This is a genomic window from Microbispora sp. NPDC088329 (assembly GCF_040685655.1).
Classification (GTDB): domain Bacteria; phylum Actinomycetota; class Actinomycetes; order Streptosporangiales; family Streptosporangiaceae; genus Microbispora.
Genome location: NZ_JBFBIP010000002.1, coordinates 1 through 57,088 on the forward strand (window position 1 = coordinate 1; position 57,088 = coordinate 57,088).

The window sequence follows — 57,088 nt, forward strand, 5'->3', positions numbered from 1 at the left end:
CTCCCGCCGCCGCGGCATCCTCATCGGAACCCGGCCCGGCCTGAACCAGATCGCCGCGCGCCACGCGCCCCCCCGGAACAAAACGCTCGCCCCGCAGCACCGCCACCGCGCCCGGCCCCCCCCCCCGCCGCTCCAGGTTCACCCGGTCCTGATCGCGTGCCGTGTCGACATTCACCCGGTTGGGTGTACGCCTTCACCGCGAACGTCACCGGGACCGGACCCGTGTCACCGTCAGCGCTGCAGGGTCAGCAGACCCGGACGGTAGGGCAGGAGGCCGTAGTCGACGCCATCGGAGCTGGGGCTGCGGCCCTGGTAGAGCAGCTGCAGGTTGCAGGGGTCGACGGTCTTGGTCTGGTCGGGGTTGTTGCGGACCAGGTCACCGTGGCTGATGTCGTTGGTCCAGGTGGCGCCGCTGTTGGCCTTGCCGGCGAAGGGGTTGCTCTCGGTCGCGGCGTTCGGGGTCCACGAGCCGCTCAGGCTGTCGGCGGTGAACGAGCGGAAGTAGCGGCCCCGCGAACCGATCGCCTCGACGAGCATGAGGTACTTGTTCTGGCCCTGGAGCTTGTAGACCTCGACCGCCTCGAAGAGGTTGTTGGTCGAGTCGCTCATGATCTGCGTGTAGTTGGAGCCGAAGCTGCTGGGGAAGTTGCCGATGGGCATGCTCTGCCGGTAGATCTTGCCGTTGTCGCCGGCGAAGAACAGGTACATGTTCTGGCCGTCACCGATCAGCGTCTGGTCGATCGGCCCGGTGCCCGAGCCGGAGATGCTCGCGGTGGACAGCGTCTGCTGCGCCGACCAGCCATTGGGGTTGGTGGGGTCGCTGGAGGTGCGGTAGGAGAAGGCGGTCCCGCCCCACTGGTAGGCCAGCACCCAGATGTTCTTGGGGGCGAAGTAGAACAGCGTGGGCGCGACGGTGCCCGAGTTCATCTTGGTCTGGGTGGCCGAGGCCATGTCGGACCAGTTGGTGAACGTGCTGAAGCCCATCGAGCCCCAGCCCGATCCATTGTCGTGCGTCGTCGCGTAGACCAGGTGCTTGCCGTTGTAGACGACGTTGGTGAAGTCCTTGAGCGAGACCCAGCCCGACTTCGGGTTCGCGAGTGCGCCGGTCGACGTCCAGCGGTACGACGACGGGAGAGCGCACGTGCCGGTCGGCGTCGCCGACGGAGACGGGGACGGGGACGGGGACGTGTTCGGGGACGGGGAGGTGTTCGGGGACTGCGCCGGTGAGGGGCTGGGCGAGCCCGGGCTGCCGGTGCAGGCCACCCCGTTCAGGGAGAACGAGGTGGGCACCGAAGCGGAGCCGTTCGAGGACCCGTTGAACCCGAAGTTCGTGCTGCCGCCGCTGGGGATGCTGCCGTTGTAGGAGACGTTGGTGGCGGTCACCGACGAACCGGACTGGGTCTGCGTGGCGTTCCAGATCTGGGAGATCTGCTCGCCGGCGCCGAAGGACCAGGTCAGGCGCCAGCCGTTGACCGCGTCGCCGAGGTTGTTGATGGTGACGCTGGCGTTGAAGCCGCCCGGCCAGCTCGAACTGATGGTGTAGTCGACCCGGCAGGCGACCGCGGCCTGGGCGGGCTGTGTGGCCAGCAGGGTGCCGGCGCCGGCCAGCAGGACCGGGATGGAGCCGATCACGAGGGCGCGGCGCGAGGCCCGCCGGGGCGGCGCCGCGATCGTGCCGGCGGAGGGGCGCGGTGAGCGCGCTCGCCAGGGCAGACGCATCTGTATCTCCTCATCGTCATGTCCGGCCGCCGTCGAAGGCTCGTGCGGGTAACGGCCGGGATGGCCGCGGTGCGCCGCGGTGCCGTTCGCGGTGCACCCGAAGGTCGTGGAGCCGCCGACGGCGATGGAGCCGTTGCAGGAAAAGCGGACACGCGGGGGTCGTCCCGCGCGATCGACGCCGCGTCCCGTGATCGGAGAACGCACACCATCAGGGCGTCGCGAAGGGCGGTCCTCGCCGCGCACCACCACATGGGCAGGAGAAGCCGCCTCGGGGACAAAGTGTGGAAACCATACTTAAATGTGTCAAGCCCTCTAAGAAAGTTTCAGAGCGACGCTCTCCCCGGCAGGGGCGTCGGCCCCCGATAACGCCTGATGAGCCGCACGCCCGTCCGCCGCCCCTCCGTGAGCGCGTGGCGCCGTCCTTGACATCGCCTCTTCGTCTTGTATTGGCTCCGACCTGCCACCACACACAAGGATCCGGCAGAGAAGGAACCACGACGAGGAAGAATTGTTAACGCTAACAGCCCACCTGTGGCCACCGTCGCGGCGGCCCTGGTGCGGGGCGGCCCGGCGGGCAGACACCACGTCCCTGGAGCCGCCCTCCCGAAGAGTCACCGATGAGGAGGTTCACGACGGCGAAGACGGACGTCGCGCACGGTCGCCTTCGCCGCGTCATGTCGTCACCGGTGCCGTGTCGGCATCGGCACTACCGCGGACCGTGCGATGCCCGCACGGACACGTCACGTGATCGATGCTCCGGACCCATGCCCGCGGTTCTCTTCGTGCGAGGCCTCGTGTCGTGCGGCCGGCGCCAGGATCTGCTCGCCGTTCTTGTCACGCGTCATCCAGAGATAGACCAGCGCGCCGGCGAACAGCACGATCGAGGTCCACTGGTTGATCCGCAGCCCCAGGAGCGTCACCGCGTGGTCCACTCCGCCCACCGGGTCGATCCGCAGCCCCTCGATCCAGAACCGCCCGAACGTGTAGCCGGCGACGTAGAGGGCGAACAGGCGGCCGTGGCGTAGCGCGAACCGCCTGCCGGCCAGGATCAGACCGAAACCGAGCGCCGCGTCCCACAGCGACTCGTACAGGAACGTCGGGTGGTAGAGCACGCCCGGCTCGCCGCCGTGCGCCTGGTCGATCTCCAGGCCCCACGGCAACGTGGTCGGACCGCCGTACAGCTCCTGGTTGAACCAGTTGCCCCAACGGGCGATCGCCTGCCCGAACGCGATGCCGGGCGCGACCGTGTCGGCCACGGCGCCCAGGGACAGTCCCCGGCGGCGGCAGGCCAGCCACACACCCACGCCTCCCAGGGCGACCGCGCCCCAGATGCTGAGCCCGCCTTCCCAGACGAACAGCGCCTGGTAGGGCTCCTTGACCGCGCGCGGGCCGAAGTAGGTCTGCCAGTCGGTGATGACGTGGTAGAGGCGAGCCCCGATCAGACCGAAGATCACCCCGGGGACCGCGATGTCGCCGATCACGCCCTTCTCGCCGCCGCGGGCGCGCCAGCGGCGCTCGCTGAGCCAGGTGGCGAAGAGGATCGCGACGATGAAGCACAATGCGTAGGCCCGGATCGGAACGAATCCGAGATGCCAGACACCTTGGGCAGGGCTGGGAATCGAGGCAAGAGGCATGCCGGTGAGGCTAATCACCATGAGGCCGCCTCGCCGCCTTCGTGACCCGATCGCTAACCTTCCGCGACGTGACGCGCGTTGACGGACCGTGCAGCACTCGACCGCGGCCGTGATGCGGTCCTCGGCCATGCCGGTCGTCCAAGCTCAGGAAATTATCGGTGAAATAACGAAAGTATCAGCCGCCCCTCATTGATCGTGGCTCGGCTTCCTCGGGTCACATCCGAGGGCTCCACGTAACTTTCATGGCGCCTGGCGGCGCTCACACCGTCGGCGATCAGCGCGACCAGGACAAATCCATCGAAACGACTCTCCGGGCGGATCCGGCTTCACACGAGTTGTTGACAGTTTCGACGACTCGGCCTGACACTTTCGCCGTCTGTCCGATAGTTTCGCCCACACGAAGGGCCTCGGCCACTGTCGATCCGGGTCACGAACCGCGACATGGTCCTCAGGCCGGCGACCGCGTGCCGACCGGTCAACCCCCGCCGCGGTGTACGAGCCGGCGCGCGGTGGCCGCCACCCCGGCCGCCGGCATCACCTGACCCGGCCGCCGTCGGCCCGTTGAGGAGGAAGCACGTCCATGAATCACATTCCCGTCAGAAGCCGTGGGCGCGGTGGTGTGCGGCTGTTGATCGGCCGTGTCTGCGCCGTGGCGCTGGCCGCGGCCGTGGCGCTGCTGCCCGGCGTCGCCCACGCCGCCGTGACCACCAACCAGACCGGCACCAACAACGGCTACTTCTTCTCGTTCTGGACCGACAGCCAGGGCACCGTCTCCATGGACCTCGGCTCCGGCGGCAACTACAGCACCTCATGGCGCAACACCAACAACTTCGTCGCCGGCAAGGGCTGGAAACCCGGTACGCGCAGGACCATCACCTACTCAGGCAGCTTCAACCCCTCCGGCAACTCCTACCTGTCGGTGTACGGGTGGACGAGGAACCCGCTGGTGGAGTACTACATCGTCGACAGCTGGGGCTCCTGGCGGCCCACCGGCACCTACAAGGGCACCGTCACCAGTGACGGCGGCACCTACGACATCTACGAGACCACGCGCTACAACGCCCCGTCCATCGACGGCAACCAGACCTTCAACCAGTACTGGAGCGTCCGCCAGCAGAAGCGCGTCGGCGGCACCATCACCACCGGCAACCACTTCGACGCCTGGGCCCGCTACGGCATGAACCTGGGCAACCACGACTACCAGATCGTCGCCACCGAGGGCTACCAGAGCAGCGGTAACTCCAACATCACCATCGGCGGCACGACCGATCCCTCTCCCGCGGTCTCGCCCTCCTCCCGTCCCTCTCCCGCGGTCTCGCCCTCCTCGCCGGGAGGCACCGGCGCGTGCCGCGTGTCCTACTCGAAGAACGAGTGGAACAACGGCTTCACCGCCGACGTGACCGTCACCAACACCGGCAACGGCACGATCAACGGCTGGACGCTGGCCTGGTCCTTCTCCGGCGGCCAGCAGATCACCAACTCCTGGAACGCCACAGTGAGCCAGAGCGGCTCGTCGGTGACCGCGCGCAACGTGTCCTACAACGGCTCGCTGGCCCCCGGTGCCAGCACCTCGTTCGGCTTCCAGGGCACCTACTCCGGCGGCAACCCCAACCCCTCGGCCTTCAGCCTCAACGGCTCGGCCTGCACCACCGGCTGACCACCACCGGCGGCTGACCGGCACGACCGTGCGTCACGGCGCGGCGATGCGCGAACGGGGAGCGGGCGCCCTCGGGCCCCGCTCCCTCGCCACGCCGGCCCGCGTCCGCTCCCCTGCCCGTCGCGGGCGAACGGCGCCACCCGCCCGGCCGGGGTAAGCCCCGGCGGCGAGGCTTCGGCGGGGTCTGCCGCAAACGTTGGACATCCCCACCGCCTGAACGCGCCTCGGCGACGGCACCGAGGTCGAACCCCGAAGGCCTGGGGTCCGACGGGATGGTGGATCACCCTCCGGCGGGTCCGCGCGTCCTCGGTGCACCGGGCGCTTCCCCGGTGGTGAGCACCGGCGGAAGGGTCGGGTGGCCGGTGATGGCATCCTCGATCCGGTCCACGGCGATGATGGCGCCATAGGCCAGCAGTCGCACCAGGTCGGCGTCGGTGCCGTGGACCGCGATGCGCCATGCGGTGACCTCCGTGTCGGTGACGTCGTGGGGTGCGAGGGCGGCGAGGAGGGCGAGTCGGGCGGCGGGCCGGTCGGCGGCGGGAAGGCTCGCCAGCCGTTGGGCGAGCCACGCGCCGGGTGACGGCGGGTGGGTGGGGTCCCACTCGGCCACGGCGGTCCGCAGGACGTTCCGGCCCGGTTCGCCCAGCAGCGCGCCGCCGGCGACCGCGGCGCCGCGCAGTGCGGCGAACGCGGTCGCGATCGGTGTGCCGGCCGCCCAGGCGGGTGCGTGCCCCGACGGTATTCCGGCCAGCAGGGCCAGGCTGTCGCCTCGGGTGAGCTCGCGGTGAACGGTGCGGGTGTACGCCATGGCGCCGACGCGGCGTACCGACCGCGATCGTTGCAGGTTGCCGGGGAGGAGTTGTTCGTCGGTGAGCGCGGAGTACATGCGGTTGTTGAAGTGCGTGGACAGGGCGGTGCCGATGTACTCGGCGGCGAGTTCGGCCGGGAACGGCGGCGACGGCTGCGCCGCGCCGGGCACTCCGGTGGCTTTCGCCCAGGCGACGAGCTTGGCGTGGTCGGCTCGCGCCGGGGTCCGGTCGTGGAGCAGGTCCTCGGCGAGCCGATGCTCGCCGAGGGCGTGGACCAGGATGCTGTGCGCGTCGATGCAGAAGCGGCACCGGTTGGCGTGCGATACGGCGACGGCGACGACCTCCTTGCCGAGGCGGGGCGCGGAGCCCGCCACCTCTGACTCGCGCAGGAAGGCCCAGGCTGCGGCGTGCAGATCGGGTGCGGGCGACAGCATCATGAACGCGGCCTGGCCGAAGTCGGCCACGGACTGGGCGTAGACCTCGGCGACTCGGCCGGACGCCGCTTTCCTGGGCACGGGCGTGATGTGGCGGATCGACATGCGGGACTCCATACGAGGTTGTGGTTCCGCTGCTGGGTTGCCGGCGTCGTGGTCGTACGGCGGTTCGCCGGCGCCTGACGATGAGGGGTCGTGACCGGCCCTACCGCGTCGACTCGACGAAGCCGTTGACGATCGCGGCGAGCCGGGGGCCCTGGTCTTCCTGGACGAAGTGACCCGCGCCGGTGATGGTGGTGTGCGGTTGGCCTTGGGCGCCCGGAATGCGCTCGCGCAACCACTGGTCGGGATAGGGGACGGCGTAGCCCGGGTCGTCGGTGTAGGCCGCCCCAGTCGTGACACACCATGGTCACGTCGCGCAGGCCGAGCCGGTCGAACAGCGCTTCGCGCAGCCAGTCCACGTGACGCTGGTAGGTGTACGCGAAACGGGACGCGGGCTTGTCGGAGCGGCCGAAGCCGACCAGGTCGGGGGCGACGCAGCGATGCCCGGCGGCCACGAGCGGGGGGATCACGTGCCGGTACAGGTAACTCCACGACGGTTGCCCGTGAAGAAGCAGGATCGTCTGCCCGGACGGCTTCACCGCGCCGGCCGGCCGCTCGTCGACGTAATGCATCCGCAGCCGGCCACCGGTGCCGTCGCCGGCGTCGACGTGGACGTAGTGCGGCTCGAACGGGTAGTCGGCCAGGTCCCGGAATCGGTATTCGGGCGTACGCAACACCTTCGTGTGAGGGGCCGGTGCCGATCGCGGCAGCCCGTCATGCGCCGGGGGCGGGAGTCGGAGCAGGCCGGTCGCCGCGGCGGCGGTCCCGGCGCCGAGCATGTGGCGGCGGGTCAGGACGGCCGGCGCGGGTGCGTCGTCACGGTCGTCCGGGCGATCTGCGATCATCGTGTTCCTCTTGTCTTGGCCGATCCGCCGGCCGGGTGGGCCGGCCGCGCCGTACGCGGCCGGGATGCGTGCACGATCGATGCGATCGAGGCGCGGCCTCGGGCTTTCAGACGGTCAGACAGTGATGAAATCGGCCATCATCGCCATGTCCTCGTGTTCGAGGTTGTGGCAGTGCAGCAGGAACGCGCCCTGGTAGTCGGTGAACCGCGTGAGGATCTCCACCGCATCCGACGGGCGTACGTCGACGGTGTCCTTCCAGCCCGCGTCGTAGGGTCCCGGGGCGCCGCCGTTGCGGGACAGCACCTGGAAGTGGTCCAGGTGCAGATGCACGGGGTGGTGGAAGTCGGTGACGAAACGCCAGATCTCGACGGTGCCCAGCCTGGGTGTCGCCAGCGCACGGCCCGGCCGGTAGGCCAGATCGTTGATGGCCCAGGCGCCGCCGCGGCGCTGCCGGAACACGAACGTACGGGTGGCGACGGCGTGCTGCGGGGCGAGCGGGGCGACGCCCGCGCCCAGCCGGTCGGGTATCGCGGAATCGTCACCGCGGTCCCGCCCCGTGACGTCGAACCGCATCACCTCCGCGGTGCTGCCGGAACCCAGGCGGTTGACCAGCCGCACCTTGGTTCCCTGCCGGTATCGGGAGAAGTCGACGACGACGTCGAAGCGTTCGCCCGGGGCGAGTTCCAGAGCGTCATGGCCGACCGGCCGGGCCAGCAGCCCTCCGTCGCTGCCGATCTGCACCAGGGCGGAACCGCCGGCCGGCTGCGGATCGAGTTCCAGACGGTAGCGCCGCGCGTTGGAGGCGTTGAGCAGGCGCAGCCGGTAGCGGGCCGGGTCCGTCTGCGCGACCGGCCAGGGTGCGCCGTTGACCAGGATGACGTCGCCGAGGACCCCGTTCATGTACGCGTCCGCCACGCCGCCGGTGGCGGTGACCGGATACCGGAAGGATCCGTCCGCGGCGAAGGACCGGTCGACGATCATCAGCGGGATGTCGCGGTGACCTCGCGGCAGGAGCAGGGCGTCGGACTCGTCGTCGGCGACGAGGTGGAATCCGGCCAGGCCGCGCCACACGTTCAGGCCGGTGTGGCCCATGCGGTGGTCGTAGTACCACAGAGTCGCCGCCCGCTGGTTCATCGGATAGGCGTACGCCCGCTCCCCCGTGGCCACGTCGCCGGGCATGCCGGGCATGGCGTGGTCGGCGGGCATGGCTCCGGACGTGGGCAGGATGAGGTCGACGGGGTATCCGTCGCTGCCGGCGGGGGTGTGCCCACCGTGCAGGTGCACCACGACCGGCTGCGGCAGGTCGTTGCGGTGACGCACCACGGTGCGCCGGCCCGAGCGTGAGACGATCGTCGGCCCGGGGAAGGTGCCGCCGTAGGTCCATGCCGGGGTCGGCAGGCCCGGCAGGATGCGCAGCTCCGCGACCCGCTGGGTGATCTCGTAGTGGTCCGTGGTGGAGTCGGTGCGGACCGGGGCGAGCCGGGAAGGTACGGGCAGCGCGACCCGATAGGGCTCGGGCAGCGCCGTCCGGCTGCGCAGCAGCCGGCCGGGCTGTCCCGGGGCGAGCAGCGCGGCGGCCGACGGCCACCCCACGCCCACGGCGCCCACACCGGCCGCGGCCGCGCCGAGACGCAGCACCGCGCGCCGGTTCACGACAGCGCTCCGACCGGCCGGTCGTGCGCCGGGGCGGCCGCCTGGACCCGGGCAGGTAGCGGCGTACGCCACACCCACGCCGCGAGCCGCAGCAGGCCGACCACGGCGAGCACCCCGAGCGGGACGTGCAGGGTCAGCACCCGGCCCATCCCGAGCCCGGTCAGCCCGCCCAGGATCAGGGGAAACGCGAGGCCGAGCAACAGCACCGACCGGGGTCCGCCCGCCCTCCGCAGCACGACCACGCCGGCGGCTTGCACGACCGCGACGGCCACCATCACCATGGCCGTCGTCGCGTGCACCGTCACCGCGTCGTAATGCCCGCTGAGGAAGCTCCCTGCGGATACGGCTTGCGCCACCCCAAGCGCGCCCAGGCCCGCCGTCGTACCCCGGCACAGCAGGTACGGCCGGCGGCGGACGCGTCCGGAATCTCGCACACCATCTGTCACGACGACCCTCTTTCCGTTTCACAAGCATGGTGAGGCCGTGCGGGACGGCACCCCCGGCATGTCGACGGCGAGACCGATCAACCGTCAACTTGAACATCAATGTTCAGGTTACGACGCTACCACCAAATTGAACATCCGCGTCCGACTTAGCGTTCTCGCAGCGCGGTGACACCGGGAGGGCCCGGACTTCTCGTGGCGGTACGCGGCGGCAACGTGGACTAATCTGTTCGGGTTGCTCGACAACGCGGGCTCAGGGAGCGCAGGAGCGGAAATGGCAGCCACACCGCGCGACGCCGGTGACGGGTCGCGGTCCGCGCAGCGCCCCGGGGCGCAGGCCGGGCGGCGAGCCGACGCCCGGCGCAACATCAGATCCATCCTGGACGCGGCCCAGCTGTGCCTGGCCCGCGACGCCGACGCCAGCGTCGCCGACATCGCCAAGGCGGCGGGGGTCGGGCGGGTCACGCTCTACGGGCACTTCAAAACCCGGGCGGATCTCGTCAACGCCGTCCTGACACGCACGATGGAGCAGTCCGACGCCGCGCTCGACGCGACCGACACCACCGGTGACCCACGCCAGGCGCTGACCCGGCTCGTCGGCGCTTCATGGCAGATCGTCCACCAGTTGCACTCCGTGCTTCGGGCCGCCCAGCGCGAACTGCCGCCGGAGCGGATCCGGGCCGTCCACGACCGGACCCTGCACAGGGTCCGGGCGATCATCGCCCGCGGGCGGCACGATGGCGTCTTCCGCGACGATCTGCCCGAGAGGTGGCTCGTCACAACCGTGTTCACCCTGATGCACGCCGCGGCGGAGGACACCGCCGCCGGCAGGCTGGACGCCGACGATGCCGCGCGGGTCATCTCGGCGACGCTGCTCGCCGCCCTCACCGCGCCCGGCACGGCCGTGCCCACGCAGGCACCGTAACCGCCGACGTCACCGGCCGGTCCTGGTCGCGTACGCCGACGACGCGGCCACGCGGCTCCGCATCCGCTCCACCGGCGACCTGCTGCTCGGCCGCGCCTTCGGACGGGTCCGGCGGCTCCCGCCTGGCACCTGGTCGCGCCGGCCTCTCCCCTCTTTCGGCGACAGCACGCTGTGACTCATGTCACAACCCAACCCGAACAGCAATGTACGACTTAGGCGTTAGGGTAAAACTCGAACATAGTCGTTCGGGTTAATCGGGGGGCATGTCGCGCCCGTGATCGCCGTCGACGCACTCCCCCGCGATCACCCACCCATGTAGGGAGGTGAATGGCCATGACCTCGTTCGCCAAGGGCTGGTTCCCCAACTAGACAGGCATGACCCAAGAAGTTGATCTCAGTCCGATTTGGTCACGAGATCGTCGTACCGGGTCCGAGGGGGGCAGAACGCCCCGGCAGTCATGCCGCCCTTCGGACCCGGCGTCGGCGCCCGCGAATACCTGCTGTGACCGCTACGACAGGGAAAAGCGAATCTCCGCATGGCAGAACCCTCCTCAGCGGCCTCGCGAAGCCGAGCACGCGCCGACGCCGGATACGGCACCGTGTTCGCGGTCAGGGAATTCCGGGCGATATTCGCGGCCCATGTCCTTTCCATGCTGGGCAGCGTCTTCGCCGACGCCTCACTGGCCGTGCTGGTGTTCCGGCGGACCGGTTCGGCGCCGCTGACGGCGCTCGTCTTCGCCCTCGGCTTCCTGCCCTACGCTCTCAGCGGGATCCTGCTCTCCGGCGTCGCCGACCGATACCCCGCCCGCCGGGTGCTGGTCGCCTGCGACCTGCTCTCGGCCGGCTGCGTGGCGTTGATGGCCGTTCCGGTGACTCCGCTCGCGGTTGTGTTCGTCCTCCGCTTCGCCGTCTCGATGATGTCGCCGTTGTTCACCGGCACCCGGGCCGCGAGCCTGGCCGACATCCTGCCGGACGAGGCGTACGTCCTGGGTCGCTCGCTGGTGCGGATGGTCTCGCAGGGGTCCCAGATCATCGGCTACGGACTCGGCGGATTGGCCCTGGTATGGCTGTCACCCCGCACCGCGCTTCACGTGACCGCCGGCGCCTTTCTCGGTTCCGCGCTGCTCCTGCGTCTGGGCACCCGTGGCCGCCCGGCCCGGGCGTCGGGGGGCGAGGCGATGATGCGCGCGTCGATCGCCTCCACCCGGCTGCTGCTCGGCGCCCCCCGGGTCCGCGCGCTGCTGCTGATGTGGTGGATCCCGCCGATGTTCTTCATCGTCGCCGAGGGAACCGCCGCGCCTTTCGCGGACGCCGCGGGTGCGGGCTCGGCGGGGTTCGGGCTCCTCATGGCCGCGATGCCCGCAGGGACCGCGGTGGGCGAGGTGCTGGCCGGCGCCCTGCTCGGGGCGGCCGGCCGCGAGCGGATCGCATTGCCGCTGGCAGCGGGGTCGATGCTGCCGATGGCCGCGTTCGCCGTCCATCCGCCGTTGCCGCTCGCGGTCGCGCTCCTGCTGCTCACCGGACTGTGCGCCGCCTACACGCTCGGCATGGACCAGTGGTTCGTGCATGCGGTGCCCGAGACGGTGCGGGGCAGCGCCATGTCCCTGCTGGGCGCCGGGCTCATGACCCTCCAAGGGCTCGGCGTGACCGCCGGCGGCGCCGTCGCCGCGCTGGTTCCCCCGTACGTGGTGATCTGCGGAGCCGGAACGGCCGGGACGGCCTGCATGTTCGTCATCCTGCGATCGGTGCGCGCGACGGGGGCGACGGCGCCGGACGCGCAGACGTAGACGCGACCCCGCCGCGTCCGCGCGTCAGCTGACCTCACACATGGGGTCGCCGTTGGAGTTCTTGAAACAGGTCACGTACTGATCGGAGTGAATCCTCGTCCAGACGCCTTTTGTTCTCCATCCCAGGATGGTTCCGTCTATCTTGATCACGTAGTCGCGGTCGGCGAAAGTGACCGCGTCGACGTCGACGCCCCCTCCGCCCCTGCTCTGGCCAGGGGCCAGCGGCTTCTGTTCGCACGTGGTGTGCCACCAGGACGAGGTCATGCCGCCGCCCCCGTTCCATACGTCGCACCAATGTGGGCCGCCCGTGCCCAGCACCTCGGTCGTGTAGATGGTCCAGGGAGAGTTGTTCTTCGCCTCGCCACAGATCCACAGGGTGCACCCTCCGGCCTGAGCGGGCGAGGACGACGCGAAAACCGCACTGGATGCGAGCAGCGTGCCGATGATCGGCATCGCGAGTCGCCTGATCGTTTTGTTCACAACTTCCTCCTCGGCGATCCCATGCCGGCACAGACCCGATCGGCGCCGACGCTTGTCACGTGGGCGTCGTGGATCTCCGGCGCTCCGAGATTGCTGGGCCACATGACTCTGACGCAAGCTATGCGTGTCCCGGCTGACGCCTGGGATGCGACGATTGGTGCGACCTGCGCGGATTCGCCGGGCTGGGACGCGAGGATGCCCGACGGGTGGGGTGAGAAGGTGTCGGAACTGGCCGCGCTCTTGCACTCGCTGAAGGAACGCAGCGGCTGCAGCTACGCGGAGCTCGCCGGCCGCTGTGGCGTCAGCGCCTCCACATTGCACCGATACTGCCGGGGTCAGGTCCTGCCGGACAGCTACGGAATGGTGGAGCGGATAGCGCTGTCCTGCGGAGCGAACAAGGCGGAGTTGGCGGAGTTGTACCGCCTGTGGGCACAAGCCGACGCCGCCCGCCTCGAAGCCGGCCGCAAGCCCGTCGCTGACGATCTCTGGATTCCGGCGCCGGACCCGGCGCCGGCTGCTCCGTTGCTCGGCCGGGCCGCCGCGGACCCGGCGGTGGGTCTCGCAGCAGCGGTGCCGCGCCCGCGGGATCCGGCACCGGCATCCGCCGGGTACGGCCGGCGCCCTGCCCTCAGCGGCCGCAGGCCGATGCGTTTCACCGCCCTCGCCTGTGTGCTGGCCGCCGTGGTGATCATCGGTGCCACCGCTTCTTCTCCGGCCGGCCGGACGGCTGAGCGCCCGGCGCCGCAATGGATTTCCGGCCCGGCCTGGTCGCAGCCACCCACCCCGGTGGCCGCGAACTTCTACGGCGTTACGATCAACAGCAGCAGCGGGGCCATGCCGACCTTCCGGGTCGGCGGGATCCGATTATGGGACAGCGGAACCCTCTGGTCCCTGCTCGAACCGGCCCGCGACCGGTTCGACTGGACCACCCTGGACCGCCTCGTCGACTCCGCCCACGGTGCGAACCTCCCCGTGCTTTACACCTTCGGCGGCACGCCCCAGTGGGCGGCGCCGGACGCGCCACTCGGCCCCTACCCCGACGGGTCACGCACGGCGCCCCCCGATGATCTGAAGGACTGGGTCCGCTTCGTCAAGGCCGTCGCGACCCGATACGCGGGCCGGATCGACGCCTACGAACTGTGGGCGTTCGCGCCCTCACCGCACTTCTACACCGGCGACGCAGCGACGCTGGCCCGCATGACGCAGCAAGCCGCCGCGGTCATCCGCCGCGCCGATCCGGCCGCGACCCTCGTATGCCCCTCGATCGGGAATCTGTGGGAGCCGGCATCCCAGCAATTCCTGCGCGACTTCGCCGCGGCCGGCGGATACCAGGTGTGCGATGCCGCCGGGGTGAAACTCGCCCCGCAGCACGACGGCGACACCCCCGAGAGCCTCGTTCGTCTCGCGGCCGTCATCGAGCGCACGTTTCATGAGGCCGGAGTGCATCCGCGGCTGTGGAGCACCGGGACCGTCTACCGCATCCCCGAAGATCACAAACTGGACCAGGCACACGCCATCGCGTACGCGGTGCGCTTCTACCTGATTGGGATGTATGTGCGATACGACCGCATGTACTTCTACAACTGGGGCGGCACGAAGATCCCGCTCGTGCTCCAGGCCGTGGGCGGGCCACCGACCGCCGCGGCCCACGCGGTGGACACGCTCCAGCACTGGCTGACCGGCGCCCGCATCACCTCCTGTGGTCACAGCTCGCCCGACGGGCTGCCGGCACAGGTCTGGCAATGCCAGTTCGTGCTGGACAGCGCGGACGGCCGGGAACCTGTCCGGGCCGTCGTCCGCTGGACCGAATCGGGCACCGCCTCGATGCCGGCCGATCGCGGCGCCGACACCATCCGATTCTTGGACGGACACTCCATGCCCGCCCCGCACACCCTGCAGATCACCGAACAGCCGGTGCTGATCACGATCCAGCCCGGCCGCTGACGGCGCCCTGCGCGCGCCTGGTTCCGATCGGTACAGGTTTGCGCTGGGGCATCGGCGGTGATCCGCATGTAACCGGTTGCCGTCAGCGCCTGTGACATCCGCGTAACGGCTCATTCTTACGTTGTCGTCGTTGGATCCGCCCGCTGCGGCTGCGGCGCGCCCACTGCTCGGGGACGGCGTTCCGGCCCCATGGAAGAGAAGGGCCGATGACGGCGACAGGCTCGGACAACGCCAACGCTCAGGTGAAGACCGTCTGCTCCTACTGCGGGGTCGGCTGCGGGATCGTCCTCGATGTGGCGCGGGGCGCGGACGGGCGACGCCGGGTCGTCAAGGTCGGCGGCGACAAGGCCCATCCGGCCAACGCCGGCCGTCTGTGCACCAAGGGAGCCACCAGCGCCGACATGCTCGCAGCCCCCGGCCGGCTGGAGCGGGCGCTCACCAGGTCCGGCCGGGGCGCGGAGCCGCAGGAGACGAGCGTCGACCGGGCGATCACGGCGACCGCCCGGCGGCTGCGCGCGATCCTGGACGAGCACGGACCCGACGCCCTGGCGTTCTACGTGTCCGGGCAGATGACGCTCGAGGCGCAGTACCTGGCGAACAAGCTCGCCAAGGGCTTCGTCGGCACCAACCAGATCGAGTCGAACTCGCGGCTGTGCATGGCGAGCGCGGGCAGCGGCTACAAACTGTCGCTGGGCTCGGACGGACCACCCGGCTCGTACGAGGACTTCGACCGCGCCGAGGTGTTCTTCGTCATCGGCGCGAACATGGCCGACTGCCATCCCATCCTGTTCCTTCGCCTGATGGACCGGGTCAAGGCCGGGGCCAAGCTGATCGTGGTGGATCCGCGCCGCACCGCCACGGCCGACAAGGCCGACCTGTTCCTGCGGATCCGGCCGGGCACGGACCTGGCCCTGCTGAACGGCCTGCTGCACCTGCTGGTGGAGAACGAGCACGTCGACGAGAAGTTCATCGCCGAGCACACCCGCGGCTGGGAGGCCATGCCGGACTTCCTGCGCGACTACCCGCCGGCCGTGGTCGCCGAGATCACCGGCATCCCCGAGGCCGACCTGCGCCGGGCCGCCCAGTGGATCGGGGAGGCCGGCGAGTGGATGAGCTGCTGGACGATGGGACTCAACCAGAGCACCCACGGCACCTGGAACACCAACGCCCTGTGCAACCTGCACCTGGCCACGGGCGCGATCTGCCGTCCCGGCAGCGGGCCGTTCTCGCTGACCGGCCAGCCGAACGCGATGGGCGGCAGGGAGATGGGCTACATGGGCCCCGGTCTGCCCGGCCAGCGCTCGGTCCTGGTCGAGGAGGACCGCCGGTTCGTCGAGGACCTGTGGGGCCTCGCGCCCGGCACGCTGCGCACCGACGCCGGCCAGGGCACGATCGAGATGTTCTCCCGGATGGCCGAGGGCGAGATCAAGGCGTGCTGGATCATCTGCACCAACCCCGTGGCCAGCGTCGCCAACCGCAAGACCGTCATCGCCGGGCTGGAGGCCGCCGAGTTCGTCGTCACCCAGGACGTCTTCGCCGCCACCGAGACCAACGCCTACGCCGACGTGGTCCTGCCCGCCGCCCTGTGGGCCGAGACCGAAGGCGTGATGATCAACTCCGAGCGCAATCTCACCCTGCTCCGGCAGGCCGTCGACCCGGCCGGTGAGGCGCTGCCCGACTGGCTGATCATCGCCAGGGTCGCGTGCGAGATGGGATTCGAGGAGGCGTTCTCGTACGACAGCGCGGAGGAGATCTTCGAGGAGATCAAGCGGGCCTGGAACCCGGCCACCGGATACGACCTGCGCGGCGTCACCTACGACCGGCTGCGCCGCACACCCGTGCAGTGGCCCGCCGCGCCGGGCTCCGGCGAGCGCAATCCGATCCGCTACCTCGACGACGGCCGCAGCCGCACGCCGCTCACCGGCGATGACGACGGCGGCGCCCGATTGGCCTTCGCCACGCCGGACGGCCGGGCCGTCTTCTTCCCACGCCCGCACCTGCCCGCCGCCGAACTGCCCGACGACGACTTCCCGTACGTGCTCAACACCGGGCGGCTGCAGCACCAATGGCACACCCTGACCAAGACCGGCAAGGTCGCCAAGCTCAACAAGCTCAATCCCGGGCCGTTCGTCGAGATCAGCCCGCAGGACGCCGCCGAGCACGGAATCGGCGACGGCGACCTGGTGGCGGTCTCCTCCCGGCGTGGCCGGGCCGTCCTGCCCGCCGTCATCACGGACCGGGTCATGCCGGGCAACTGCTTCGCGCCGTTCCACTGGAACGACCTGTTCGGCGAGTACCTCAGCGTCAACGCCGTCACCAGCGACGCCGTCGACCCGATCTCGTTCCAGCCCGAGTTGAAGGTGTGCGCGGTCTCCCTCGCCAAGGTCCCCGCCGAAACGACGGCCACGAGACCCGCCCCGGCCCTCGCCGCGCATGGCGCGTCGCAGGCGCCCGGCTCCGCCCCGGGTGATCAGATTTCCGCCGGCGCGCAGGTCCTCGCCGCGCCGGACCGTGTGGCGACGGTGGCGGCGCTGTCCGCCCTGTTCGGGTTGCCCGAGCAGGCCCCGCCGGACCTCGGTGCGCGGGAGCGCCGTTACCTGTCCGGGTTCCTGTCCGGCCTCACGCTCTCACCGCTCACCGGCGCGGGCGTCCCCGTCCTGCCGGACCACGCCCCCATCGACCCCGACCACGCGCTGTGGATCAACGGAGCCCTCGCCGGCGCCTTCTCACGGTCCCCCGCCCCGGTGCCGGGACCGCCGCCCCGGGAACCCGTGCGCGAGATCGTCATCCTGTGGGCCTCGCAGACCGGCAACGCCGAGGAGTTCGCCTCGACCGGCGCCCACCGCCTCGCCGAGGCCGGCCACAGCCCCAGGCTGGTCAGCATGGCCGACTGCACACCGGCCGCGTTACCCGCGAACGCGGACGTGCTGGTCATCTCCAGCACATTCGGCGACGGGGAGGCGCCGGACAACGGCACCGCCTTCTGGGACGCCCTCTCCGACGCCGGCGCGCCCCGGCTGGACGGGATGCGCTACGCCGTGCTCGCCTTCGGCGACTCCAGCTACGACGACTTCTGCGGGCACGGGCGCCGGCTCGACCGGCGTCTGGCGGAGCTCGGCGCCACGCCTCTGGTGCCGCGGGTGGACTGCGAACCCGACGAGCACGTGCGTGCCCTGGGCTGGCTCGAACAGATCCTCGACGCCCTGTCCGGCGCCGCCGCGGCCGCCCCCGCGGCGCGCGAGCCCGGACCCGCCGCGGCCGAGCCCGCCGAGCCGTCCGCTCCCCCCGCGCCGAGCCGGTACGGCAAAGCCTCCCCTTTCATCGCGACGCTTTCCGGCAACCGGCTGCTCAGCCTGCCCGGCTCGGCCAAGGAAGTGCGCCGGTTCACCTTCGACACCGGCGGGGAACTGACCTACCGGGCCGGAGACGCCCTCGGCGTGGTGCCGGTCAACGGAGCCGATCTGGTCATGGAATGGCTGGCCGTGACCGGTCTCAGCCCCGTCGAGGACGTCGAACTCCCCGGGCTCGGCATCCAGCCCTTCGGCGAGGCCCTGCGTCGCCACCTCGACATCACCAGGATCGGCTCCGGCCTGCTGAAGTTCGTCGCCGAACGCAGCCACGACCGTGACCTGGCCCGCATCCTCCGCCCGGGCAACAAGGGCGAGCTGGACAAGTGGGCGTGGGGCCGCCAGGCCATCGACGTCGTCGCCGGTCTGCCGGTCCGCGCCACGGCGCAGGAATGGGCCGGCGTGCTCAAAAGGCTGCAGCCGCGGATGTACTCCATCTCCTCCAGCCCCTTGACCAGCCCGGAGCGGATACGCCTGACCGTCTCGGTGGTCCGCTTCGCCAACCCGCGCGGCGTCACACGGAGCGGCGCCTGCTCGGCGTACCTGGCCGACAGCCCGCAGGACGCCCCCGTCTCCGTCTACGTCCAGCCCACCACTCACTTCCGGCCTCCCTCGGACCCCGCCGCCCCGATGATCATGGTCGGTCCCGGCACCGGCGTCGCGCCCTTCCTCGGCTTCCTCGACGAGCGCCGCGCTCTGGGCCACCACGGCCGCAACTGGCTCTTCTTCGGAGAACAGCGCCGTGCCACCGACTTCTACTACCGTGACGAGCTGACCGCGTTCCGCGACGACGGGCTGCTCACCCGGCTCGACCTGGCCTTCTCCCGCGACCAGCGCACCAAGGTCTACGTCCAGGACCGCATGCGTGAACACGGCGGCCGGCTGTGGGCGTGGCTGCAGGAGGGCGCCCACGTGTACGTGTGCGGCGACGCCAGCCGGATGGCCAAGGACGTCGACCAGACGTTGCGCGACATCGCGACCCAGCACGGCGGCATGACCGCGGAGGACGCCGCCGCCTACGTCAAGCAACTCGCCGCCGCCAAACGCTACGTGCGCGACGTGTACTGATGCGGGCGATCGCGGCGATCACGTGGCGGTCGCCCGCCAGGAGCCCGCTCACGCCGGATAGGCGTGGGTCTCGGTGGCCTTGACCGAGGCCCAGATCCGCTGACCCGGGCTCAGGTCGAGGTCGGCCAGGGCGGCGGGGGTGATGTCGGCGAAGGCGGTGATCGGGCCGTCGAGGTGGACGCGGACGTTGTCGCCGTGCCTCTCGATGCCGTCGATCATGGCCTGCCAGAGGTTGCGGGGGCTGCCGTCGGGACGGGTCCGGTAGAGGGCCACGGCGGCGGGCGAGAAGGCCACGAACGCGGGCCCGTCGAGCCGTTCGGAGGTGTGCAGCGGCAGTTCGCCGACCTTGACCCGGGCCCCGTCGCCGAGCCCGCGGTAGAGGTTGAGCCCGACGAGGCGCGCGACGTAGTCGGTGCGCGGGCGGCGGGCGACCTCGGCGGGGGCGCCCTGCTGGACGATGCCGCCGGCCTCGATGACGATCAGCCGGTCGGCCAGCACCATCGCGTCCAGCGGGTCGTGGGTGACCAGCACGGTGGCGCCGTCGAAGTCGGCCAGATGACGGCGAAGCCGGGAGCGGATCTCCAGCCGGGTGTGCGCGTCCAGGGCCGCCAGCGGCTCGTCCAGCAGCATCAGCCGGGGTCGTACGGCCAGCGCCCGGGCGAGGGCGACGCGCTGCGCCTGACCGCCGGACAGCTGACGGGGTTTGGCCGCGGCCCGGTCGGCCAGGCCGACGCGTTCCAGCAGGGCCGCGGCGACGCGGCGTGCCTCGGCCTTGGGGACGCCGTGGCAGCGCGGCCCGAAGGCGACGTTGTCGAGCGCGGACAGGTGCGGGAACAGCAGGTAGTCCTGGAAGACCATGCCGACCGGGCGCTGCTCGGGGGCCAGGTGATGCAGCGGCCGGCCGTCCAGGGTGACGTGCCCGCCGGACATCGGGGTCAGCCCGGCCAGGGCGCGCAGCGCGGTGGTCTTGCCCGCGCCGTTCGGCCCGAGCAGCGCGACGACCTCGCCCGGTGCGACATCCAGCGTGATGTCCAGGGTGAAGGCGGATCGGCGGACGACCAGAGTGGCCCGCAGGCCGCCGGTGGTCATGGACTGTTCACCCACCGATCGCGCAGGCTGGCCAGGATGACCACGGAGACGGCCAGCAGGACCAGGCTGAGCACGATGGCCGCGTCCGGCTCGGTCTCCAGCGCCAGATAGACGGCCAGCGGCATCGTCCGGGTGGTGCCGGGGAAGTTGCCGGCGAAGGTGATGGTGGCGCCGAACTCGCCGAGCGCCCGCGCCCAGCACAGCACCGCCCCGGCAACGACGCCGGGCATGATGAGCGGCAGGGTGACCCGCCGGAAGACGGTCCAGCGGGAGGCGCCCAGCGTGGCGGCCGCCTCCTCGAACCGCCGGTCCGCGCCGCGCAGCGCCCCCTCCACGCTGATCACCAGGAACGGCATGGCCACGAACGCCTCGGCCACGATCACCCCGGGAGTGGTGAAGGGCAGCGTGATCCCGAAGGCGGACTCCAGCCACTGACCGATCAGCCCGCGCCGCCCGAGCACCAGCAGCAACGCCACACCGCCCACCACGGGCGGCAGCACCAGCGGCACGGTCACCAGCGCCCGCACCAGCCGCCGGCCCGGGAACTCCACCCGGGCCAGCAACCAGGCCAGCGGCACCCCGAACAGCACGCAGACGGCCGTGGCGGCGGTGGCGCACACCAGCGACAGCCGCAACGCCTCCAGCACCTGCGGCTCGGCCAGCCGCCGGAGCAGCGTCGGCCAGGGCGCCCGGATCAGCAGCCCGGCCAGCGGCAGCACCAGGAAGGCCAGCCCCGCCACGGCCGGGAGCACCAGCATCCACGGCAGACGAGCGGAGACCTCACGGCGTCCGGCCACGCCGCTGGGTGTGTCTGAACGGGTGGTCATGCGGATCAGGGCGACTCGAAGCCGGCCTTGGTCAGCACGTCCTTGCCCTGCTGCGACAGCACGACATCGACGAACTGCTTGGCGAGGTCACCGGCGGGGGCCTTCGACAGGGTCGCGATCGGGTAGTCGTTGATGGCTTTGTCCGCCTCGGGGAAGTCGATGCCCTGCACCTTGCCCGCCGCGGCGATCACGTCGGTCGTGTAGACGAGGGCGGCGTCCACCTCGCCCAGCTCGACCTTGGTCAGCGTGGCCTTGACGTCCTGCTCCAGCGTGACCGGCGTGACCTTCAGCCCGGCCGCGTCCAGCGCCTTGACGGCCGCCGCCCCGCACGGCACCTGCTCGGCGCACAGCGCCACCTTCACCGTGGGATCGGTCAGGTCCTTCAGCTCGTCGACCTTGGCCGGGTTGTCCTTCGGGACGGCGATCTCCAGCTTGTTGCGCACGAAGGTGGTCGGCGCGCTCGCCGGCGACGCGTCGGTGACGGTCTTCATCGTGGCCGGGCTGGCCGCGGCGAACACGTCGGCCGGAGCTCCCTGGACGATCTGCTGGGCCAGCGTCGCGCTGGAGCCGAAGTTGAACTTCACCGTCGTGCCCGGATGGGCCGCCTCGAAGGTCCTGCCGAGCTCGGTGAACGCCCCGGTCAGCGACGCGGCCGCGAAGACGTTCAGCTCCTTCGCCCCGGCGGCCGCCGCTGTCGAAGCCGAAGACGTGGCCGGTTCGCCCGAGCCGCAACCGGACAGCCCGGCGGTCACCAGCGCGACGGGCACGGCGACCGCCCACTGCGAAAGGCGCCTGAACACCAAGGGAGCTCCTCAGGGGGTAGCGGCCACGCGCTCGTGGCCGGGGATCTCGACGACGACGTTGGTGGACTTGATCACGGCGACCGCCACCACCCCTGCTTCCAGGCCCAGCTCGTCGGCGGCCTGCCGGCTCATCAGCGACACGACCCGGAACGGCCCGGCGGCGATCTCCACCTGAGCCATCACGGCGTCCCTGATGACCTCGGTGACGATCCCCCGGAAGCGGTTACGCGCCGAGGACCGCCTGCCGTCGCCGGTCGTCTCGACCTGCGACCGGGCGAAGGCGGCCAGGTCGACCCCGCTGACCTGCCGGTGGCCGTGCTCGTCCCGTACGGCGGCCAGCCGGCCCGCGTCCACCCATCGGCGGACGGTGTCGGAGCTGACCCCGAGCAACGCGGCCGCCTCGCTGATCCGGAAGGTCGTCACAGACCCTCACCTTACCTCTCGCATATTCCAGCCCGAATACCCCTCTCCCCGCGCAAGAGCGGCACGATCCCCGTTTCTCTTATGGCATCCACGAGATCGGAGAACATCTGCGCCATCCTCCACCGTCCGGCCGATGCCCCGATTGCGGTCGAAGACCTGGAACCTGCCGCATCACCAGGGGAGCACACCGGTGCGGTCGGTCACCGTGCCGGTGGGCGTGTCAGGCCCCAGGGTGGCGATGCGCACGGCCGCCTCGGCTCCCTCCTCGACGCTGTGCCCGATGTTGCCGGTGAACTCGGTCGCGGTCTGGCCGGGATCCACCGCGTTGAAGCGGACGTCGGTGATCGTCTTGGCGTACTGCATGGTCAGCATGGTGACCGCGCTCTTCGACGAGCCGTACGCGGCGAGGGGGTACTGGGACTCGACACGCTCCGGGTCATGGGTCAGCGTGAACGACCCGAGACCACTGGTGACATTGATGACGGAGGGGACGGTTGCCGCTCGCAGGAGCGGCAGGAACGCGTGCGTGACGCGTACGAGTCCGAAGACATTGGTTTCGTAGACGTGGCGGATCTGGTCGGCCGTCATGTCCTCGGGTGCGGTCACCTCGCCGAGGATCCCGGCGTTGTTGATGAGGACGTCCAGGTGGCCGGCCTGCGCGCGCAGCGTCTCGACCGCCGCATTGACCGACGCGTCGTCGGTCACGTCCAGCTGGACGAAGCCGGCACCGAGCCGGTCGGCGGCCTTACGGCCGTTCTCGGCGTCGCGGGCTCCGATCCAGACCGTCTGGCCTGCCTCGACGAGGCGGCGCGCCATCTCGTAACCGAGGCCCCTGTTGCCGCCGGTGATCAAGGTGGTCGTCATTGTTCTCTCTCCTGACATTTGGTCGGTGCAGGTGCCCTGCGGGACAAAGCACCCGGGGGCACCTGCGGCGTTCGCGGTCTTGCAGCTCGTCGTCGCCGGCTCACTACAAGGGCGTTCTGCTCTAGTGGGAGGGGCGGAAGGGGCGCAGCAAGCGGATGCCGTCCTCGATGGATCCTTCGATCAGTTCGAGCATCCGCGGGACGAGTTCCCGCATCCGGGGTGCGCCGAGGTGAGCGTCGAGATGGGCGCGTGTCTCCCAGCGTTCGTAGATGACGAACGAGCCGGGCCGGCCCTCGACTTCGTGCGCCTCGTAGTCGATGTTGCCCGCGTCGCCGCGGGAGGGGGTGACGGCTGCGGTGATGAATGCCTTGAGGTCGGCCTCCTTGCCCGCTTTCGCCTTCGTTTCCCAGATGACGGTCACATAGCCGTTGGGTGTCGCGGTCATGGTGACTCCTTTTCGTTGCGGGACAACTGGGAGCGGTCGGTGGCCACGCGCTTGCGGAACCCGTCGAAGACCTCGATCGGCAGCCCTCCCGGGTTGCATTCCGTCTGGATCGCGACGCCGTCGTCGGTGGCGCCGAAGGGCGTGGTGTGCTCCTCGTGGTCTCGCCCGAGCGCCGGGCGGATTCGATGTCCCCACGAGGATGCCTCGGTCACCCTGCCGACAGCCTCCGTCAGCTGACTGACATCCGGCCGGCGGGTTGCTTACGTCAGGGCCGGGGCGGCACAGTGACCCGGCCGGCATGCCTCACAACCGGTCGGCCCGAGGCTGGGGAGGCAGCGCCTCGAGAGCGTCGCGGAGCGCGGCACGTGACGTGATCCCCAGCTTCGGAAACACCCGGTAGAGATGTGACGACACGGTCCGCGGCGAAAGGAACAGACGCGAGGCGATCTGCGGGTTCGACAATCCCGCCGCTGCCAGCCTTGCGACCTCCAGCTCCTGAGGGGTGAGGATCGCGCCGGCCGTGCCCCGGGCACTCCGCGTCATGCCGGTGGCGCGGAGCTCCGCCGCCGCCCGGGCCTCCCACGAGCGGGCCCCGAGCTCTTGGAAGCGGCTCCGGGCAGTAGCCAGCTGCTCCCGGGCGTCACGGTTGAGTCCTTGACGGCGCAACCTCTCGCCGTACGCCAGATGAGCACGGCCGACCTCGAAGGGCCACTGCTCGATGCCCGGCAGCCCGAGCGCCTCCTCGAAGCACCGGGCCATCACCTCGGGAGCCGATGTCATCGCCGTGGCCGTGGCCGAGCTCAGTGCGAGTCGCGACGACAGGCGGCCGACACCGGCGTCACGCAACGCGTCCGCGTGCCGTCGTGCCTCCGCGTGCCGCCCGGAGCGTACGGCCGCCTCGACGAGGTCCGGCGCGGACCACACGGCCTCGGGGTTGAAGGGCGGCAGCACACCGGGTGCGCAGATCGCCGTGGCATGCCGGAAGGCCGTCTCGAAGTCGGCGGCACCGAGGGCCGCCCTGGCCGCCGCCTGGTGGGCGCAGTTCTCCAGCCGCCGCAGGCCTCTGGGCCCCGACCAGCCCCAGATGTCCTCGCAGTGGTCACGGCACACGTCGAGGTCGCCGCGCTGGGCCGCGGCCATCGCAGCGACGTAGTGCCCCACCTGGCCGAACAGGCGGTATCCCGTCTCCTCGCACAGCGCGATGAGCTCGGCCGCGGCGTCCGCCGACGACTGCCACCGGCCGACATACAGATCGTCCAGCGCGAGGAACATCAGGCCCGGCATGCTCGACCCCACCGCGCCGCCGTCGCGGATGACCCGGGACACGGCCTCACGGCAGCCCGGGAGCCGATCGAGGTACGAGGCGGCCAGGGCGGTGCGGATGACCACGTCGGCGTCGGTCTGGCTCCTCAGCCGCGAGATCTCCTCGTCCAGGCGTCGCAGCATGTCGTCGGTGACGGAGCCGAGGTCGTGGTGGATGCGCCCCAGCGACACCGCGGCGGCGGGCGACGCTTCGGGGAGCCGGGCGAGCACGTCGGCCAGAGGCCGCCAGTGCTCCTGCCGACCCGAATACTGGCTGGCGAGCGTAAGGGTGAAGAGCGCGGTCTCCAGCTCGCCGCGCGACAGTTCGGACGGAACCGGGGCCTGCTCGATCGCCTTGATCAAGAGCGCGTGGGCCGTGTCGGCGTCGCCCTCCGTGACAAGCACCAGAAAACCGGCAGCGGCAGCCGCCGAGAGCGATCGGGCCGCCGCGCCGCCCTGCACCTCGCGCATGATCTCGTGCGAGATCTCCAGATGGCCCGCGACCCAGGCGGCGACGTAGGCGGCCTGCGACAGGCGGCGCCTGCGGGCCGCCTGGTCGGGGCTCAGCTCGGCCGCGCGCCGCAGCCTCGCGGTCGCGCCGTCGGCATCGCCGCGCCGCAGGCCGCTCCAGGCCGCCGACTCGACGACGGCGGCGACCGCCTCGTCGGGCACCGTAGTGGCTTTCGCGAGGTGGTCGCCGCGACGTTCGGGCTGGTCGGCCAGCGCGGCGGCCAGCCGGCGGTGCGCACTGCGCCGCTGCTCACCGGTGGAACCGTCGACCACCGCGGACCTGACCAGCGGATGCCTGAAGCGCACGACGCGGCCGTTGTCCGCGACCTTGACCAGGTGGTCGCGCTCCGCGGGAGCGAGCCCCTCGATCCCACCCGGCCCGCCGGCCGCCTCGAGAACGCGCATGTCGCCGGAGCCCTCGAGGGCCGCGAGCAGCAGCAGGTCGCGCGTTCTGTGCGGTAGTCGTGCGACGCGTGCGCCGTACAGGGCACGGACATCTCGTCCCGGGCCGCTCGCCCATTCCGCCCTCTTGCCGTGCCGATCGCCGGACACGGTGGTGGAGCCGGCGAACTCGAGCAGGGCGAGGGGGTTTCCCTGTGCTTCTCGCGCCACTGTCAGGAGGACCCGTCGAGGGAGGTGAGCGAAGCGCCGAGACAGCAGCCGCAGCGCATTCGCGTCGTCGAGCGGCACAACCTCGAGCTCTGGCAGTCCAGTGGGCTGGAACGACCCGCTGGACTCCGCTCGCAGGGCTCCGAGCAGCCCGATGCGGCGACCGCCCAGTCTTCTGGCGACGAAACCCACCGCGGATCGGCTCGCATGGTCGACGACATGGAGGTCGTCGACCACGAGGAGCAACGGCTGCTCCCTCGCAGCCTCGCCGAACAGCGACAGTGCCGCGTTCAGGACGGCGATCCGGCTCGGCGCGGGGCCGGCGCCGAGACCGAGCGCGACCTCGACGGCCTCTCTCATGGGAGGCGGCAGACGACCGAGCTCGCGCGACAGCGGGATGACGAGCTGGTGGAGGCCGGCGAAGCCGATGTCCGTCTCGTACTCGACGCCGCTTCCGCGGATGACTCGGGTTCCCTTCGCGACCGCCAGCTCAGCGGTCGCGTCCAGGAGCGCCGTTTTCCCCACACCCGGATCACCCGTGAGCAGGATGGCGGCTCCGTCCGTCCCGGCCGTGTCCAGGAACGTCGCGAGCTCGGCGAGCTCGTGGTCTCGGCCGACCAGCCCGGTCAGGTCGAAGCCCCCGCCTGCCACTGCCTTCGCCCGCCTCGCATCCGTCGCGTCCCCCGTCCTGCCGCGCGGAGCAGCCGAACGACCGGCCACGCGCGTGAGCAGGAAGTATCTCACCGACGGACGGCGGGTGCGAAGCAGCACTCCCGCGAGCTGGTCCTGCGCCCAGCCCCACACGTCCGAGACCCGACGCCGCGCCGCCCTGTCGCGGCCGCCGCCGTACCACCGACCGGATCCTTCGCTCGCGGCTTGCGACCTCGTGTCGCCCCCTGTCACAGCGGGCGGCGCAGGCCGTCCAGCACGAGGGTGATGAGATCGTCGGCCTCGGCCCGCCAACCGGGACGGTTGTGGGCCGCACCGATGCCGTGCAGCGCCATCATCACGGCGCCGGCATCCACGTCGTCACGAACGGCACCGTCCCGCACGGCGGCGGCCACCAGGTCGGTGACAGCCTGCTCCAGCTCCCGGCTGCCCACGGCGAGGGCACCCGAGCGATCGGCCATGAGCGTGGCCAGCGTCCGGGCCAGGCCCTCGTGGGCATCTATGTGGGCGACCATCCCGCGCAGGAAGGTCGCCAAAGCCTCCGCCGCGGGCAGCGTGGCCTGTAGCCGGCGGGCGCGGGCGCACAGCGCGGCGACTTCACCGTGGTAGACCGCCTCGGCCAGCGCCTCCCGGGTAGGAAAGTGGCGGTACAGCGTGCCGGTGCCCACCCCCGCCAGGCGCGCGAAGTCGTCGAAGCGTAGGTCGAAGAAGTCGCCGGCGTCGAAGACCTCTCGCGCCTTGGCGATCAGGACATCGCGGTTGCGTTGGGCGTCGGCCCGCAGCGGCTTGTCGGCGGTCATGCGCTCCCTCGCGTTGACAAATGGAGATGATCTCCATATTTTTCAAAGTGGAGATTGTCTCCAGATCGATCGTACCCCATGAGGTGCAGCGTGAAGATCCTGATGTTCGGCCGAGGTGTGATCGCCACCATCTACGGCTGGGTCCTGCAACAGGCGGGGCATGACGTCGAGTTCTACGTCCGGCCGGGCCGGGCCGCGACGTACGGAGAAGCGGTGGACCTCGACCTGTTCGATACGCGGCGCCGGGTGTGGGGGCAGCGCGTCGTCGAGAGGTGGCCGGTGCGCTACCGCGAGGCGCTGGAGCCGGACCACGACTTCGACCTGATCGTGCTCAGCGTGCCGCATCACCGCCTCGCGGAGGCGACGGCCTTCCTGTCCCCGCGTGTCGGCCAGGCCACGGTGCTGATCTTCGGCAACATCTGGGCCGAGCCGCCGGCCGCGATCGGCGCACTTCCTGCCGACCGGATCGCCTGGGGATTTCCCCAGGCCGGTGGCGGTTTCGGCGCGGACGGCGTGCTCCGTGGGATGCTGCTGCCGTCGGTCGTCTTAGGCACTCTCGGCGGGCCCCCGACCGGCCGCGAGCGGGCCGTGCGCCAGACGTTTCGCGAGGCCGGGCTCCGGCTCAAGGAGCGGCCTGACTTCCGCGGCTGGCTGTGGGTCCATTTCGTGTCGGATGCCGGCCTGTTCTCGCAGGGCCTGCGGCTGGGTTCCCTGTCCGAATTGGCTGGAGCGACGCGCGACCTGCGCGAGGGGCTGCTGGCCGGCCGCGAGCTTCTGCCGCTCCTCGAGGCGCGCGGCGTCGACTTGCGACGTCACCGGGGCGCTGTGCTGCTGTTCCGTGCGCCCACCTGGCTGACGGCCCCCGCGCTCGCCTGGCTGACTGCTCATGTCGCGCCCCTGCGCGTGAGTTTCGCGGCGCACTCCGACCCCGAGGCCGAGGAGCCGCGTGAGGTCTGCCGGGACACCCTGGCCGAAGCACGACGGTTGGGCATCTCGGTACCGCGACTGGAAGCGGCGGAGCCGAACTTCGCACGTGAGGAGACGAGTCGAGGCTGAATTCGCCGATGTTGTCGGTCCCGGTGGTCCATTGCGGTTCCTTGGTCCGCCGCGCACTCACCGGCCACCCCGTACGCACTACACGCGGCCGGGATCGTCACTCAAGGGAAGGACACCGACACGATGACGCAGCCCGGCGACCACGGCCGGCCTGCACCCCCCGGCTCGACCACCAACGCGCCTTCCCCGTCCTGCACGCCCCATGGAACAAGGTGGGGCGCGTGTCTCCGTACGGATCGGAGCAACATCGCGGTCAGGGGAAGGATCCTTCCCCGGTCCGCAGCAGTGGCGGAATCAGGAGTGACGCCGGGCCACGTCGGTAGAGCGCCGCAGGACGCCCGATATCCGGAATGCGCCGCTCGCCGGTAGGTTTCAGGAAACCCTCCGTTCGCGTGACCTTCCGGCGGAAGTTGCTGGGGTCGAGCTTGAAGCCCCACACCGCTTCGTAGATGCGGCGCAGCTCGCCGACAGTGAAAGGCTCGGGGCAGAAGGCGGCAGCCACCGTTGTGTGCTCGAGTTGCGTCCTGGCTCTCTCCAGCCCGTCAGACAGGATCGCGGCGTGGTCGAACGCCAGCGGCATGCCCTCATCGAGGGCTACCGCGACGGGTGTCCAATGAGCCGCCGTCGCGTCCGTACCCGCGACGGGAAGAGGGAGATCCGGGCCGAGGGCCAGGTAGGCCGCGGTGATGACCCTGCCACGGGGGTCACGCGAGGGGTCACTGTAGGTGTGCAGCTGCTCCAGATGGAGCTTGCGGCCATCGAGTGCCGTCTCCTCGCTCACTAAAGGTCACCTTGACCCAAACAGGTCTACAACGACACCACACGCATGATCGCCCCCTCCTACCGCTTCGACCTGGTCTCCGTTGTTCACCAGGCGTGGAGGGCCTGGGCTCTGGAGACCATGCAACACGCGGGCGTGCTCACGGCGTTCGCCGTCGGTCTCCGCGTCAACCCGCCCGCCGTCGTCACCGTCATCTGCTGGCTGACCCTGTGGCACCAGGCTCGCGCACTGGCCAAAACCGCGTTGGCGGTGCTTCCCCTCCACGCGAAGGCGGCGGCGGACAGGTGGCTCCAGCGGACGAGATGGAGAAGCGAAGCGGACGAGCTGCGTCAGCAGACGCGCCTTCTCCGGCTCAACGGAGTCGGATGCGTCGTGCTCGCTCTGACGCCACCCCTGGTAGCCGGAATCTCTCATATTCCGTTCGACGAGCTCATCGATGCGGCCGCGCTGCTCGCCGTACCGATCATCGTCTTCGTGGCCGGGAGGGGGATGGCCGAGCAGTTGTGCCTCAATCACGTGTACGGAGTGCGCGAGGTTGACGGGCTGCGTCCCCGGCGACTGGGCCGCCGGCAGCAGACGATCGACGACCAGCAACGTCATCCCTATGTCGTCTACCGCAGGCCCTCGCCGCCCGAAGAGGAGAGCGACCGGGACGAGTTCTCCCTGAGGCCGCCCGACATCGACCTGATCGACGAGGGCGAGAGCCCGTTCGTCGGCAGCGGCGAGCTCGTCCACCGATGGCTTCCCCCGCTCACCGTCCAACTTCTGTGCCCGAACCCTGAGCCGGAGGCCGATCGGCACATGCCGATGCGTGATCGAGAGCGATCCGCCCCGTCTTTCGAGGCTCACGAGCTGGTCGAGCATCTGAGGGAGGCGATGCGGCCGCTGAGCGATGACCACGACCCGAAAGGACTGCGCGGCTTTTTCATGAACGACCGGCTGTACGTCGCCGAGGCCGACGTACAGCCGTTTTCCGAGTGGCTTCGCGAACCTCCCGACGAACACCACATCAACGGGGTCATAGACAACCCCTACGGCGACGTCCACCACTTTCTCGAAATCGGTGCCGGCGCCACCGGGGAACTGGTCACGACGGTCTTCCTCCGGGTGACCGTCAAGGGCCGGGCGCTCAGCCTCGACTTCGCCGCGTGCGCGCTGACCCGCACCCCCACCGAGTACCACCGGCTCGATGGGTACGGCGAGACCGGCGTGATCGCCGTGCTTCGCTCCACCCTGCGCAGATTCTGCAACATGCCGGCTGAAGTCGCCGGAATCGGGCGCCTGGCCGAAGCTCCTGTGCTGCTGGTGAATGCCGTACGCGCCCGCAAGAACCGCATGCTCAGGCCACGGCGCGGGATGGCGATCGGGGCCCGCCTGAGCGTTCGGGAACTCAAGTCGACCCCGTGGAAGTACGCACAGCTCGACAAGGTGATCATTCACGACCACGTGAAACTCATCGAACAACGCCTGTTGACGGCGGTCGAAGACTTCCTCGGCAAGCGCGGGATCGACACCTCCGCGTTCAAGAAGAAGGCACTGAGCATCATCAACACCGGCGTGCTCAACATGGGCGGCAGGACCGAGATCAACCAGTCGGCCGTCGGCACGAACTCCCAGGTCCGCGCGGATGTTCGCGACGATCCCGGCGGAGCCTCTCAGCAACCCCCAGCCTTGGATGGAGTCCAGTGATGCGCGACAACAGCGGCGTCGTGAACTACGGCGGAACCACCCAGATCAGCCAATCCGCCATCGGACACGGAGCGAGGGTCATGCTGTCGGCGGACCGTGGGAAGGGCCAGGAACAGGCCGGACGCGCCGACGTGGGCGTGATCACCGTCAAGGGAAACGAGGCCACAGCCGTCCACCGCGTGCTGGGCCTGCACCGGGCCCCGTCAGGCGGGCTCCCCTTCTGGGAAGGAGAAGTGGACGCCCGGGGCGACGTCATCCGGGTCGCCGCGATCCGCGCCCTGGCCCAGGGACAGCGGTCGACCGTCATGGCCTTCGACCATCTCCGGCGGCACTACAAGCCGGCGGTCGTCGTACTGACCGGGATCGCCGGTGCCATCGACCCCGAACTCCCGATCGGCGACGTCGTGGTGGCCACCCAGGTCGTCTACTACGACCTCCGCAAGGAAACACCCGACGGGCGGCGGCACAGAGGCGAGGAGAAGGAGGCGCCCGCCGCCGTCAGCCACGCCGTCAACTCCTACTTCACCGACCACGGCGAGCCTGCCCATCTCGTGAGCACCGGCGACGACGGCGCCGTTCATGACTACCGGGTGCACACCGGGCCGATCGGCTCGGGCGACGCGGTGATCGCCGATGCCGAATCGGAGATCATCAAATATCTGAAGGCGTTCAACGACAAGATCCTCGCCGTGGACATGGAGGCCGGCGGCCTCATGCAGGCGTTCCACGAGCAAGACGGGCCCGACGTCGTCAACGGCTGGGCCGTCATACGTGGGATCTCCGACGACGCCAGCCGACGGAAGGACGATGCCGAACAGGGTCACGCCGCATACCGTGCGGCAATGGTCCTGTGCAGCCTGCTCCCCTACCTGGCGGTCGACGGGCGCTGACACGCGCCTCCTCCCAACCGGCCATAAGGAGACGAACGTGGATGCGTTCACGCTGGGCGTGGTCAGTTCTCTGCCCGCGACCGCGATCACCGTCATCGGCGGATGGCTTTTTTCCGCGCGGTCCCGCCAGTGGCCGGTCATGCTCCTGTCCCGGCTCACGGGCCTCGGAGTCCGCCGTGTCTTTCCACACCAACGGCAAGCTTCTCGGGAACTGGCGGCCGAATTATCCCGCGCTCGCTGGGTACGCGTTCTCGCCGGGCGCGGAAACGAGCTGACACGAGATGGATTCGCCGCCCTGTGGCAGGCAGCGGGCAGTCGTTACGAAAGCATTCAGGTTCTCCTGCCCGACCCCGACCTCGGCCGCGACTCCTGGCTCTCTCGCAGGGAAGCCGAGATGCGCCGCGTGGACCTGGGCTTCTCCCCCGGAATACTCGCCGAGCAAGTACATATCAACGCCGCCTATGTCACGGAAGTAGCCAGGCATCGCGAACACGTCTCACTGCGGTTCTACGACCTGCCCAACCTGCACCGCGTCATCGTCACCGACAACGTCGCGTACCTCACTATCTACCAACAGTCCGAACACGGACGAAACTCTCCCTGCCTCCTCGCCCACCGGCCCGGACTCATATACGACTACGCGCTCCTCCTCTTCACGACCGCGTGGGAGCACAGCCGCCCAGCACCGTCGAAGCGATCCCCCTAGAACGAACCGGCCGAGACTGTGCGAGGACGGCCGGGATGGCGCTGTCGATCCAGTCGTCGCAGGCCGGGTCTACGCCCGGCTCGCGCGAAGATACCGGTTGAGCCGGCCGGGTGCGGTGCCCCACCGGGTTCCGGCCGGCTCGCTACGTGAAACGTCACGTCGTCGCGGCGGAGATGGCATACCTCGATGTGCTGGCGGTCCCTGCTTATCGTGACCCGTCCGACGCCGTTCCACTCGTCGCTCCGGCCGTCTGCGCCGGCCTGAGCAGGTGACGCGGCGAGCAACAGGCGGCCGGCAACCAGCTTCGCGTGAGACCTTTATCCAGCCCTCGCATAGCTTTCTTCAGTCCACTGGCAAAGTTTACTCATGTTAGCGCTATCTTTCACTGGGGCTGGAGGTTAGGGTCTGCACTCAAGACCCGGACACCTGCGACATATAGCCCCATCCCCCCAGTTAACGCCACCCCCCACATCTCACAGCGAGGTGAACCTTTGTCTGTGCTGCCCTCGACTCGTCGGAGCGCTCGACCAGGCCTGATCACACTGGGCCTCGCCGGCACGCTGACCACCCTTTCGGGCTTCGCCTCTCCCGCGCCTGCGGTCGGCCCCGCCTCGAACGAGGCCGTGCCCCACGTGTCCACAGCGACCGTATCAAGGAGGATCAATTGAGAGGGCGACAGCAAAGGTCGCGCCACAGGCTGAGTCGCAAGGGTAGAGGTGTCGCGGGCCTGGTGCTGGGTGCGCTTGTCTCGGTCTCGTTCGCGGCGACGCCCTCGCACGCTGCCGAGGACGAGCTCAACGAGGGTCTGGTGCACCACTTCGCCCTCGACGAGACCGGGGGGACGACGCTGGTCAACTCGGGTAGCGCGGGCTCGGCGGCGAACGCCACGCTCGTGCATCCGGAGAAGGCGACCTTGACCGGCGATGGAGTCAGGTTCAACCCCGACTCCTACGAGGGCGCCCTCGACGGTGCGTACGTGGCGCTGCCGAACAACATCACCGCCGGCATGTCGAACCTCACCGTCGACTATGACGTGTGGATCGACCCGGCGAACGTCGGCGACCACCAGATGTGGGGCTTCGGCGCGAAGTCGGGCTCGTGCGACGTCGACACCGGCGCCCAGGGCTCCATCTTCGCGTCGAACACCCAGCGGTTCCGCGTCGCGGTGGGTTCGGCGAACCTCCAGCAGAACCGCGTCCGGATGACCGAGGGAGCCTGGACGCACGTCACTTACACGCAGTCGCTGAACCCGAACGGCACGAGCTGGACCGGCACGCTTTACCTCGACGGCGTGCAGCACGCGACGGCAACGAACCTGACCACGCCGCCGTCGGTGAACGCCGCGGGGACCAACTGCAACTTCCTCGCTCGCTCGCAGACGTCGGGCAACTACTCATTCCGCGGAACGATTCGGGACTTCCGGGTCTACGACCGGGCGGTGAGCCTCGACGAGACACGCGCCCTGGCGAAAAAGACCGTCTCCAACGGCGTTCACGCCGACGCCGCCGCCATCGACCTCGGCCTGACCAGTGCGATCGTACGCGACATCGTTCTGCCCAAGGTGGGCTCCGTGGCGGGCTCGACCATCACGTGGACGAGTTCGGACCCGTCGGTCGTCGAGGTCTACACCCCGCCAGCCGTCGCCAGCGCACGCAAGGTCGCGGTGACCGGCAAGATCACCCGGCCCGCGCAGGGGCAGCCCGACGCGACAGCCACGCTCACGGCGACTGTCCGCAAGGGCGCCCAAGAGGTCACCACACGGGAGATCCCCATTGTGGTGAAGGCCCAGTTCGACGACGCGCAGGCGGTCGACCGTGACACGTTCGACCTGACCCTTTACGCCACCGACGACGTGCGCGGAAACATCAACCTTCCTGCCACCGGCGAATTCGGATCCACGATCACCTGGAAGTCGACCTCCGACCTCGTCACCCCGACGGGTAAGGTGACCCGCCCGGCCTTCGGCCGTGCGGATGTCGAGGCCGTCCTGACGGCGACCATCACCAAGGGCTCGGCCTCGAAGACGAAGTCGTTCCCGGTGACCATCACCGCCATGCCCCGTTCCGAGGAGTACGAGCGGTACTTCCTGGGGTATTTCAAGGGCGAGGGGATCGCCGACGGCGAGCAGATCATGTTCGCGACGTCCAACGGAAACACCGCTCTGGACTGGACCGGTCTGACCGGAGGCCGGCCCTCCCTCATCTCCCAGCTGGGCGACCAGGGCCTTCGTGACCCGCACATCGTCCGCTCCCCCGACGGCGACACGTTCTACATGATCGCCACCGACCTGAACTGGTATGACCAGGGCGGATACGCCATCAACGACACCCAGTACATCGAGGTGTTCGAGTCGCACGACCTCGTGCACTGGACTCCTCAGCGGCACGTGAAAGTCGCGCCCGACAACGCGGGCAACGCCTTCGCACCCGAATCGCTGTGGGTCGAGGAGATCGGCGCCTACGCCGTGTTCTGGGCACAGTCGCTGTGGAACGACCCCGTGAACCGCACCGGTCAGGGGAACGCGCAGATGTGGTACACCACGACGCGCGACTTCCAGACGTTCTCCGCTCCCAAGGTCTGGCAGAACCCGGCCCCTCTGTCGCGGATCGACACGACCGCGATCCGGGTCGGTGACCACTACTACCGCGTGACCAAGAACGAGGCCGGCAACCAGGGCTCCGACATCTTCTCGGAGAAGCACACCGACTTCCTGGACAGCAACATCAACAACTGGACGTTGGTCGCTCCGGCGCTGGGGCGCACGACGTGGGTCGCCAACCAGGGGTACGAAGGACCGATCATCTTCAAGGCCAACCCTCGTGACACCTCCTGCCCCGGCCAGTTCTACCTCTGGGGTGACCGGTACACCAACGGCGGTGGATACCAGGCCGCGTGCCACGACAACATCGAGGCTCCGACCTGGAACGCCAAGCCGCTCACGATGACCAACGCGGGCGTCGTCCGTCCGCGCCACGGCACCGTGATCCCGCTCACCCTCCGCGAGTGGAACGACATCCGCAAGATCCCGAACAGCGACGTCACGACCACCACGAAGGTGGCTGTCGAGCCGTACGCGAGCGGGGCCCAGACGACCACGGCCACCGCCACAGTCAAGGCGGCCGACGGGTTCGAGACCGGCGGTCAGGTGCGGTTCAGCATCGGCTCGTGGTCGAAGACCGCCTACCTGAAGGACGGCGCCGCCACGGTCACGCTGCCGGCGGGTCTGCCCGCGGGTGCCCAGACGCTCAAGGCCGAGTACCTCGGCGTCGACTACCTGAAGGCGTCGGAAGCTGCGGCGTCATTCACGGTGCCGGTCGCTCCGGAGCTCGCGCTGACCGTGACCGCCACCGCCCGCTGCGTGGGCACCACGGCGTACGTGGCCGTGACCGCGGTCAACAACGCCGCCGTGCCGGCGAACGTGACGCTGACCACCCCCTACGGTTCGAAGGCCGTGGCCGGCGTCGCCCAAGGCAAGCAGGCCTACCAGTCCTTCAACACCAGGGCCGGGCAGATCGCCACGGGCACGGCGACCGTGACGGCGACCGCGACGATCGATGGCCGGCAGGTCACCTCGACCTACAACCCCTCCTACACCGCCATCAACTGCGCCTAACCCGACCGGCCACGGCGCATTCCCGCTACTGAACCAGGGCCGGTCGCGTACCGGTCGGCCCCGTCCCCCTAGATCGATGTCGCATGAAGACCCGGTGACCGGAACAATCCACACCGATCACCGGGTCGCGACGATCCCCCATGGCGCGTCGCAGCAGAGCGGCGTCGCAGGCATCCGCAAAGCTCCCGATCATGCCGCGTCGCTGGAACTCGGACGTGGGTCGCCAACCAGGGGTACGAAGGGCCGATCATCTTCAAGGCCAACCCCGGTGACACCTCCTGGCCCGGCCAGTTCTACCTCTGGGGTGACCGGTACACCAACGGCGGTGGATACCAGGCCGCGTGCCACGACAACATCGAGGCTCCGACCTGGAACGCCAAGCCGCTCACGATGACCAACGCGGGCGTCGTCCGTCCGCGCCACGGCACCGTGATCCCGCTCACCCTCCGCGAGTGGAACGACATCCGCAAGATCCCGAACAGCGACGTCACGACCACCACGAAGGTGGCTGTCGAGCCGTACGCGAGCGGGGCCCAGACGACCACGGCCACCGCCGCAGTCAAGGCGGCCGACGGGTTCGAGACCCCGATCTGCAGCTCGGGGTCTACCCGGTCCACGTTGCCTACTCCGGCAACCCGACCTACCAGCCCCACGCCGCCGACTACCAGAAGTTGACGGTGCGGTAGCCGGCAGGTGGCGGGCCGGCGAGCTCACCCGACTCCCTCAGCAGACCCCGGCGACCCGCCGCTTCGGGGCGTTTCTACGGCACCGAAGGACTGCGAATGACCCAGCAGATTTACGCCGGGCGGCTCAAGACGTTAGCCGGCTGGGAGGAGCCGTCAGCAGCGGCTCACTGACTGCTCGGCCTCCTGACTGTGCGGCCCGGACGTCCCTCGGCGTCCGGGCCGTGGTCAGCCACAGGCCGGTGAACACGGCGCAGGCCAGCGTCGCGGCACCGGCCGCGAGGAAGGCGCTGTTGAGGCCGGATTCGAAGGAGGCGCCGCCGGACTCCCGCGCGTGCACGATCGCCCCGAGGACCGCCACGCCGAGCACCGCGCCGATCTGCCGGGTGGTGCTGCTGACGCCCGAGGCGAGGCCGCCCTCCTGCGGACCGACCGCCTGGATGGCGGCCCCGGTCAGCGGCGACATGGTGAGAGCGAACCCGATGCCGACGACCGCCAGCCGCCACCACACGTTGCCGTAGCCGGTATCGGCGTGGACGAAGCCCAGCGCCAGCAGCCCCAGCCCGGCCAGGGCCAGGCCGATGCCGACGACGGCGCGGAAGCCGTACCTGGCCGCGTACCGGCCCGCGTACGGGCTGACGATCACCATGGCCAGCGAGACGGGCAGGGTCCGTAGCCCGGCGACCAGGATCGAAGTGCCCTGAACGTAGACGAAGAACTGGGAGAAGAAGAACGACGAACCCATCAGCGCGAACCCGACCACGACCATCGCCGTGTTGGACACCGTGAACAGCCGCTGACGAAACAGCCGCAGCGGCAGCATCGGCGTCGGCACACGACCCTCGACCACGACGAACGCGGACAGGAACACCAGCCCGGCGGCGAAGCTGCCCAGGATCACCGGCGAGGTCCACCCTCGGGACCCGCCCTCGATCAGGCCGTAGGTGACAGCGCCCACGCCCGCGACGGACAGGACTGTGCCGGGGACGTCGATCGGCGGTGCGCCAGGGTTGCGGGACTCTCCCAGCACGCGCAGCCCGGCCAGTAGCAGGACCGCCCCGATGGGCACGTTGACCAGGAAAATGGCGGGCCAGCCGAAGGACTCCACCAGGATCCCGCCCGCCAGCGGTCCGGCGGCCAGGCCGATGCCGCTGAACCCGGCCCACAACCCGATCGCTCTGACGCGCTCCCTCGGAGCGGGGTACGCGGCGGCGAGCAGTGCCAGTGAGGCGGGGCTCAGCGCCGCGGCCCCGACGCCCTGCAGCACCCGCCCGGCGATCAGCCAGCCGATCGAGGGCGCGAGCGAACACACCACCGACGCGGCCGTGAACACCACCACCCCGGCCAGGAACACCCGCCTGCGGCCGAACCGGTCGGCGAAGACGCCGCCCGACAGCAGCAGCATGGCCACCAGCAGCACGTAGGCGTCGACGATCCACTGCAGGCCGGTCAGCCCGGTGTGAAGCCGCTCCTGCATGTCGGGCAGGGCGGCGCCGACGATCGTGTTGTCGAGCAGCACCATGAACTGACCTGCGCAGGTCAGGGTGAGCAACGCTTTCACATACATCCTCTCTAAAAGCAGTTGGCAACTGCGTTTAGAGAGACTCTAACGCAAGTCTCGACTGCGTTAAGGTGAGAGCATGGATGAGCAGGGGCGAGCCAGGCGGCCCGGCGGGCGCAGCGCCCGGGTCCGCGCGGCAGTGCACCAGGCCGTTACCGATCTGGTCAGCGAGCGCGGCTACGGAAACTTCACCATCGGCGACATCGCGGCCCGTGCGGGCGTGGCCGACACCAGCCTCTACCGCCGCTGGGGCAACCTCCAGGCCCTGCTCGGCGATGTGCTGCTGACCCGGCTCAACGCACAGGCGCCGATGCCCGACACCGGCAGCCTGGCCGGCGACCTGCGCACCTACGCCGCCATCGTGGCCCGCGAGGTCACCGGACCCGACGGCCTGGCGTTGGTGCGGCTGACCGTCTCGCTGACAGGCGAGGGTCAGCAGGGCCTTCAGGCGCGCGACGAACTCCTGGCCGAGCGCACCAGGCAGTTGCAGGCCATGCTCGCCCGCGCCCGCGCCCGCGGCGAGGACCCGCCTGAGGCACTGGAGGTGCTGGACCATCTCCTGGCGCCGATATACATGCGGGTCCTGTTCGGCGCGGTTCCGCTCACCCCTGACTACCTCGACGGGCTGGTCGATCGGTTGCTCGCCTGATCGAGCCCGGCTCAGCCCCTCGCCCACGCCCACCTCGTGGTAGGTGGAGGTAAGTGCCGGTGGACACTTTCAGACACACTCAGAGCGGCTCGTTGAACGAGATGTTCAAAACGGCGGCGACGACCCCCGTCATGGTGGCCTTCCACGAACGGCTGGCCGCCGGGCGCCCGCCCGCCGCCGCCCTCGCCGAGGCCCAGCGGGCCGTTCGGGGCGACGACCCCCGGACGGCCGCCGCAGCGGCCGGCTTCGTGTGCATCGGCGCAGTACGTTGCCCCGACGGCGACGCGCGGCGTGGATGGAACTGAGATGGGGGTCGTCGAGTCGCAGATCGACGGCACGCCCGCGGCCAGGCAAGCGGCGTCCGGGGCCCACAGGAAGCACCGTCCCCGCGAGCTGTGACGGGTGAATGACGACTAGGCGGGAATCTGCCGCTGACATGCTCACGCCGTTTCCTCGGGGTCGGCGGCAATGTCCATGGTGCGCCGTGCGGAGGCACTTCGCCGGCCTTCCAATCGGTTTGGTCGTCGCTGAAGAGAGTTTCACAGGTGAGCTCGTCGCGCGGCAGGTGTGCGCGGGTCGGGCGGACGGTTATCCGGCAAGAGTGGGCACACTACCTGCCACAGGTTGCCAACCAGGGCATCTGCGCCCACCGACCGCTCGGCGCGCCGAATCCACCGGCGTACCGGCAGTAGGCGACATCCAGCCGCTCATCCGCCACTTCCACCAGAAGGCGCTCGACCGAATTGCGACTGGCGACGGGGGCGAGCTCCGTATTGGCCAAGTGAACCAGCGACAGGTACCGCCGCATATGCCTCCGGCGGGGGCCTCCGGCTCCGGCATGATCGCCCACGCGCGGTCGGGACCGTAGGCGCGACTGATCGGCCCGCTCCCCTTACGGTTGGAAGCCCCGAATACGTGTGTTTTGACTGTGCTGTTACGGTAGGCGCGGTGCGCCGGGAAGTCTGGTCGGCAACGTTCTTCAGCGTTGCACTTGGCGGAGGTTCTCGGTGGTATCGAAGACGGCCTGTGGGCACCACAGCGAGGCGGGCGGCCGATGAGCGCGATGCTGCCGGCGTTCGCCGGTGTCCTGCTGCTGGCCGTACTGCTGTCCAGCCTGGCCAACCGTACGATCCTGTCCACCGCGGCGTTGTTCCTGGTCGCCGGGTTCGTCCTGGGTGACGGCATGCTCGGCGTGATGCCGATCGCTGCGGACGACGAGATCGTCGGCACGCTGGCGGAGCTCGCGCTGTTCGCGGTGCTGTTCACCGACGGCATGCGGGTCGGCTGGAGCGAGTTGCGCGAGGCGTGGAAACTGCCCGGGCGGGCGCTCGGCTGGGGCCTGCCGCTCACGCTGCTGGTGACCGCGGTGGGCGCGCATTATCTGGTCGGGTTGGGCTGGATCGAGTCGCTGCTGATCGGCGCGATCCTCTCGCCCACCGACCCGGTGTTCGCCGCCGCGCTGGTCGGCAACGAGAAGGTGCCGCCCCGGTTGCGCCGGCTGCTGAACGTCGAGTCGGGTGTCAACGACGGCCTGGCGCTGCCGTTCGTGATGGTGTTCCTCGCCGTCGCCACAGGCTCGCACAACCTGCATTTGGGCGAGCTCGCCCTGGAGTTGGGGGTGGGCGTTCTCATCGGGGTGGCCGTCCCGTGGCTGGCGATCACGCTGGAGCGCACCCGCTGGTTCTCCGCCTCCACCGCCTACGAGCCGCTGAACGCGCTGGCGATCGGCCTGCTGGTGCTGGCGCTGGGCAAGGCCACGCACGGCAATCTGTTCCTGGCCGCCTTCTGCGCCGGCATCACGGTGGCGACCTTCGGCGAGCGGCAGCGTGAGTCGTTCGAGCACTTCGGCGAGCTGATCGCCGAGCTGTTCAAACTGGGCGCCCTGCTGGTGTTCGGCGCGCTGATCAGCCCGGCGCTGCTGGGCTCGGTCGGCTGGGTGGGCTGGGTGTTCGCGATTTTGGCGCTGGTGGTGGCCCGGCCGGTGGCCATCTGGGTGTCCTTCCTCGGCTCGGGGTTGGGTGTGCGTGAGCAGGCCGCGACGGCCTGGTTCGGGCCCAAGGGCTTCGCCTCGGTCGTCTATGGGCTCATCGTGCTGGGCTCCGGCATCGTCGCCGCCCAGCAGGTCTTCCAGCTCGTCGCGGTCACCATCGTGACGTCTATCCTGCTGCACTCTTCCACCGACATCCTTGTGGCCCGCTGGTTCGACGAGGAGCGCGAGGTCCCCGCCTGGTATGGCGCCGCCCGTCGCCTGCGCGGACGCGTACGCCGCAATCACGAGGCATGATGTGGGCCGGGGGTGTGCTGGGGCGGTTCCGGCATCCGGCGCAGGTCGTCACGACCGGATTCGGGGCGGCGGTCCTCCTGGGGACCGCCCTGCTGTCCACCCCGCTCGCCACGACCTCGGGGAAGCCCGCGGACTGGATCACGGCCCTGTTCACCGCGACGTCAGCGGTGTGCGTGACCGGGCTGACCGTCGTCGACACGGCCGCGCACTGGTCGGCGTTCGGCGAGGTGGTCATCGCCGTCCTGATCCAGGTGGGCGGTCTCGGCATCATGACCCTCGCGACCGTCTTCACTCTGCTGATCTCCCGTAGGCTGAGCCTGCGCGCCCGATTATCCGCCCAAGCGGAGACCAAAGCGCTCAGTGCGAGTGACCTGCGGCGCGTGGTGGCCAAGGTCGTGCTGTTCAGCTTGGCGTCTGAAGCGGTGACGGCCTCCGTGCTCACGCTCAGGTTCATGACGGGATATGCGGAACCCGTCGGTCATGCCGCCTACCTCGGCGTCTTCCACGCGGTCTCGGCGTTCAACAACGCCGGTTTCGCGTTGTGGCCCGACAGTCTGATCCGCTTCGCCGGTGATCCGTGGATCTGCCTGACCATCGCGGCGGCGGTGATCGTGGGCGGGCTCGGCTTCCCGGTGCTGTTCGAGCTGCGCCGCTCCTGGCGCCGTCCCAGCCGGTGGTCGCTGCTGACCCGCGTCACGCTCGCGGTGACCGCGGTTCTGCTGGCCGGCGGCACGCTGATCTTCCTCGCCACAGAGTGGGCCAATCCCCGCACTCTGGGGCAGTTCGACGGGCCGGGCAAGCTGCTGGCGGCGTTCTTCACCGCCGTCATGCCGCGTACGGCCGGGTTCAACAGCCTCGACCTCGCCAAGATGCATCCGTCCAGCTGGCTGGTCACCGACCTGCTGATGTTCGTGGGCGGTGGCAGCGCGGGCACCGCCGGCGGCATCAAGGTCACCACCCTCGGCCTGTTGGCGTTCATCGTCTGGACCGAGATGCGCGGCGAGAGCCGGGTGAACATCGGCCACCGCCGCCTGCCCGAGGCGGCGCAGCGGCAGGCGGTCTCCCTGACCGTGCTCAGCGTGGGCCTGGTCGCGTGCTCGACCTACATCCTGCTGGTGCTCACCCCGCACGGTCTGGACCGGGTGCTGTTCGAGGTCGTCTCCGCCTTCGGCACGGCGGGTCTGTCAACGGGCATCACCGCCTCCATCCCGCCGGCCGGGCACCTGCTGCTCGTCGCCCTGATGTTCGTCGGCCGGATCGGCCCGCTCACGCTGGGCTCGGCGCTCGCCCTTAAGGAGCGCACCCGGCGGTACGAACTCCCGGAGGAAGGAATGATCGTCGGCTGACGGTCACGACCGTGACGATGAGCCCGTGTTTGGTGAACTGCCAGAAGCTGATCGGAGTGCCCTTGCGCGCGGCGATGCCCAGGACGACGACGTTGGCGGCGGCGCCGACGGCGGTCGCGTTGCCGCCCAGGTCGGCCCTGAAGGCCAGCGCCCACCACAGCACCTGGGCCGGCCCGCCGCCAGCGCCCGCCTGGACGAGGTCGGCGACGATCGGGCTCATCGTGGCCACACAGGGGATGTTGTCCACGATCGCCGACAGTCCCGCCGAAGCGCCGAGCAGGCCCATGGTGGTCAGCTCCGGACGCCCCGAGGTCGCCTCCACGGCGATATGGGACAGCCGCTCGATGACGCCCATCTCCACCAGGCCGCCCACCATGACGAACAGCCCGGCGTGCAGAGCGGGTCCGTGCCCGTCGCCTCGTCGGTGCGCCCCTTCAGCCGGCGTCGCCGCCTGACGACTTCGATGTTCTCCCGAACGGTCAGTTCGGGGTAGGACAGAGCAGTTTCATCACCGGTTCGCACCTGTACGTCGACGGCGGCCTGAACCTTGTCCGAGTCCCATGGCCGCTTCTGCGGCGAGGACGGCGACACCTGGCCGGCCGGGCTCGCCCAGGCGGGCGAGCCCGGCATCCTCGCCAACGCCGCCGCCGTGGTGGAGATCTGCCACATCTTCCTGCCCCAGCTCGCCGGCGTGTGGCGAACTGATGCGGACAAGCGGATTGACGAAGTCGATAGTAGCTGTCAAATTATAGTTTGTGTCAGAATATGCGAGGCGTCGGCCACATCTCGCCGCTCGCCTCATCCCTGACCATCTGATCACGATGGTCGGGGGTCGGGTAGTCGTTCCCGACGGCGAGCGCCTACCGCGCCCGCGGTTCCGTCGCTTCGCCGGGCGCCCGGTCTGCAGTCTCCACCTGCGCCCTGTAGCCAGCCTCCTTGCTGAGATCACCGCCGCCAGAATCGCCGACGGCGCCGTTTTCGCTTTCCGCGCGGAGGAACCGTCCCCCCACGCACCGCTGCAGTTCCCGCTCACCGCCGCCCCCGATCGGCGTCTCTACCGCCACTGCGGCGTCGAGCCCTCACCATCATGGGCGCGCGCGAACCCACGCACGCGTCAGGCGGCCCTGCGCGAACCGCGGTCGACCGGGCCGGCTCGGCTACGGCCGGGCGCGCAGGTGCTCAGGCGGTCAGGCGACTTCCTCATCGCGCCGGACGGGACCGTCCTGGCCGTCCATCCCGGTCGCCACGCCGACGACCAGTGGAGCATGGACGACCTCCTCGCCCTCGCGGCCGCCCCCGCCGAATCGGAGCGAGAAGGATGAACTGGTACGCGGCCACGGTCACCGCCGCCATCACACTCCTCGCCGCCATCGTCGGCAACCTGCTCATCCCCACATCGGCGTTGACCTGGTTCCGCAGTCTGCCCTGGCCGCGCTGGCTGGTGCCATTCCGGGTCTTCATCGCAGTCGGCCTCATCTACTACGCGCTCATCGCGAGCGTCCTGTACCGAGCCCTGGATCGACAGGATCTGCCCGCGATCATCTGGGCCGTCGTGGTCATCGTCGCCAATGAGGCGTGGAACGCCGCCTTCTTCGGCCTGCGCAGCACCTTGGCCGGGTTCACCGGCATGCTGGCCTTCACCGCCCCGCTGTCCGCCCTGATCGTCGCGGCACGACACGACTTCATATCCCTGACACTGCTGCTCGTCTACGCTCTGTGGGTCGTCTACGACATCGCGTGGACCGCCGCGCTCTGGAGAACGTCACGATCGGCATCGCGAGATATCGAGCAGTGATGCGAACCGCGGCGGTCAACCACCGCCGCGGCCAGGCGGGCGGGACCTTGGCAGCGGCGACTGGTCCTTTACGGAGGTTAGGCCACTGCGGCGAAGCAGCGACCTGCCATGGGGACCACTCGCCGCCGCTTCGTCCCAGGCCCTCACAGAATCATGGTCACGCTTCCGGGGCGAGGTCGGCTGTCGTCAGCCAGGGACGATGAGGCCGCGCTGGTAGGCACGTACCAGTCGGCGGGGCACCAAAAGTTCGCGTCCGTTCACGGTGATCGGCACCAAGTCGGGTGGAGTCGCCTTCCACTGGCTACGGCGATGGCGGGTTTTGCTGCGCGAGGTTCTGCGCTTGGGAACGGCCACGATCACCAGCTCGCTTTCGTCACGCCCGGCAGCTCGCCCCGATGAGCCATCTGACGGAACCGGATCCGGGACAGCCCGAACATGCCGAGGTACCCCCGCGGGCGGCCGTCGACGGAGTCGCGGTTGCGCACGCGGGTCGTGCTGGCGTCACGCGGCCGGCGCGCCAGCTCGCGTACGGCCGACGCCCGCTCTTCCGGAGTGCCGGTGCGTACGACCTTCTTCAGCTCCGCACGCCGTTGGGCGTAGCGGGCGACCACGGCTTTGCGCCTCTCATTGGCGGCGATCTTGCTCTTCTTGGCCATCAGATCTTCTCTCCCCGGGCGCGGATCCGGGTGACGGCGGCCTCGATGCCGATCTTGTCGACGGTCCTGATCGCCCGGGCGCTGAGCGTGAGCCGGACGTAGCGGTTCTCACTGGGCAGCCAGTAGCGGCGGTGCTGGATATTGGGGTTCCATCGCCGGCGGGTGCGCCGGTGGGAGTGGGAGACGCGGTTGCCGAAGACAGGGGCGGCGCCCGTGAGCTGGCAGTGCGCGGACATCAGGCCCTCCCATAGCGCTGGTTGAACCGCTCGACCCGGCCGGCGGTGTCGAGCACCCGGCTGCGCCCCGTGTAGAAGGGGTGGCTCGCCGAGGAGACGTCGACGTCCACCACGGGATAGGTGTTGCCGTCCTCCCACACGATCGTCTTGTCGCTGGTGATGGTCGAGCGGGTGAGGAAGGCGAACCCGGCGCCCGGGTCGCGGAACACGACCGGGTGGTAGCCGGGGTGAATGCCCTTTTTCATCGTTCCTCCCGGAAGGCGACGTGCCTGCGGATGATCGGGTCGTACTTGCGGAGCGTGAGCCTGTCGGGGTCGTTACGGCGGTTCTTGCGGGTCACGTAGGTGTAGCCGGTCCCCGCGCTCGATCGCAGCTTGATCACGGGGCGTAGCTCGTTTCTGGCCATGGGGTGGCTCCTCTCTTGCCATCAGCCTGTGTAATGATAACGATAATCATTTCCATTTCTGCAACTCGGAGGCCCTCGTGTCCACCCCTGTCGTCCTGGTAACGGGCCTGCACGCCTCTGCTCGCACGCGCGTCGTCGATCGCCTCCTGCGCGACCACCCCGGCTCCCTCGCCGTCCACCACGACCTGCGGGAGGTGACCGCCGGCCGGGTGCAGCGCGTGGTCCGCGACGCCTCCACCGTGCTCGACCTGGCCGGCGTACGGCTCGCGCACGGCTGTGTCACCTGCACCGTCCGCGAGGACCTTCTCCCCCAGCTGGTGCGGCACGCCGCCACCGTGTCGCTGCTCGTGGTCGACCTGTGGGACTCGGTCGAGCCGCGCTCGGTCGCCGAGGCTCTCGATTGCGAGGAGGCCCACGACATCCTGCGGCTGACCTGCGTGCTGACCGCGCTGCACGCCGAGCACATGCCCGTCGACATCACCCGCGGCGACCGCCTCAGCGAGACCGGCCAGATCGCCGCGGCCGGCGACCAGCGCTATTTCGCCGAAGTCCTGACCCGGCAGATCGAGTACGCGACCGCCCTGACCCTGCACGGCGGCGATGAAGAGGACGCGGAGCTCTCCCGCGCCGTGCTCGCCCACCTCACGCCCTGCACCCCGGTCTTCACCAGGTCGCTGCCGGGCGTGACCGGCGCCCGGCTGTGCGCGCGGGAACTGGCCGAACGGGTCGACCCCGCCACCGCCCAGTTGCCCTGCGACGCGCAGACCGACGAGATCACCACGGTCGTCTGGCGCCGGCTGCGCCCCCTGCACCCCGCCCGCCTGTTCGAGGCCGTGGACGAGCTGGTCACCCAATCGGTACGCTCCCGCGGGCGGTTCTGGCTGGCCAGCCGGCCCGATCGGCTGCTCGCCTGGGACGCGGTCGCGGGCATCGTGTCGGTCGAGGACGCCGGGCCCTGGCTGGCCGCGCTGCCGGAGGCCGCCTGGGACATGGTCTCCCCCGCCCGCCGCATGGCCGCCGACCTCGACTGGGACCACATCACCGGCGACCGCGTCCAGCACCTGGTGTTCACCGGGCCCGACCTCGACCGAGAGCGCCTCCACGCTCTGCTCGACTCCTGCCTGCTCACCGAGGAGGAGGCCCTGGCGGGCTCCCACGTGTGGGCCTGCTACGACGACCCCTTCGCCCACATCCTCGACCTCAAGGAGATCGCATGAAGCCCCGCCGCACCCTCCTCCGCGAGAAGGGCAACCCGCTGCAGGGGGTGACCTACATCGACTACAAGGACACCGACCTGCTACGGAAGTTCGTCTCCGACCGCGGCAAGATCCGCAGCCGCCGCGTCACCGGCGTCACGGTGCAGCAACAACGCCAGATCGCCCGCGCCATCAAGAACGCCCGCGAGATGGCGCTGCTTCCTTACGCCTCCCGGCCGCGTTCATGACCGACACAGCGGACGGCACCGTCGGACGTCGGCCGGGGCTCGGCGACATCCTCTGACCGGTGGACCGTCGGCCCGTTCGAATCCGCGGCCGCAAATCGACAAGGTGCTGCGGCCGCGGATCGGAGCCCTCGACGGCCATGCGGTGACCTTCTGCGCCTCCTGCCCCATTGCGGCCGATCCGGATGGCGATGCTAGGTTTGCAAATGAAAACCGTTGTCATTGCCGACAAGGATCGACATGAACACCTCCCCCCTGCGTCGTCCCTCCCTGCTCGTCCTCGCGGGCCTGGCTTCTGTGCTGCTGACCGCCTGCGGCGGCTCGTCTTCTCCCGCGACATCTCCCGAGCCGGCCGTGAGCGCGTCCACCGGCCCGGGCGCGGTCGCCGTGGTGACCTCCACCAACGTGTACGGCGACATCGTCCGGCAGATCGGCGGCGACAAGGTCGCGGTGACCTCGTTCATCGCCGGCCCCGACCAGGACCCGCACTCCTTCGAGGCAAATCCGCAGAACCAGCTGGCGCTGTCCAAGGCCAAGGTGATCATCGAGAACGGCGGCGGCTACGACGACTTCATGGACACGATGCGCGACGCCGCCGGCAACACCTCGGCCCAGGTGCTGAACGCGGTCGAGATCTCCGGGAAGACCGCGGCGGACGGAGAGGAGCTCAACGAGCACGTCTGGTACGACTTCCCGTCCGTCGCGCGGCTGGCCGACTCGATCGCCGCCGCGCTGGGCAAGGCCGACCCCTCCGCAGCCGCCGCCTTCACCGCCGGAGCCGAGACCTTCAAGCAGAAGCTCAAGCCGCTGGAGGAGCGGGAGGCGGTCATCGCACGGACCGCGAAGGGCACCGCCGTGGCGATCACCGAACCGGTCCCGCTGTACATGATCGAGGCGTGCGGTCTGACCAACACCGCCCCCGAGGAGTTCAGCGAGGCCATCGAGGAAGGAAACGACGTCTCCCCCCGCGTCCTGCGGGACACCCTCGCCCTGTTCACCGGCAAGAAGGTGCAGGCCCTCGTCTACAACTCCCAGACCGCCGGCCCGGAGACCGAGAAGGTCCGCGAGGCGGCGGCCGGCAACGGCATCCCCGTCGTCCCGGTCACCGAGACCCTGCCCTCCGGTGAGGACTACATCGGCTGGATGGCCGCCAACCTCGACGCGCTCGGCAAGGCCCTGGGGCGATGACCGAACAGTCGGGCACCATCGCACCGCAGGCCGCCTCCGTCGGCGGAACACCCGTCGTCCTCAGCCTGACCGATGCGGAACTGCGCCGTGGCGAGCGCGTCCTGTGGTCCGGTCTGGACCTGGAGCTGCGCCGCGGCGAGTTCATCGCCATATTGGGCCCCAACGGATCGGGCAAGACCAGCCTGCTGCACGCCATCCTGGGCCGGTTGCCTCTCTCCGCCGGGGCCCTGCTGATCAACGGTCACCCGCCCCGGCGGGGCAGCGATCTGATCGGCTACATCCCCCAGCAGCGGGCCGTCGCCCCGCACACGCCGCTGCGCGCCCGCGACCTCGTGCGGCTCGGCGTCGACGGCCACCGCTGGGGCCTGCCCCTCGGCAGCAGAGGGCTGCGGCGTCGCATCGACGAGCTGCTGACCGAGGTGGGCGCGCAGGCCTACGCGGACATGCCCCTCGGCCTGCTGTCCGGCGGCGAGCAGCAGCGGGTGCGCGTCGCGCAGGCCCTGGCCACCGATCCCGCGCTTCTGCTGTGCGACGAGCCTCTCCTCTCGCTCGACCCGCACCACCAGCACGCGATCGTCGACCTGCTCGACCGGCGGCGGCGCGCTCATGGCACCGCCGTGCTCTTCGTCACCCACGAGCTCAATCCGGTCCTGCCACTGGTCGACCGGGTGCTGTACCTGACCGGGGGCCGATTCCGCGCCGGCACGCCCGACGAGGTGATGACGTCTTCCGTTCTGTCCGACCTTTACGGCGGCCCGGTCGAGGTGGTCCGGGCCCACGGCCGCTACCTGATCGCCGGCGCCCCCGTCCCGCACCACCCCGACCACACTGAAGGCGTTCAGTCATGAGCACCGACATCTGGCACCAGATCTTCAACTACGACGACTACGGACAACTGCTGGCCCTCGTCGCCAACTCGGTCATCGCCGCGGCCGTGCTCGGTGTGGTCGGCGGCCTGATCAGCACCTTCGTGATGATGCGGGATCTCGCCTTCGCCGTGCACGGGATCGCCGAGCTGTCCTTCGCAGGCGCGGCGGCCGCGCTCCTGCTCGGGGCGAACGTGGTGGCAGGATCCCTGGCCGGATCGGTCCTGGCCGCCGCGGTCATCGGTGCCATGGGGGTGCGCGTCCGGGACCGTAACTCCGCCATCGGCGTCCTGATGCCCTTCGGACTGGGACTCGGCGTGCTGTTCCTGTCGCTGTACAAAGGCCGCGCCGCCAACAAGTTCGGGCTGCTCACCGGTCAGATCGTGGCCGTGGACGCCCCGCAGACCGCCTGGCTGATCGGCGTGTCGGTCGTCGTCCTGCTCGTCCTCGCGGTCATCTGGCGTCCGCTGACCTTCGCCAGCCTCGATCCCGACGTCGCCGCCGCCCGCGGCGTGCCCGTCCGGGCTCTGTCCCCCGTCTTCACCCTGGTGCTGGGTCTCGCCGTGGCCACGACCATCCAGATCGTCGGCGCTCTGCTGGTGCTCGCCCTGGTGGTCACCCCTGCGGCCGCCGCCACCCGGGTGACGGCCTCCCCTCGCCTGATCCCTCTGCTCAGCGTCCTGTTCGCCGTGACGTCCGTGGTCGGCGGCATCCTCATCGCGTTGGGCAGCAGCATTCCGATCAGCCCGTACGTCACCACCATCGCCTTCGTCATCTACCTGGCCTGCCGCGCTGCGGGCGCCGTACGCACCCGTAGCGGCTGGGCGCGCAGACCCCCGGCCGTGGTCGCCGGCTGAGGCGACGGTGAGCTCCGTTCCTCCCCGCCCGGTTCGCGGGACTGCCATACGGGACTATGACGGGGTCGCGTAGTGCCGATCCCAGGATCACCGATGAGGAGTTCTGCCAGGATGAGGCGCATGCCGGACCGGGTCGTGGTGGAGTCTTCGACAGAGATACCACCCCCGGAATGGGGCCGTAGATCGGCCGTACCTCCGGCGACGCCCTGGCTGTTCGCGCTCCTCGCCGCGCTTCTCGTCATCGGCCGCCTGGTGCTGACACCCCTGCTCACGGCCCCGGCGCTGCAGACCTGGGCGACCGTTTTCGTGGCGATCTGCGTTCAGGCGTTGCCCTTCCTCGTCTTCGGCGTACTGCTGTCGGCGGCCATCGCGGCCTTCGTCCCGCCGTCGTTCTGGACGAAGGCACTGCCCCGCAACCCCTACGCCGCGGTCCCCGTAGCGGGGGCGGCCGGAGCGGTGTTGCCGGGCTGCGAGTGCGCCTCGGTCCCGGTGGCCTCGGGCCTGATGTCGCGCGGGGTCACCCCGGCGGCCGCGCTGGCGTTCCTGCTGTCGTCGCCCGCCGTCAACCCCGTGGTCGTCGTCGCCACGGCCGTGGCGTTCCCCGGACAGCCGATGATGGCCGTGGCCCGGTTCGCCGCCTCGCTCCTGGTGGCGGTCGCGGCCGGTTGGCTGTGGCTGCGCTTCGGCCGGTCGTCGTGGCTGCGGGTACCGTCCCGTACGGCCCCCAGGGGTTCGAAGTGGGCAGAGTTCCGCGACGCCATGCGACACGACCTCCTCCACGCGGGCGGATTCCTGGTGATCGGCGGGATGACCGCGGCCACACTGAACGTGGTGGTGCCCCGCACGTGGCTGACCTCGGTGGCGGACGTCCCGGTGCTGTCGGCGGTCGTGCTCGCGCTTCTCGCGGTCGTCCTGTCGATTTGCTCGGAGGCCGACGCGTTCGTCGCGGCCTCACTCACCGCGTTCTCCCCCACGGCGAAGCTGGCGTTCCTGGTCGTCGGGCCGATGGTCGACCTGAAGCTCATCGCCCTTCAGGCGGGGACCTTCGGCCGGGCCTTCGCCATACGGTTCGTTCCGCTGACGTTCCTGCTCGCGGTCGTGGTCAGCTCGGCGATCGGAGGAGTCCTCCTGTGAGTCGCATGTCCCGAAGTCTCGTGCTGACCCTGCTCGGCGGCGTCGTGCTCTGGATAACCGTCCTGACGACGTCATACCTCAACTATGTGAAACCCGGTTTCCGCCCCTTCCTGCTCACGGCAGGGGTGGTCGTCCTCACCCTCGGGGTCATCGGCCTCGTCCAGGAGTGGCGGCGTCCGTTCGCGAACGCTCACGACGAACACGTTCACGAAGGGCCGGGGAAGCAGGCCGAGGGTCACGACCATTCACGGGCGCCGAAGGTGGGCTGGCTGCTGTCCCTGCCCGTCTTCGCGATCGTCCTGATCGCGCCCCCCGCGTTGGGCGCCTTCGCCGCTCGTAGCGAGGACGCGCCCATCCGGCCGCCGGCGAAGACCGGCTCCTACGTACCGCTATCCACGGACAAGATCACCCCGATGGCCGTGGGCGAGTTCATCGGCCGGGCCTGGGACTTCCGCAAGCGCACGCTCACCGGCAGAGAGGTCCGGCTGACCGGCTTCGTCGTACGGTCGAAGAAGAAAGACCGCTGGTACGTCACCCGCATGCAGATGAGCTGCTGTGCGGCCGACGCCATCGCCCTCAAGGTGGCCGTGCTCGGCGCCGCTCCGCCGCCCGACGACACCTGGGTCGAGGTGACCGGCACCTGGGTCCCGCCCAGGTCCCGCAAGATCCCGAACGGAACCGTGCCACCGGAGATGACCGCCATCCAGGTGACGGAAATCCCGGAACCGAGCGAGCCGTACGAGTAAGCCGACACGACGCCCATGAGCCTGGATGTCACCGTCCCGTATGGCGACTGTGGCCGGTTCGTGGCCGGAGCGGTCGGACCGCGAGGCCCGCGGCCGCCACGGGAGGGTCAGCCGATGCCGGCGGGACGCAGGACGACCTTGGTCCAGCCGGAATCCCTCCGGTCGAAGTGCTCGTAGCCGCCGGGCGCGTCGTCCAGGCCCAGCTCGTGTGAGACGACCCACGACGGCCGGGCCTTCCGCCCACAGACCCGATCTCCTCGGCCTTGGCCAGCCGGTCCGGGTGGCGGTCCACGACCATCTCCATGCCCGCGCTCTTGAACGTCGCGGAGTAGGCGGCTATCAGGCCGACCGGTCCCGCTCCGTAGATCACGACCGAGTCGCCGGCCTGCACACAGGCGAGCTGGGTCGCGTGCCGGCCGGTGGGCCAGATGCCGGCCGGCATGACGTAGTCGCTCTGCCTCTCCCGCGCGTCCTCGGGCAGGACCAGGCAGTTGAAGTCGCCGAACGGAACGCGCAGCAACTCGGCCTGGCCGCCGTTGTACGGGCCCATGTCCGCGAAGCCGTAAGCGGCCCCGTCCACCCCCGGCTCCGGGTCGGTGGTGAGGCACAAGGCGGTCAGGCCCTTCTCGCAGTTGGCGCAGAAGCCGCACGATGACGCCCTCGCCGACGTCGAGGACGCTGGCGTCGAACGTGCCCCCGCCCAGGTCGAACACGAGAACGGTCTCGTTGCCCTTCTTGTCCAGGCCGTATGCCAGGGCCGCCGCGGTCGGCTCGTTGATGATCCGCAGGACCTCCAGGCCGGCGATCTTGCCGGCGTCCTTCGCCGAGGGCCCGATAGTAGGCGCCGAGTTCGCCCCGGACGTCACCATGGCAGGTGACCACGGTGGGAGCCGTACGCGCCGACGCGGCGGCCGCCACACCTTTCCGAGCCCAATTAGCGTACTGGTTTCGCAGGTCAGAAGGTTATGGGGCCGTACTGACGGGCAAAAAATGACGCATGCCGACCTTTCGTGGACGGCGGCACCGGGCGGTGCGGAGCAGCGGCACTGGTTCATGGATTCGGCTGCGTAAGGCGCTGGTGGTGCCGACTGTCCTGCTCGCCGGCGTGATTGTCGTCTGGCGGCTGCTGCGTCGGGTCGGCGGGATCTCCGACGACCTCGCCCGGATCAACATCAAAGACGAGTACGACCAGATCACCCAGCATCGAGACCCGACGCAGATGACCCAGCTGGTCGGCAACATCAACGTGAGCTTGGACATGCTGGACCGCGAGCGGCAGTTCGCCTCCACCGTCGCCCACGAGATCCGCTCCCCGCTGGCCGGCATACGTGTCAGTGTGGAAGAGGCGATCGCCGATCCTGATCACGCCGACTACCCCGGCGCGTTCAGGGAGGTGCTGCGGGAAGTGGATCGGCTGGAGGCGCTCGCGACCGACCTCCTGCTGATCGCCCGGGGTCGTATCGCCCAGAGAAAGGAAAGGATCGATCTGTGCGAGCTGGTCAGGCAGGAAGTCGCTGCCCGAGCCGACCCGATACCCGTCGAGGTGCGTTCTACTTCCAGTGGTCAGGTCGAAGCCATGCGTACGCAGATGTGCGAGATCCTGACCAACCTGCTGGACAACGCCCAGCGCCACGCCAGGCACAGCGTGCGGGTCGACGTCGGATGCGGCGACCGCTTCGCACGGCTGGCGGTGTCCGATGACGGCCCCGGCATTCCCCCGCACGAGCGGGAGCGCGTCTTCGATCGCTTGTACCAGCTCACGAGCGAGTCTCTGCGTGGCGACACCGGCGCGGGCCTCGGGCTGAGCATCGTCCGGGAGATCGTCAAGACCCACAACGGATCCGTGTGGGTCGAACCCTCTCCCAGCGGCGGGGCCTGCTTCGTCGTTCAGCTCCCCCTCGCTCCCTCCCCGGCGTCGACGGCCTGACCCACCCGGCCCCGCCCACAGCCGGCTCGGCCTGTGCCCCTGGAGGACGGCGCGGCGTACGACCTCGTCAGCCCCTCCAGCTGCCGGGCGAGCGTCGCGCGGCCGCGGTCCCCGCCGTGCCCAGCGCCCTGGGCGCGGAGACCCGGCGGATGCCGGGTGCGGAGTCGATGAGCAGATCCTCGGCCGGTCCCTGAATTGGTCCTCAATTGGCCTACAAGATCGGACCTTATCAAGGGTACCGATTCCTGCCAGGCTCAATGGCATGACAACGACAGCGACCCGCTTCGACGGTCAGGTACTCACGCCTGGCGACGCCGGCTACGACACCGCCCGTACCGTCTGGAACGCCATGATCGACCGGCGTCCACGCATGATCGTCCGCGCGGCGGGCGTCGCCGACGTGGTTGCCGCCGTGCGGCTGGCCCGCGAACTCGACCTCGAGATCGGCGTGCGCTGCGGTGGCCACAATGCCGCCGGCTTCGCCGTGCCTGACGGCGGTCTCATGATCGACCTGACGCCCATGGGCGGCGTGCGGGTCGACCCGGCCCGTCGCCGGGCCTGGGTGCAGGGCGGCGCGCTGCTCGGCGCACTGGACCGGGCGTCCCAGGCGTACGGCCTGGCCACCACCGCCGGCAACGTCTCACACACCGGCGTCGGCGGGCTCACGCTCGGCGGAGGCATGGGCTGGCTGGCTCGCCAGTACGGCCTGGCCTGCGACAACGTCGTCTCTTACACGGTGGTCACCGCCGAGGGCGACGTGGTGACCGCGAGCCGTACCGACAACCCCGACCTGTTCTGGGGCCTGCGCGGCGGTGGCGGCAACTTCGGCATCGTGACCGAATTCGAGTTCCAGTTGCATCACACCGGCACGCGGACGCTGGTCGCCGAGTTCGACTTCCGCGCCGAGGACGCCGTCCCGGTCATCGAGGGCTGGCGTGACCTGAACGCCGTCACGCCCCGGCAGGCGACGTTCACCGCCAGCGTCGGCAGCACTCCCGCCGGCCCGATCGCCACGCTGGGGTTCGTGTGGGTCGGCGACCCGGCCGAGGGCCGCCGGCTGCTGCCCGCGATGCGGGCGCTCGGGCGTCCCGTTGCCTCCCGCGTCACCACACCGTCCTACCTCGAACTTCAGCAACGCGAGGACTCCACCGGGGGCCACGCGTACCGCCGCTATGCCAAGGGGCATTACCTGCGGAGCTTTCCCACCGCGGCGATCGAGGCGTTCTTGCTGCGCGGTGGCTCCGACCTGAGCGCGAGCCCGGACCTGCCGGGCGTCGGCCTGCAGGCGCACGGCGGCGCGATCGCCGATGTCCCGGAAGAAGACGCGGCGTTCAGCCATCGCGGCACGATGTTCGAGTTCGGTGCCGGCTCCCGCTGGACCGACCCGGCCGAGGACGACGCCAGGATGAGTGCCGCCCGCGCCGCCGGCGCCTCGCTCGAGCCGTACGCCAGCGGGATCTACGTCAACTCGTTGACGGCCGACGAACTGGCCGATGGGCAGCGCGGCGTGCGGCGGGCGTACTCGGTCGCGAAGCTGGCCCGGCTGACCGCGGTGAAGACCGCCTACGACCCGGCGAACGTGTTCCACCTGAACCAGAACATCCGTCCGGCCCAGGACGATCGTCCGGCACTGTGACCGGCCGCGTCAGGATCCCCGTACCTCCCGGATGGCCGTCGCCAGCAGCGCGACTCCCTCGGCGATGGCGCTCTCGCTGAGGATGGCGTAGCCGAAGATCAGGCCACCGGGCCCGGCGCCGGCGATCCGGAACGGCCCGACGCCCTGGACGCCGAGCCCGTGCCGGGCGGCTGCCTCCACCACCGCCGCCTCGTCGAGGTCGGGCGGGAGCCAGGCGACCACGTGCTGCCCGGCGGCGATCCCGGCCGGTCGCAGCTCCGGCACATGGGTGCGCAGCGCGTCCAGCAGCGCGTCGCGGCGGCGCCGGTACACCGGACGCATCCGGCGCAGGTGACGGTCGAACTCGCCGCGGCCGAGAAAGTCGGCGAACGTCAGCTGGTCGATGACCGACGAACCGCGGTCGGCGAGCAGCTTTGCCGCGGCGACGTCGGCGACCAGTTGGGGAGGCACCACCATCCAGCCCAGCCGCAACCCCGGCGCGAGCGTCTTGCTGGCCGTACCGCAGTAGACGACGTGATCGGGCGCCAGGCCCTGCATGGCGCCCACCGGAGAGCGGTCGTAGCGGTACTCCGCGTCGTAGTCGTCCTCGACTACGATCGCGCCGCGGCGCCTGGCCCAGCGGATCACCTCGGCCCTGGCCGCCGCCGACAGCACCCCTCCAGTCGGCCACTGGTGCGACGGCGTGAGGACCAGCGCGTCGGCGTCGGCCACGTCCAAAGCGTCGACCTGAACGCCGTCCGGACCCACCGGGATGCCGACCACCTCCAGTCCCGCGGCCCCGGCCAGCACGCGGGCGTCGTCGTCGGACGACGGGTCCTCCAGGGCGATCCGCCTGGCGCCGCGCCGCGCGAGCACCTGGATCAGCAGTGAGATGCCCTGTCCGTAGCCGTTGCAGATGACCACGTTGCCGGGGACGGCCAGCGTGCCGCGTACTCGGTTGAGGTAGTCGCACAGGGCCTGGCGCAGTTCCGGCACGCCCCGCCCGTCGAGGTAGGTGAACCGGTCGTTGGGTGTGGTGGTGAGCACCGTGCGAACCGAACGCAGCCAGGCGGCCCGCGGGAACCGCGACACGTCGGTGCGCCCGTACCCGAAGTCGACCCTGAAGCCGGCCCTGAAACCGGGACTGCTCGTGGCCGGCTGCGCCGTCGAAGCCGCGGAGCCCGCGCCGGCTGCGGTCGGCGGCATCGACGCGGCGACCTGGGTGTAACCGCCCGATCGGCTGGCAAGGTAGCCCTCGGCCACGAGCTGCTGGTATGCCTCCACGACCACCCCGCGCGAAACCCCGAGCCCGGCCGCGAGGGTGCGGCTGGGTGGCAGCGACGCCCCCGCTCGCAACCGACCGGCCCGGATGCTCGCGCGGATGGACGCCTCGATCTGCCGGTGCAGTGGCACCCCGGCGTCACGGTCCAGTTCGATGAGCAAGTCCTCGGCCGGCCCGGAATTGGTCCCCAAACGGTCCACAGAATCGACGTTACCGGCGTGCACCAATTCCGCCGAGCCGAGTGGCCTGCCGGGTTCCTCGGTGACGAACCATCATCAGGGGCGGTTCCCGCGACCGCATCGTGGCGCTCAGGGCGCCGTCCGGTTCTGGTTCAGGGAGGCCGAGCTGCCGCGGAACCGGGGCGGCAAGGTCCTCAAGACTCACCTGCGCAAGGAGACGCTCGGGCCGTACAGGCATTACCCAGCGCGTAATCGCCCCTCCTCAGGGGTCCGTGACACCGTTCACGTGTCGTCACCGAGACAACCCGAAGGAG

52 protein-coding genes and 2 pseudogenes are annotated in these 57,088 nt (G+C 70.0%); 26 read left to right on the plus strand and 28 right to left on the minus strand.

The features are described 5' to 3' along the window. Window positions 1-231: 231 nt before the first annotated feature. On the minus strand, window positions 232-1,719 hold the full coding sequence (locus tag AB0O28_RS04405) for a non-reducing end alpha-L-arabinofuranosidase family hydrolase (protein ID WP_363636188.1): 1,488 nt from the start codon (window positions 1,717-1,719) through the stop codon (window positions 232-234). 740 nt (window positions 1,720-2,459) lie between these two features. Next, on the minus strand, window positions 2,460-3,353 hold the full coding sequence (lgt, locus tag AB0O28_RS04410; protein WP_363636190.1) for a prolipoprotein diacylglyceryl transferase: 894 nt from the start codon (window positions 3,351-3,353) through the stop codon (window positions 2,460-2,462). Window positions 3,354-3,933: 580 nt separating this feature from the next. On the opposite strand from lgt, the gene AB0O28_RS04415 reads away from it, so the two are divergent. Beyond that, window positions 3,934-5,010 carry a glycoside hydrolase family 11 protein gene (locus AB0O28_RS04415; RefSeq protein ID WP_363636192.1) on the plus strand — a complete coding sequence of 359 codons (1,077 nt, stop codon included), beginning with the start codon at window positions 3,934-3,936 and terminating at the stop codon, window positions 5,008-5,010. A 280-nt stretch (window positions 5,011-5,290) separates the two neighbouring features. Here the strand turns inward: AB0O28_RS04415 and AB0O28_RS04420 are convergent, their stop codons facing one another. The 4 genes from AB0O28_RS04420 to AB0O28_RS04435 all read right to left on the minus strand — a co-directional run bounded on the left by AB0O28_RS04420 (window position 5,291) and on the right by AB0O28_RS04435 (window position 9,299). Beyond that, window positions 5,291-6,358 carry a carboxymuconolactone decarboxylase family protein gene (locus tag AB0O28_RS04420; protein WP_363636194.1) on the minus strand — a complete coding sequence of 356 codons (1,068 nt, stop codon included), beginning with the start codon at window positions 6,356-6,358 and terminating at the stop codon, window positions 5,291-5,293. Next, window positions 6,253-7,200: an alpha/beta fold hydrolase gene (locus AB0O28_RS04425; RefSeq protein WP_363636196.1), complete on the minus strand. Its 948-nt coding sequence runs from the start codon at window positions 7,198-7,200 to the stop codon at window positions 6,253-6,255. Before AB0O28_RS04425 ends, AB0O28_RS04420 begins: the two co-directional genes overlap by 106 nt. Window positions 7,201-7,314: 114 nt before the next feature. Next, the gene (locus tag AB0O28_RS04430; RefSeq protein WP_363636198.1) at window positions 7,315-8,853 is read right to left on the minus strand and encodes a multicopper oxidase domain-containing protein; all 1,539 of its coding nucleotides are present in this window, start codon (window positions 8,851-8,853) and stop codon (window positions 7,315-7,317) included. Further along, window positions 8,850-9,299: a hypothetical protein gene (locus tag AB0O28_RS04435; RefSeq protein ID WP_363636200.1), complete on the minus strand. Its 450-nt coding sequence runs from the start codon at window positions 9,297-9,299 to the stop codon at window positions 8,850-8,852. The genes AB0O28_RS04430 and AB0O28_RS04435 overlap by 4 nt, the downstream gene beginning before the upstream one ends. Window positions 9,300-9,570: 271 nt before the next feature. Between AB0O28_RS04435 and AB0O28_RS04440 the strand changes: the two genes are divergently transcribed. Both AB0O28_RS04440 and AB0O28_RS04445 read left to right on the plus strand, forming a co-directional pair. Next, complete coding sequence (locus AB0O28_RS04440) at window positions 9,571-10,221, plus strand: TetR/AcrR family transcriptional regulator (protein ID WP_363636202.1); 651 nt, start codon at window positions 9,571-9,573, stop codon at window positions 10,219-10,221. 536 nt (window positions 10,222-10,757) lie between these two features. Further along, window positions 10,758-12,008 carry an MFS transporter gene (locus AB0O28_RS04445; protein ID WP_363636204.1) on the plus strand — a complete coding sequence of 417 codons (1,251 nt, stop codon included), beginning with the start codon at window positions 10,758-10,760 and terminating at the stop codon, window positions 12,006-12,008. Between the two features lie 24 nt (window positions 12,009-12,032). On the opposite strand, the gene AB0O28_RS04450 is transcribed toward AB0O28_RS04445, so the two are convergent. After that, window positions 12,033-12,488, minus strand: a complete 456-nt coding sequence (locus AB0O28_RS04450) for a hypothetical protein (protein ID WP_363636206.1) — start codon at window positions 12,486-12,488, stop codon at window positions 12,033-12,035. 219 nt (window positions 12,489-12,707) lie between these two features. Here AB0O28_RS04450 and AB0O28_RS04455 point away from each other — a divergent pair, with 219 nt between their 5' ends. After that, window positions 12,708-14,432, plus strand: a complete 1,725-nt coding sequence (locus AB0O28_RS04455; protein ID WP_363636208.1) for a helix-turn-helix domain-containing protein — start codon at window positions 12,708-12,710, stop codon at window positions 14,430-14,432. 206 nt (window positions 14,433-14,638) lie between these two features. Continuing rightward, a complete protein-coding gene (locus AB0O28_RS04460) occupies window positions 14,639-18,847 on the plus strand; it encodes a bifunctional nitrate reductase/sulfite reductase flavoprotein subunit alpha (protein WP_363636210.1) in 4,209 nt (1,402 codons plus the stop codon). Between the two features lie 48 nt (window positions 18,848-18,895). On the opposite strand, the gene AB0O28_RS04465 is transcribed toward AB0O28_RS04460, so the two are convergent. The 9 genes from AB0O28_RS04465 to AB0O28_RS04505 form a co-directional block, all read right to left on the minus strand. Then, complete coding sequence (locus AB0O28_RS04465) at window positions 18,896-19,936, minus strand: ABC transporter ATP-binding protein (protein ID WP_363637236.1); 1,041 nt, start codon at window positions 19,934-19,936, stop codon at window positions 18,896-18,898. Beyond that, window positions 19,933-20,763: an ABC transporter permease gene (locus tag AB0O28_RS04470; protein ID WP_363636212.1), complete on the minus strand. Its 831-nt coding sequence runs from the start codon at window positions 20,761-20,763 to the stop codon at window positions 19,933-19,935. The genes AB0O28_RS04465 and AB0O28_RS04470 overlap by 4 nt, the downstream gene beginning before the upstream one ends. A gap of 5 nt (window positions 20,764-20,768) precedes the next feature. Further along, window positions 20,769-21,566 carry a molybdate ABC transporter substrate-binding protein gene (gene modA / locus AB0O28_RS04475; protein ID WP_363636214.1) on the minus strand — a complete coding sequence of 266 codons (798 nt, stop codon included), beginning with the start codon at window positions 21,564-21,566 and terminating at the stop codon, window positions 20,769-20,771. Between the two features lie 9 nt (window positions 21,567-21,575). Beyond that, window positions 21,576-21,989 carry a helix-turn-helix transcriptional regulator gene (locus AB0O28_RS04480; protein WP_363636216.1) on the minus strand — a complete coding sequence of 138 codons (414 nt, stop codon included), beginning with the start codon at window positions 21,987-21,989 and terminating at the stop codon, window positions 21,576-21,578. A 171-nt stretch (window positions 21,990-22,160) separates the two neighbouring features. Beyond that, the gene (locus AB0O28_RS04485) at window positions 22,161-22,853 is read right to left on the minus strand and encodes an SDR family NAD(P)-dependent oxidoreductase (protein ID WP_363636218.1); all 693 of its coding nucleotides are present in this window, start codon (window positions 22,851-22,853) and stop codon (window positions 22,161-22,163) included. 121 nt (window positions 22,854-22,974) lie between these two features. Further along, window positions 22,975-23,298: a putative quinol monooxygenase gene (locus AB0O28_RS04490; RefSeq protein ID WP_363636220.1), complete on the minus strand. Its 324-nt coding sequence runs from the start codon at window positions 23,296-23,298 to the stop codon at window positions 22,975-22,977. Then, the gene (locus tag AB0O28_RS04495) at window positions 23,295-23,510 is read right to left on the minus strand and encodes a hypothetical protein (RefSeq protein ID WP_363636222.1); all 216 of its coding nucleotides are present in this window, start codon (window positions 23,508-23,510) and stop codon (window positions 23,295-23,297) included. The genes AB0O28_RS04490 and AB0O28_RS04495 overlap by 4 nt, the downstream gene beginning before the upstream one ends. 91 nt (window positions 23,511-23,601) lie before the next feature. Next, window positions 23,602-26,370: a LuxR family transcriptional regulator gene (locus AB0O28_RS04500; protein WP_363636224.1), complete on the minus strand. Its 2,769-nt coding sequence runs from the start codon at window positions 26,368-26,370 to the stop codon at window positions 23,602-23,604. A 248-nt stretch (window positions 26,371-26,618) separates the two neighbouring features. Further along, window positions 26,619-27,188: a TetR/AcrR family transcriptional regulator gene (locus AB0O28_RS04505; RefSeq protein ID WP_363636226.1), complete on the minus strand. Its 570-nt coding sequence runs from the start codon at window positions 27,186-27,188 to the stop codon at window positions 26,619-26,621. Window positions 27,189-27,278: 90 nt separating this feature from the next. Between AB0O28_RS04505 and AB0O28_RS04510 the strand changes: the two genes are divergently transcribed. After that, window positions 27,279-28,244: a 2-dehydropantoate 2-reductase N-terminal domain-containing protein gene (locus AB0O28_RS04510; protein WP_363636228.1), complete on the plus strand. Its 966-nt coding sequence runs from the start codon at window positions 27,279-27,281 to the stop codon at window positions 28,242-28,244. A gap of 253 nt (window positions 28,245-28,497) precedes the next feature. Here AB0O28_RS04510 and AB0O28_RS04515 read toward each other — a convergent pair. Beyond that, a pseudogene (locus AB0O28_RS04515) lies at window positions 28,498-29,025 on the minus strand (NUDIX hydrolase); the annotation flags it as partial. Between the two features lie 45 nt (window positions 29,026-29,070). Here AB0O28_RS04515 and AB0O28_RS04520 point away from each other — a divergent pair. From AB0O28_RS04520 to AB0O28_RS04535, 4 genes are all read left to right on the plus strand, one after another. Further along, window positions 29,071-30,714, plus strand: a complete 1,644-nt coding sequence (locus tag AB0O28_RS04520) for a hypothetical protein (protein WP_363636230.1) — start codon at window positions 29,071-29,073, stop codon at window positions 30,712-30,714. Beyond that, a complete protein-coding gene (locus tag AB0O28_RS04525; RefSeq protein WP_363636232.1) occupies window positions 30,714-31,604 on the plus strand; it encodes a hypothetical protein in 891 nt (296 codons plus the stop codon). Before AB0O28_RS04520 ends, AB0O28_RS04525 begins: the two co-directional genes overlap by 1 nt. Window positions 31,605-31,641: 37 nt before the next feature. Further along, window positions 31,642-32,310, plus strand: a complete 669-nt coding sequence (locus AB0O28_RS04530; protein ID WP_363636234.1) for a hypothetical protein — start codon at window positions 31,642-31,644, stop codon at window positions 32,308-32,310. A 730-nt stretch (window positions 32,311-33,040) separates the two neighbouring features. Further along, window positions 33,041-35,923, plus strand: coding sequence for an immunoglobulin-like domain-containing protein (locus tag AB0O28_RS04535; protein ID WP_363636236.1), 2,883 nt, complete (start codon window positions 33,041-33,043; stop codon window positions 35,921-35,923). Between the two features lie 293 nt (window positions 35,924-36,216). Here AB0O28_RS04535 and AB0O28_RS04540 read toward each other — a convergent pair whose 3' ends face one another. Then, the gene (locus AB0O28_RS04540; protein ID WP_363636238.1) at window positions 36,217-36,540 is read right to left on the minus strand and encodes a hypothetical protein; all 324 of its coding nucleotides are present in this window, start codon (window positions 36,538-36,540) and stop codon (window positions 36,217-36,219) included. Between the two features lie 193 nt (window positions 36,541-36,733). Continuing rightward, window positions 36,734-38,167 (minus strand): DHA2 family efflux MFS transporter permease subunit, encoded by a 1,434-nt coding sequence (locus AB0O28_RS04545; protein WP_363636240.1) that lies wholly within the window; start codon window positions 38,165-38,167, stop codon window positions 36,734-36,736. A 79-nt stretch (window positions 38,168-38,246) separates the two neighbouring features. On the opposite strand from AB0O28_RS04545, the gene AB0O28_RS04550 reads away from it, so the two are divergent. The 4 genes from AB0O28_RS04550 (at window position 38,247) to AB0O28_RS04565 (ending at window position 42,446) form a co-directional block, all read left to right on the plus strand. Continuing rightward, a complete protein-coding gene (locus tag AB0O28_RS04550) occupies window positions 38,247-38,816 on the plus strand; it encodes a TetR/AcrR family transcriptional regulator (RefSeq protein ID WP_363636242.1) in 570 nt (189 codons plus the stop codon). A gap of 59 nt (window positions 38,817-38,875) precedes the next feature. Continuing rightward, complete coding sequence (locus tag AB0O28_RS04555; RefSeq protein WP_363636244.1) at window positions 38,876-39,121, plus strand: CHAT domain-containing protein; 246 nt, start codon at window positions 38,876-38,878, stop codon at window positions 39,119-39,121. A 749-nt stretch (window positions 39,122-39,870) separates the two neighbouring features. Continuing rightward, entirely contained in the window at window positions 39,871-41,100 is a 1,230-nt protein-coding gene (locus tag AB0O28_RS04560; protein WP_363636246.1) for a cation:proton antiporter, read from the plus strand. Next, on the plus strand, window positions 41,097-42,446 hold the full coding sequence (locus tag AB0O28_RS04565; protein WP_363636248.1) for a potassium transporter TrkG: 1,350 nt from the start codon (window positions 41,097-41,099) through the stop codon (window positions 42,444-42,446). The genes AB0O28_RS04560 and AB0O28_RS04565 overlap by 4 nt, the downstream gene beginning before the upstream one ends. Here AB0O28_RS04565 and AB0O28_RS04570 read toward each other — a convergent pair. Then, on the minus strand, window positions 42,391-42,843 hold the full coding sequence (locus AB0O28_RS04570; RefSeq protein ID WP_363637238.1) for an SLC13 family permease: 453 nt from the start codon (window positions 42,841-42,843) through the stop codon (window positions 42,391-42,393). The genes AB0O28_RS04565 and AB0O28_RS04570 overlap by 56 nt on opposite strands. Before the next feature lie 150 nt (window positions 42,844-42,993). Here AB0O28_RS04570 and AB0O28_RS04575 point away from each other — a divergent pair, with 150 nt between their 5' ends. The 3 genes from AB0O28_RS04575 to AB0O28_RS04585 all read left to right on the plus strand — a co-directional run bounded on the left by AB0O28_RS04575 (window position 42,994) and on the right by AB0O28_RS04585 (window position 44,241). Next, window positions 42,994-43,254: a hypothetical protein gene (locus AB0O28_RS04575; RefSeq protein WP_363636250.1), complete on the plus strand. Its 261-nt coding sequence runs from the start codon at window positions 42,994-42,996 to the stop codon at window positions 43,252-43,254. A gap of 367 nt (window positions 43,255-43,621) precedes the next feature. After that, window positions 43,622-43,768 (plus strand): hypothetical protein, encoded by a 147-nt coding sequence (locus tag AB0O28_RS04580; RefSeq protein ID WP_363636252.1) that lies wholly within the window; start codon window positions 43,622-43,624, stop codon window positions 43,766-43,768. Next, the gene (locus AB0O28_RS04585; RefSeq protein ID WP_363636254.1) at window positions 43,765-44,241 is read left to right on the plus strand and encodes a TspO/MBR family protein; all 477 of its coding nucleotides are present in this window, start codon (window positions 43,765-43,767) and stop codon (window positions 44,239-44,241) included. Before AB0O28_RS04580 ends, AB0O28_RS04585 begins: the two co-directional genes overlap by 4 nt. 186 nt (window positions 44,242-44,427) lie before the next feature. Here AB0O28_RS04585 and rpmF read toward each other — a convergent pair whose 3' ends face one another. Genes rpmF through rpmG form a run of 5 tightly spaced genes read right to left on the minus strand, consistent with a single transcriptional unit; the run spans window position 44,428 to window position 45,539 of the window. Next, on the minus strand, window positions 44,428-44,595 hold the full coding sequence (gene rpmF, locus AB0O28_RS04590; RefSeq protein WP_363636256.1) for a 50S ribosomal protein L32: 168 nt from the start codon (window positions 44,593-44,595) through the stop codon (window positions 44,428-44,430). Window positions 44,596-44,597: 2 nt separating this feature from the next. Further along, window positions 44,598-44,897, minus strand: coding sequence for a 30S ribosomal protein S14 (rpsN, locus tag AB0O28_RS04595; RefSeq protein WP_363636258.1), 300 nt, complete (start codon window positions 44,895-44,897; stop codon window positions 44,598-44,600). Then, on the minus strand, window positions 44,897-45,133 hold the full coding sequence (gene rpmB, locus AB0O28_RS04600; RefSeq protein ID WP_363636260.1) for a 50S ribosomal protein L28: 237 nt from the start codon (window positions 45,131-45,133) through the stop codon (window positions 44,897-44,899). Before rpmB ends, rpsN begins: the two co-directional genes overlap by 1 nt. Continuing rightward, window positions 45,133-45,378: a type B 50S ribosomal protein L31 gene (locus AB0O28_RS04605; protein ID WP_363636262.1), complete on the minus strand. Its 246-nt coding sequence runs from the start codon at window positions 45,376-45,378 to the stop codon at window positions 45,133-45,135. Before AB0O28_RS04605 ends, rpmB begins: the two co-directional genes overlap by 1 nt. Then, window positions 45,375-45,539 carry a 50S ribosomal protein L33 gene (rpmG, locus tag AB0O28_RS04610; protein ID WP_142650039.1) on the minus strand — a complete coding sequence of 55 codons (165 nt, stop codon included), beginning with the start codon at window positions 45,537-45,539 and terminating at the stop codon, window positions 45,375-45,377. Before rpmG ends, AB0O28_RS04605 begins: the two co-directional genes overlap by 4 nt. A gap of 77 nt (window positions 45,540-45,616) precedes the next feature. Between rpmG and AB0O28_RS04615 the strand changes: the two genes are divergently transcribed. The 7 genes from AB0O28_RS04615 (at window position 45,617) to AB0O28_RS04645 (ending at window position 51,771) form a co-directional block, all read left to right on the plus strand. After that, on the plus strand, window positions 45,617-46,756 hold the full coding sequence (locus tag AB0O28_RS04615) for a GTP-binding protein (protein ID WP_363636265.1): 1,140 nt from the start codon (window positions 45,617-45,619) through the stop codon (window positions 46,754-46,756). After that, entirely contained in the window at window positions 46,753-46,983 is a 231-nt protein-coding gene (gene rpsR / locus AB0O28_RS04620) for a 30S ribosomal protein S18 (protein ID WP_363636267.1), read from the plus strand. Before AB0O28_RS04615 ends, rpsR begins: the two co-directional genes overlap by 4 nt. A 237-nt stretch (window positions 46,984-47,220) precedes the next feature. Next, window positions 47,221-48,168, plus strand: coding sequence for a zinc ABC transporter substrate-binding protein (locus tag AB0O28_RS04625; RefSeq protein ID WP_363636269.1), 948 nt, complete (start codon window positions 47,221-47,223; stop codon window positions 48,166-48,168). Further along, window positions 48,165-49,016: an ATP-binding cassette domain-containing protein gene (locus AB0O28_RS04630; RefSeq protein WP_363636271.1), complete on the plus strand. Its 852-nt coding sequence runs from the start codon at window positions 48,165-48,167 to the stop codon at window positions 49,014-49,016. Before AB0O28_RS04625 ends, AB0O28_RS04630 begins: the two co-directional genes overlap by 4 nt. Further along, window positions 49,013-49,891 carry a metal ABC transporter permease gene (locus AB0O28_RS04635; protein ID WP_363636273.1) on the plus strand — a complete coding sequence of 293 codons (879 nt, stop codon included), beginning with the start codon at window positions 49,013-49,015 and terminating at the stop codon, window positions 49,889-49,891. Before AB0O28_RS04630 ends, AB0O28_RS04635 begins: the two co-directional genes overlap by 4 nt. Window positions 49,892-50,002: 111 nt before the next feature. Further along, window positions 50,003-51,025 (plus strand): permease, encoded by a 1,023-nt coding sequence (locus AB0O28_RS04640; protein ID WP_363636275.1) that lies wholly within the window; start codon window positions 50,003-50,005, stop codon window positions 51,023-51,025. A 5-nt stretch (window positions 51,026-51,030) separates the two neighbouring features. After that, window positions 51,031-51,771 (plus strand): TIGR03943 family protein, encoded by a 741-nt coding sequence (locus tag AB0O28_RS04645; protein ID WP_363636277.1) that lies wholly within the window; start codon window positions 51,031-51,033, stop codon window positions 51,769-51,771. Between the two features lie 28 nt (window positions 51,772-51,799). Here the strand turns inward: AB0O28_RS04645 and AB0O28_RS04650 are convergent, their stop codons facing one another. Beyond that, complete coding sequence (locus AB0O28_RS04650; RefSeq protein ID WP_363637268.1) at window positions 51,800-52,351, minus strand: hypothetical protein; 552 nt, start codon at window positions 52,349-52,351, stop codon at window positions 51,800-51,802. A 70-nt stretch (window positions 52,352-52,421) separates the two neighbouring features. After that, window positions 52,422-52,592: pseudogene (locus AB0O28_RS04655) on the minus strand (Hsp70 family protein); the annotation flags it as partial. A 176-nt stretch (window positions 52,593-52,768) separates the two neighbouring features. Here AB0O28_RS04655 and AB0O28_RS04660 point away from each other — a divergent pair. Beyond that, window positions 52,769-53,698, plus strand: a complete 930-nt coding sequence (locus tag AB0O28_RS04660) for a HAMP domain-containing sensor histidine kinase (RefSeq protein ID WP_363636279.1) — start codon at window positions 52,769-52,771, stop codon at window positions 53,696-53,698. Window positions 53,699-53,960: 262 nt separating this feature from the next. Further along, entirely contained in the window at window positions 53,961-55,334 is a 1,374-nt protein-coding gene (locus tag AB0O28_RS04665) for an FAD-binding protein (protein ID WP_363636281.1), read from the plus strand. A 9-nt stretch (window positions 55,335-55,343) separates the two neighbouring features. Here the strand turns inward: AB0O28_RS04665 and AB0O28_RS04670 are convergent, their stop codons facing one another. Then, on the minus strand, window positions 55,344-56,795 hold the full coding sequence (locus tag AB0O28_RS04670; protein ID WP_363636283.1) for a PLP-dependent aminotransferase family protein: 1,452 nt from the start codon (window positions 56,793-56,795) through the stop codon (window positions 55,344-55,346). Between the last annotated feature and the right edge of the window lie 293 nt (window positions 56,796-57,088).

Excerpts from the sequence above, each read along its gene's own strand:
- AB0O28_RS04405 (WP_363636188.1), bottom strand. The coding sequence starts at position 1,719 with ATGCGTCTGCCCTGGCGAGCGCGCTCACCGCGCCCCTCCGCCGGCACG.
- lgt (WP_363636190.1), bottom strand. The coding sequence starts at position 3,353 with ATGCCTCTTGCCTCGATTCCCAGCCCTGCCCAAGGTGTCTGGCATCTC.
- AB0O28_RS04415 (WP_363636192.1), top strand. The coding sequence starts at position 3,934 with ATGAATCACATTCCCGTCAGAAGCCGTGGGCGCGGTGGTGTGCGGCTG.
- AB0O28_RS04420 (WP_363636194.1), bottom strand. The coding sequence starts at position 6,358 with ATGTCGATCCGCCACATCACGCCCGTGCCCAGGAAAGCGGCGTCCGGC.
- AB0O28_RS04425 (WP_363636196.1), bottom strand. The coding sequence starts at position 7,200 with ATGATCGCAGATCGCCCGGACGACCGTGACGACGCACCCGCGCCGGCC.
- AB0O28_RS04440 (WP_363636202.1), top strand. The coding sequence starts at position 9,571 with ATGGCAGCCACACCGCGCGACGCCGGTGACGGGTCGCGGTCCGCGCAG.
- AB0O28_RS04445 (WP_363636204.1), top strand. The coding sequence starts at position 10,758 with ATGGCAGAACCCTCCTCAGCGGCCTCGCGAAGCCGAGCACGCGCCGAC.
- AB0O28_RS04460 (WP_363636210.1), top strand. The coding sequence starts at position 14,639 with ATGACGGCGACAGGCTCGGACAACGCCAACGCTCAGGTGAAGACCGTC.
- AB0O28_RS04465 (WP_363637236.1), bottom strand. The coding sequence starts at position 19,936 with ATGACCACCGGCGGCCTGCGGGCCACTCTGGTCGTCCGCCGATCCGCC.
- AB0O28_RS04470 (WP_363636212.1), bottom strand. The coding sequence starts at position 20,763 with ATGACCACCCGTTCAGACACACCCAGCGGCGTGGCCGGACGCCGTGAG.
- AB0O28_RS04485 (WP_363636218.1), bottom strand. The coding sequence starts at position 22,853 with ATGACGACCACCTTGATCACCGGCGGCAACAGGGGCCTCGGTTACGAG.
- AB0O28_RS04490 (WP_363636220.1), bottom strand. The coding sequence starts at position 23,298 with ATGACCGCGACACCCAACGGCTATGTGACCGTCATCTGGGAAACGAAG.
- AB0O28_RS04505 (WP_363636226.1), bottom strand. The coding sequence starts at position 27,188 with ATGACCGCCGACAAGCCGCTGCGGGCCGACGCCCAACGCAACCGCGAT.
- AB0O28_RS04520 (WP_363636230.1), top strand. The coding sequence starts at position 29,071 with ATGATCGCCCCCTCCTACCGCTTCGACCTGGTCTCCGTTGTTCACCAG.
- AB0O28_RS04525 (WP_363636232.1), top strand. The coding sequence starts at position 30,714 with ATGCGCGACAACAGCGGCGTCGTGAACTACGGCGGAACCACCCAGATC.
- AB0O28_RS04550 (WP_363636242.1), top strand. The coding sequence starts at position 38,247 with ATGGATGAGCAGGGGCGAGCCAGGCGGCCCGGCGGGCGCAGCGCCCGG.
- AB0O28_RS04560 (WP_363636246.1), top strand. The coding sequence starts at position 39,871 with ATGAGCGCGATGCTGCCGGCGTTCGCCGGTGTCCTGCTGCTGGCCGTA.
- AB0O28_RS04565 (WP_363636248.1), top strand. The coding sequence starts at position 41,097 with ATGATGTGGGCCGGGGGTGTGCTGGGGCGGTTCCGGCATCCGGCGCAG.
- AB0O28_RS04585 (WP_363636254.1), top strand. The coding sequence starts at position 43,765 with ATGAACTGGTACGCGGCCACGGTCACCGCCGCCATCACACTCCTCGCC.
- rpsN (WP_363636258.1), bottom strand. The coding sequence starts at position 44,897 with ATGGCCAAGAAGAGCAAGATCGCCGCCAATGAGAGGCGCAAAGCCGTG.
- rpmB (WP_363636260.1), bottom strand. The coding sequence starts at position 45,133 with ATGTCCGCGCACTGCCAGCTCACGGGCGCCGCCCCTGTCTTCGGCAAC.
- AB0O28_RS04605 (WP_363636262.1), bottom strand. The coding sequence starts at position 45,378 with ATGAAAAAGGGCATTCACCCCGGCTACCACCCGGTCGTGTTCCGCGAC.
- rpmG (WP_142650039.1), bottom strand. The coding sequence starts at position 45,539 with ATGGCCAGAAACGAGCTACGCCCCGTGATCAAGCTGCGATCGAGCGCG.
- rpsR (WP_363636267.1), top strand. The coding sequence starts at position 46,753 with ATGAAGCCCCGCCGCACCCTCCTCCGCGAGAAGGGCAACCCGCTGCAG.
- AB0O28_RS04625 (WP_363636269.1), top strand. The coding sequence starts at position 47,221 with ATGAACACCTCCCCCCTGCGTCGTCCCTCCCTGCTCGTCCTCGCGGGC.
- AB0O28_RS04630 (WP_363636271.1), top strand. The coding sequence starts at position 48,165 with ATGACCGAACAGTCGGGCACCATCGCACCGCAGGCCGCCTCCGTCGGC.
- AB0O28_RS04635 (WP_363636273.1), top strand. The coding sequence starts at position 49,013 with ATGAGCACCGACATCTGGCACCAGATCTTCAACTACGACGACTACGGA.
- AB0O28_RS04640 (WP_363636275.1), top strand. The coding sequence starts at position 50,003 with ATGAGGCGCATGCCGGACCGGGTCGTGGTGGAGTCTTCGACAGAGATA.
- AB0O28_RS04645 (WP_363636277.1), top strand. The coding sequence starts at position 51,031 with ATGTCCCGAAGTCTCGTGCTGACCCTGCTCGGCGGCGTCGTGCTCTGG.
- AB0O28_RS04660 (WP_363636279.1), top strand. The coding sequence starts at position 52,769 with ATGCCGACCTTTCGTGGACGGCGGCACCGGGCGGTGCGGAGCAGCGGC.
- AB0O28_RS04665 (WP_363636281.1), top strand. The coding sequence starts at position 53,961 with ATGACAACGACAGCGACCCGCTTCGACGGTCAGGTACTCACGCCTGGC.